The organism is Dyella sp. A6 (assembly GCF_036320485.1).
In the GTDB taxonomy this organism is placed as follows: domain Bacteria; phylum Pseudomonadota; class Gammaproteobacteria; order Xanthomonadales; family Rhodanobacteraceae; genus Rhodanobacter_A; species Rhodanobacter_A aluminiiresistens.
In genome coordinates, this window is record NZ_CP132911.1 from 2,460,676 (window position 1) to 2,517,412 (window position 56,737).

55 protein-coding genes (2 of these 55 running past the window's edge) are annotated in these 56,737 nt (G+C 67.2%); 33 read left to right on the plus strand and 22 right to left on the minus strand.

Going from position 1 to position 56,737, the window contains the following annotated elements; translation table 11 throughout:
- The 13 genes from RA164_RS10975 to RA164_RS11035 all read left to right on the plus strand — a co-directional run.
- Positions 1 to 628 carry the 3' portion of a lysophospholipid acyltransferase family protein gene (locus RA164_RS10975; protein ID WP_329740891.1) on the plus strand. The gene continues 164 nt to the left of window position 1, outside the view, so 628 of the gene's 792 nt are visible here — the last part of the coding sequence; its start codon lies off the left edge, out of view; the stop codon is at positions 626 to 628.
- 23 nt (positions 629 to 651) lie between these two features.
- On the plus strand, positions 652 to 912 hold the full coding sequence (locus tag RA164_RS10980; RefSeq protein ID WP_459553955.1) for a phosphopantetheine-binding protein: 261 nt from the start codon (positions 652 to 654) through the stop codon (positions 910 to 912).
- Complete coding sequence (locus tag RA164_RS10985) at positions 900 to 1,448, plus strand: COG4648 family protein (RefSeq protein ID WP_329740893.1); 549 nt, start codon at positions 900 to 902, stop codon at positions 1,446 to 1,448. The genes RA164_RS10980 and RA164_RS10985 overlap by 13 nt, the downstream gene beginning before the upstream one ends.
- Positions 1,445 to 1,801, plus strand: a complete 357-nt coding sequence (locus RA164_RS10990) for a 3-hydroxyacyl-ACP dehydratase FabZ family protein (RefSeq protein WP_329740894.1) — start codon at positions 1,445 to 1,447, stop codon at positions 1,799 to 1,801. The genes RA164_RS10985 and RA164_RS10990 overlap by 4 nt, the downstream gene beginning before the upstream one ends.
- Positions 1,798 to 2,784, plus strand: a complete 987-nt coding sequence (locus RA164_RS10995) for an LpxL/LpxP family acyltransferase (RefSeq protein ID WP_329740895.1) — start codon at positions 1,798 to 1,800, stop codon at positions 2,782 to 2,784. The genes RA164_RS10990 and RA164_RS10995 overlap by 4 nt, the downstream gene beginning before the upstream one ends.
- Positions 2,756 to 3,205: an acyl-CoA thioesterase gene (locus RA164_RS11000; protein ID WP_412731103.1), complete on the plus strand. Its 450-nt coding sequence runs from the start codon at positions 2,756 to 2,758 to the stop codon at positions 3,203 to 3,205. Before RA164_RS10995 ends, RA164_RS11000 begins: the two co-directional genes overlap by 29 nt.
- A gap of 32 nt (positions 3,206 to 3,237) precedes the next feature.
- Positions 3,238 to 3,972: a class I SAM-dependent methyltransferase gene (locus tag RA164_RS11005; RefSeq protein ID WP_329740897.1), complete on the plus strand. Its 735-nt coding sequence runs from the start codon at positions 3,238 to 3,240 to the stop codon at positions 3,970 to 3,972.
- Positions 3,969 to 5,162, plus strand: a complete 1,194-nt coding sequence (locus tag RA164_RS11010; protein WP_329740898.1) for a beta-ketoacyl-ACP synthase — start codon at positions 3,969 to 3,971, stop codon at positions 5,160 to 5,162. Before RA164_RS11005 ends, RA164_RS11010 begins: the two co-directional genes overlap by 4 nt.
- Positions 5,159 to 5,632: a hotdog family protein gene (locus RA164_RS11015; RefSeq protein ID WP_329740899.1), complete on the plus strand. Its 474-nt coding sequence runs from the start codon at positions 5,159 to 5,161 to the stop codon at positions 5,630 to 5,632. Before RA164_RS11010 ends, RA164_RS11015 begins: the two co-directional genes overlap by 4 nt.
- Entirely contained in the window at positions 5,625 to 6,353 is a 729-nt protein-coding gene (fabG, locus tag RA164_RS11020; RefSeq protein WP_329740900.1) for a 3-oxoacyl-ACP reductase FabG, read from the plus strand. Before RA164_RS11015 ends, fabG begins: the two co-directional genes overlap by 8 nt.
- Before the next feature lie 32 nt (positions 6,354 to 6,385).
- Positions 6,386 to 6,829 carry an excinuclease gene (locus tag RA164_RS11025; RefSeq protein WP_329740901.1) on the plus strand — a complete coding sequence of 148 codons (444 nt, stop codon included), beginning with the start codon at positions 6,386 to 6,388 and terminating at the stop codon, positions 6,827 to 6,829.
- An 82-nt stretch (positions 6,830 to 6,911) separates the two neighbouring features.
- The gene (yccS, locus tag RA164_RS11030) at positions 6,912 to 9,077 is read left to right on the plus strand and encodes a YccS family putative transporter (RefSeq protein WP_329740902.1); all 2,166 of its coding nucleotides are present in this window, start codon (positions 6,912 to 6,914) and stop codon (positions 9,075 to 9,077) included.
- A gap of 85 nt (positions 9,078 to 9,162) precedes the next feature.
- The gene (locus tag RA164_RS11035; protein ID WP_329740903.1) at positions 9,163 to 10,320 is read left to right on the plus strand and encodes an isovaleryl-CoA dehydrogenase; all 1,158 of its coding nucleotides are present in this window, start codon (positions 9,163 to 9,165) and stop codon (positions 10,318 to 10,320) included.
- Positions 10,321 to 10,371: 51 nt separating this feature from the next.
- On the opposite strand, the gene RA164_RS11040 is transcribed toward RA164_RS11035, so the two are convergent.
- On the minus strand, positions 10,372 to 13,209 hold the full coding sequence (locus RA164_RS11040; protein ID WP_329740904.1) for an autotransporter domain-containing protein: 2,838 nt from the start codon (positions 13,207 to 13,209) through the stop codon (positions 10,372 to 10,374).
- Between the two features lie 234 nt (positions 13,210 to 13,443).
- Here RA164_RS11040 and RA164_RS11045 point away from each other — a divergent pair, with 234 nt between their 5' ends.
- From RA164_RS11045 to RA164_RS11065, 5 genes are all read left to right on the plus strand, one after another.
- Complete coding sequence (locus tag RA164_RS11045; protein ID WP_329740905.1) at positions 13,444 to 14,628, plus strand: thiolase family protein; 1,185 nt, start codon at positions 13,444 to 13,446, stop codon at positions 14,626 to 14,628.
- Positions 14,629 to 14,804: 176 nt separating this feature from the next.
- Complete coding sequence (locus RA164_RS11050) at positions 14,805 to 15,158, plus strand: hypothetical protein (protein WP_329740906.1); 354 nt, start codon at positions 14,805 to 14,807, stop codon at positions 15,156 to 15,158.
- Positions 15,159 to 15,384: 226 nt separating this feature from the next.
- Positions 15,385 to 16,992 (plus strand): carboxyl transferase domain-containing protein, encoded by a 1,608-nt coding sequence (locus RA164_RS11055; RefSeq protein ID WP_329740907.1) that lies wholly within the window; start codon positions 15,385 to 15,387, stop codon positions 16,990 to 16,992.
- Positions 16,993 to 17,034: 42 nt separating this feature from the next.
- Entirely contained in the window at positions 17,035 to 18,726 is a 1,692-nt protein-coding gene (locus RA164_RS11060) for a molecular chaperone HscC (protein ID WP_329740908.1), read from the plus strand.
- Complete coding sequence (locus RA164_RS11065; RefSeq protein ID WP_329740909.1) at positions 18,726 to 20,210, plus strand: J domain-containing protein; 1,485 nt, start codon at positions 18,726 to 18,728, stop codon at positions 20,208 to 20,210. The genes RA164_RS11060 and RA164_RS11065 overlap by 1 nt, the downstream gene beginning before the upstream one ends.
- 39 nt (positions 20,211 to 20,249) lie before the next feature.
- Here RA164_RS11065 and RA164_RS11070 read toward each other — a convergent pair whose 3' ends face one another.
- The 3 genes from RA164_RS11070 to RA164_RS11080 are packed head-to-tail and all read right to left on the minus strand — an operon-like array spanning position 20,250 to position 22,641.
- Positions 20,250 to 20,564 (minus strand): DUF6587 family protein, encoded by a 315-nt coding sequence (locus RA164_RS11070; protein ID WP_329740910.1) that lies wholly within the window; start codon positions 20,562 to 20,564, stop codon positions 20,250 to 20,252.
- Positions 20,561 to 22,399: a ferrous iron transporter B gene (gene feoB, locus RA164_RS11075; protein WP_329740911.1), complete on the minus strand. Its 1,839-nt coding sequence runs from the start codon at positions 22,397 to 22,399 to the stop codon at positions 20,561 to 20,563. Before feoB ends, RA164_RS11070 begins: the two co-directional genes overlap by 4 nt.
- Positions 22,396 to 22,641, minus strand: coding sequence for a FeoA family protein (locus tag RA164_RS11080; protein ID WP_329743533.1), 246 nt, complete (start codon positions 22,639 to 22,641; stop codon positions 22,396 to 22,398). Before RA164_RS11080 ends, feoB begins: the two co-directional genes overlap by 4 nt.
- 121 nt (positions 22,642 to 22,762) lie before the next feature.
- On the opposite strand from RA164_RS11080, the gene RA164_RS11085 reads away from it, so the two are divergent.
- From RA164_RS11085 to kynU, 12 genes are all read left to right on the plus strand, one after another.
- Positions 22,763 to 23,551: an enoyl-CoA hydratase-related protein gene (locus tag RA164_RS11085; protein ID WP_329740912.1), complete on the plus strand. Its 789-nt coding sequence runs from the start codon at positions 22,763 to 22,765 to the stop codon at positions 23,549 to 23,551.
- 98 nt (positions 23,552 to 23,649) lie between these two features.
- Entirely contained in the window at positions 23,650 to 25,638 is a 1,989-nt protein-coding gene (locus tag RA164_RS11090; protein WP_329740913.1) for an acetyl/propionyl/methylcrotonyl-CoA carboxylase subunit alpha, read from the plus strand.
- 38 nt (positions 25,639 to 25,676) lie between these two features.
- A complete protein-coding gene (locus RA164_RS11095) occupies positions 25,677 to 26,576 on the plus strand; it encodes a hydroxymethylglutaryl-CoA lyase (RefSeq protein WP_329740914.1) in 900 nt (299 codons plus the stop codon).
- Positions 26,577 to 26,646: 70 nt separating this feature from the next.
- Positions 26,647 to 27,135: a GNAT family N-acetyltransferase gene (locus tag RA164_RS11100; RefSeq protein WP_329740915.1), complete on the plus strand. Its 489-nt coding sequence runs from the start codon at positions 26,647 to 26,649 to the stop codon at positions 27,133 to 27,135.
- 13 nt (positions 27,136 to 27,148) lie between these two features.
- Positions 27,149 to 27,733, plus strand: coding sequence for a GNAT family N-acetyltransferase (locus RA164_RS11105; RefSeq protein ID WP_329740916.1), 585 nt, complete (start codon positions 27,149 to 27,151; stop codon positions 27,731 to 27,733).
- 123 nt (positions 27,734 to 27,856) lie between these two features.
- Positions 27,857 to 28,624, plus strand: coding sequence for an SDR family oxidoreductase (locus tag RA164_RS11110; RefSeq protein ID WP_329740917.1), 768 nt, complete (start codon positions 27,857 to 27,859; stop codon positions 28,622 to 28,624).
- 112 nt (positions 28,625 to 28,736) lie between these two features.
- On the plus strand, positions 28,737 to 29,300 hold the full coding sequence (gene efpL, locus RA164_RS11115; RefSeq protein ID WP_329740918.1) for an elongation factor P-like protein EfpL: 564 nt from the start codon (positions 28,737 to 28,739) through the stop codon (positions 29,298 to 29,300).
- Positions 29,301 to 29,531: 231 nt separating this feature from the next.
- Positions 29,532 to 30,743: an NAD-dependent epimerase/dehydratase family protein gene (locus tag RA164_RS11120; protein ID WP_329740919.1), complete on the plus strand. Its 1,212-nt coding sequence runs from the start codon at positions 29,532 to 29,534 to the stop codon at positions 30,741 to 30,743.
- Positions 30,744 to 30,819: 76 nt separating this feature from the next.
- A complete protein-coding gene (locus RA164_RS11125) occupies positions 30,820 to 32,886 on the plus strand; it encodes an FUSC family protein (protein WP_329740920.1) in 2,067 nt (688 codons plus the stop codon).
- Between the two features lie 67 nt (positions 32,887 to 32,953).
- Positions 32,954 to 33,988 carry an amidohydrolase family protein gene (locus RA164_RS11130; protein ID WP_329740921.1) on the plus strand — a complete coding sequence of 345 codons (1,035 nt, stop codon included), beginning with the start codon at positions 32,954 to 32,956 and terminating at the stop codon, positions 33,986 to 33,988.
- Positions 33,985 to 34,518 carry a hypothetical protein gene (locus RA164_RS11135; protein WP_329740922.1) on the plus strand — a complete coding sequence of 178 codons (534 nt, stop codon included), beginning with the start codon at positions 33,985 to 33,987 and terminating at the stop codon, positions 34,516 to 34,518. The genes RA164_RS11130 and RA164_RS11135 overlap by 4 nt, the downstream gene beginning before the upstream one ends.
- 89 nt (positions 34,519 to 34,607) lie before the next feature.
- Positions 34,608 to 35,894, plus strand: coding sequence for a kynureninase (kynU, locus tag RA164_RS11140; protein ID WP_329740923.1), 1,287 nt, complete (start codon positions 34,608 to 34,610; stop codon positions 35,892 to 35,894).
- Positions 35,895 to 35,939: 45 nt separating this feature from the next.
- On the opposite strand, the gene RA164_RS11145 is transcribed toward kynU, so the two are convergent.
- The 15 genes from RA164_RS11145 to RA164_RS11215 all read right to left on the minus strand — a co-directional run bounded on the left by RA164_RS11145 (position 35,940) and on the right by RA164_RS11215 (position 51,019).
- A complete protein-coding gene (locus RA164_RS11145) occupies positions 35,940 to 37,844 on the minus strand; it encodes a M61 family metallopeptidase (protein WP_329740924.1) in 1,905 nt (634 codons plus the stop codon).
- Positions 37,845 to 37,966: 122 nt separating this feature from the next.
- Entirely contained in the window at positions 37,967 to 39,232 is a 1,266-nt protein-coding gene (locus tag RA164_RS11150; RefSeq protein WP_329740925.1) for a glutamate-5-semialdehyde dehydrogenase, read from the minus strand.
- Positions 39,229 to 40,404, minus strand: coding sequence for a glutamate 5-kinase (gene proB, locus RA164_RS11155; protein WP_329740926.1), 1,176 nt, complete (start codon positions 40,402 to 40,404; stop codon positions 39,229 to 39,231). The genes RA164_RS11150 and proB overlap by 4 nt, the downstream gene beginning before the upstream one ends.
- Positions 40,401 to 40,760, minus strand: a complete 360-nt coding sequence (locus RA164_RS11160) for a cupin domain-containing protein (RefSeq protein WP_329740927.1) — start codon at positions 40,758 to 40,760, stop codon at positions 40,401 to 40,403. Before RA164_RS11160 ends, proB begins: the two co-directional genes overlap by 4 nt.
- 12 nt (positions 40,761 to 40,772) lie before the next feature.
- Positions 40,773 to 42,068, minus strand: a complete 1,296-nt coding sequence (argH, locus tag RA164_RS11165; protein ID WP_329740928.1) for an argininosuccinate lyase — start codon at positions 42,066 to 42,068, stop codon at positions 40,773 to 40,775.
- A 124-nt stretch (positions 42,069 to 42,192) separates the two neighbouring features.
- Positions 42,193 to 43,146, minus strand: coding sequence for an N-acetyl-gamma-glutamyl-phosphate reductase (gene argC / locus RA164_RS11170; protein WP_329740929.1), 954 nt, complete (start codon positions 43,144 to 43,146; stop codon positions 42,193 to 42,195).
- The gene (locus RA164_RS11175) at positions 43,143 to 43,745 is read right to left on the minus strand and encodes a GNAT family N-acetyltransferase (RefSeq protein WP_329740930.1); all 603 of its coding nucleotides are present in this window, start codon (positions 43,743 to 43,745) and stop codon (positions 43,143 to 43,145) included. The genes argC and RA164_RS11175 overlap by 4 nt, the downstream gene beginning before the upstream one ends.
- A 3-nt stretch (positions 43,746 to 43,748) precedes the next feature.
- Complete coding sequence (locus RA164_RS11180) at positions 43,749 to 45,098, minus strand: acetylglutamate kinase (protein WP_412731022.1); 1,350 nt, start codon at positions 45,096 to 45,098, stop codon at positions 43,749 to 43,751.
- Entirely contained in the window at positions 45,055 to 46,155 is a 1,101-nt protein-coding gene (locus RA164_RS11185; RefSeq protein WP_329740932.1) for an acetylornithine deacetylase, read from the minus strand. Before RA164_RS11185 ends, RA164_RS11180 begins: the two co-directional genes overlap by 44 nt.
- Positions 46,152 to 46,598: a GNAT family N-acetyltransferase gene (locus RA164_RS11190; RefSeq protein ID WP_329740933.1), complete on the minus strand. Its 447-nt coding sequence runs from the start codon at positions 46,596 to 46,598 to the stop codon at positions 46,152 to 46,154. The genes RA164_RS11185 and RA164_RS11190 overlap by 4 nt, the downstream gene beginning before the upstream one ends.
- 153 nt (positions 46,599 to 46,751) lie before the next feature.
- On the minus strand, positions 46,752 to 47,945 hold the full coding sequence (locus tag RA164_RS11195) for an argininosuccinate synthase (protein WP_329740934.1): 1,194 nt from the start codon (positions 47,943 to 47,945) through the stop codon (positions 46,752 to 46,754).
- A gap of 31 nt (positions 47,946 to 47,976) precedes the next feature.
- Positions 47,977 to 48,450 carry an OsmC family protein gene (locus RA164_RS11200; protein ID WP_329740935.1) on the minus strand — a complete coding sequence of 158 codons (474 nt, stop codon included), beginning with the start codon at positions 48,448 to 48,450 and terminating at the stop codon, positions 47,977 to 47,979.
- Complete coding sequence (locus RA164_RS11205; RefSeq protein WP_329740936.1) at positions 48,447 to 49,070, minus strand: FMN-binding negative transcriptional regulator; 624 nt, start codon at positions 49,068 to 49,070, stop codon at positions 48,447 to 48,449. The genes RA164_RS11200 and RA164_RS11205 overlap by 4 nt, the downstream gene beginning before the upstream one ends.
- 10 nt (positions 49,071 to 49,080) lie before the next feature.
- Positions 49,081 to 50,088: an N-acetylornithine carbamoyltransferase gene (locus RA164_RS11210; protein ID WP_329740937.1), complete on the minus strand. Its 1,008-nt coding sequence runs from the start codon at positions 50,086 to 50,088 to the stop codon at positions 49,081 to 49,083.
- A 397-nt stretch (positions 50,089 to 50,485) separates the two neighbouring features.
- The gene (locus RA164_RS11215; protein ID WP_329740938.1) at positions 50,486 to 51,019 is read right to left on the minus strand and encodes a glycine zipper 2TM domain-containing protein; all 534 of its coding nucleotides are present in this window, start codon (positions 51,017 to 51,019) and stop codon (positions 50,486 to 50,488) included.
- A gap of 170 nt (positions 51,020 to 51,189) precedes the next feature.
- Here RA164_RS11215 and cysS point away from each other — a divergent pair, with 170 nt between their 5' ends.
- A complete protein-coding gene (gene cysS / locus RA164_RS11220) occupies positions 51,190 to 52,584 on the plus strand; it encodes a cysteine--tRNA ligase (protein ID WP_329740939.1) in 1,395 nt (464 codons plus the stop codon).
- A gap of 61 nt (positions 52,585 to 52,645) precedes the next feature.
- Complete coding sequence (locus tag RA164_RS11225) at positions 52,646 to 53,077, plus strand: SufE family protein (RefSeq protein ID WP_329740940.1); 432 nt, start codon at positions 52,646 to 52,648, stop codon at positions 53,075 to 53,077.
- A gap of 155 nt (positions 53,078 to 53,232) precedes the next feature.
- On the opposite strand, the gene dksA is transcribed toward RA164_RS11225, so the two are convergent.
- Positions 53,233 to 54,336 carry an RNA polymerase-binding protein DksA gene (dksA, locus tag RA164_RS11230; protein ID WP_412731104.1) on the minus strand — a complete coding sequence of 368 codons (1,104 nt, stop codon included), beginning with the start codon at positions 54,334 to 54,336 and terminating at the stop codon, positions 53,233 to 53,235.
- A gap of 124 nt (positions 54,337 to 54,460) precedes the next feature.
- Between dksA and yidD the strand changes: the two genes are divergently transcribed.
- Complete coding sequence (gene yidD / locus RA164_RS11235; RefSeq protein ID WP_412731023.1) at positions 54,461 to 54,781, plus strand: membrane protein insertion efficiency factor YidD; 321 nt, start codon at positions 54,461 to 54,463, stop codon at positions 54,779 to 54,781.
- Between the two features lie 55 nt (positions 54,782 to 54,836).
- Here yidD and folE2 read toward each other — a convergent pair whose 3' ends face one another.
- Complete coding sequence (folE2, locus tag RA164_RS11240) at positions 54,837 to 55,784, minus strand: GTP cyclohydrolase FolE2 (protein WP_329740942.1); 948 nt, start codon at positions 55,782 to 55,784, stop codon at positions 54,837 to 54,839.
- A 105-nt stretch (positions 55,785 to 55,889) separates the two neighbouring features.
- On the minus strand, positions 55,890 to 56,737 hold the 3' portion of the coding sequence (locus tag RA164_RS11245; protein WP_329740943.1) for a squalene/phytoene synthase family protein. 7 nt of this gene lie beyond the right edge of the window; only the last 848 of its 855 coding nucleotides appear in the window; the start codon falls outside the window, past its right edge — the gene reads right to left on this strand; it ends in the stop codon at positions 55,890 to 55,892.

The window sequence follows — 56,737 nt, forward strand, 5'->3', positions numbered from 1 at the left end:
CCGTCGCGCGCGTGCCGCGATCAGCCGCGCATTCCGCCTGCACGTGTGGTTCATGCAGCGCAGTCGCGTGCTGGATTTCCGCATCGAGGGCGCCGAGCGGCTGGGCCGCCCCGGCCAGATGATCGTGGCCAACCACCCGTCACTGATCGACGTGGTGTGCCTGATCGGCCAGGTCCCCGACGCCAACTGCGTGGTGAAGGCCGGCCTGTTCGGCAATCCCTGCACGCGCGGACCGGTGCATGCGGCGCAATACATCAGCAACGACGGCAGCATGAACATGCTCGAAGACGCTACCGGGGTGCTGCGCGAAGGCCAGTGCCTGGTGGTGTTTCCCGAAGGCACGCGCACGCAGCCCGGACAGGCACCGGTGTTCCATCGCGGCGCGGCCGCCATCGCCCTGCGCGGCGCCCGTACGATCACCCCGGTATTTATCACCGTCGAACCGACCACGCTGACCAAGGCCGAGCCCTGGTACCGCATACCCGCACGCCGCGTGCAGGTATGCCTGCGCGTGGGCCAGGATATCGATCCCGCCACCTTCACAGCCGACGCGCCGCTGCCGATCGCCTCGCGCCGGCTCAACGACCATCTGCACCATCTATTTCTCAGGGAGCTCGCCGCCTCGTGAATGCCGTCAACGACCACGCCGCGCTGGAACAGGACATCGCCCGGCTCATCATCGACACGCTGAATCTGGAAGACCTGCAGCCTGCCGACATCTCGCCCGACCAGCCGCTGTTCGGCGATGGACTGGGGCTGGACTCGGTGGACGCGCTGGAACTGGCGCTGGCCCTGCAGAAGCAGTACGGCATCCGTGTCGAGTCCGACGCGAAGCATGCACGCGAGCACTTCGCCACCGTCGCCAACCTCGCCCGCTACGTCGCCAGCCAGCGGCCCCCATGCGCCGACTGACTTCCATCCTGCTGCCGCTGATCGGCGTGCTGTATCCGTTCGTCGTCTACTTCGGCATGGAGAAGGTGGCGCCGCCGGTGTTCGCGCTGGTGCTGGGTGCGATCTGGCTGATCCGCGCGCCGGCCCTGCTGCGTGAACCGGGCGGACGCTGGATGGTGGCGGTGGCGCTGACCTACTGCGTGCTGCTGGCGGTCACCGGGGAAGCGCGGCTGCTGCGCTGGTACCCGACCCTGATCAGCGTGTTCCTGCTGGCCACCTTCGGCCTCAGCCTGGTCTACGGCCCGCCCATCGTCGAACGCATCGCGCGCATGCGCGAGCCCGAACTGCCGCCGGAAGCGGTGCCGTACACGCGCAAGGTCACCCAGGTCTGGGTCGGCTTCTTCGTGTTCAACGGCCTGGTCTCGGCCGCGCTCACGCTGTGGGCGCCGCTGACCTGGTGGACGCTCTACAACGGCCTGCTCGCCTATTTCATCATGGGCGTGCTGTTCGTCGGCGAGTGGCTGCTGCGCCAGCGCATGCGGAAGCGCTTTGCATGAACCCACCGCGCGAGGCCGAGCTGCTCGACGACCGCCAGGACGCCGGCGTGCACACGCTGCGCCTGCGCATCCCGCCGACGTTGGCCCACTTCGATGGCCACTTTCCGCAGGCGCCGGTGCTGCCCGGCGTGCTGCAGGTGCAGTGGGCACTGGCGCTGGCCGCGCCGCGCTTCGGCATCGCGTCCCGCTGTCGCGCGATGGAGGCGCTGAAGTTCCAGCGCCTGATCCGCCCCGGCGAGGTGGTGGAACTGGAACTGCGCATGGATCCCGCACGCGGCAAGCTGCATTTCGTCTACCGCGTCGACGGCACCCATTGTTCGTCGGGCCGCCTGCTGGTGGAGTCCACAGAGTGAACGCCACGCGCATGCAGGAACCGCACTGGGCCGCGCAGAAGGAGCGCGGCAGCTTCGCGCTGATGCGGCTGACCGCCTTCGCCATACGCTGCTTCGGCCGACGCCCGCTGACCCCGGTGCTGTACCTGATCGTGCTGTACTTCTTCGTGTTCGGGCGCCGCGCGCGGCGTCACGTCCGGCAATACCAGACCTATCTGGCCGAGTGGAGCGGACGCCCCGAACTGCGCCCCACCACCCGGCGCGTGTTCGGCCAGTTCATGGCCTTCGCCGACAGCCTGCTCGACCGCCTCGACGTGTGGCGCGGCAAGCTGGGCATCGCCCAGGTGCAGCTGCACGACCCGGGCGACGTGCGCGGCAAGCTCCGTCAGAGCCTGCACGGCGGGCGCGGGCAGATCCTGGTCTGCACCCACCTGGGCAACCTGGACGTGTGCCGTGCGCTGGCCGAGATGGAGGAACAGGTGCCGCTGAACGTGCTGGTGCATACCCGCCACGTGGCCCATTTCAACCAGCTGCAGAGCGAGGCCGGCGACCGCCAGCTGCGGCTGCTGCAGGTCAGCGAGATGGATGCGGCGCTGATGCTGGACCTGTCGCAACGGCTGGATCGTGGCGAATGGCTGGCGATCGCCGGCGACCGCGTGCCGCTGAACGATGGCCGCCGTGTCACGGTGGATTTCCTGGGCCATCGCGCCGCGTTCCCGCAGGGACCGTGGCTGATGGCAGGCCTGCTGCGTTGCCCGGTGAACCTGATGTGCTGCCTGAAGATCGGCGGCCGCTACCAGATCCGGCTCGAACCGTTCCTGGACTCGGCCGACTGGATACGCGGCCAGCGCGAACAGACCATTGCCGGATGGGCGCAACGCTACGCCGAGCGTCTTGCCCGACTGTGCCTGCTGGCACCGCAGCAGTGGTTCAATTTCTATGCCTACTGGCAACCCGACGGGGAGGATCATGCGGATGCGAACCCGCGGCGTGCTGCACGTTGACAGCGAAATCGTGGTGCCGTTCTACGACGTCGATTCGATGGACGTGGTGTGGCACGGGCACTACGTGAAATACCTGGAAGTGGCGCGCTGCGCGCTGCTCGACCACATCGGCCACAACTACACGCAGATGAAGGCCGAGGGCTACATGTGGCCGGTGATCGACGCGCAGCTGCGCTACGTGCGCCCCGCCCGCTTCGGCCAGCGCCTGCGCGTGCGTGCCGAACTGGTGGAATGGCAGAACCGGCTGAAACTGCACTACCTGATCAGCGACGCCGCCAGCGGCGAGCGCATGACCCGGGCCAGCACCGTACAGGTCGCCGTGCGGCTCGCCGACGGCGACATGCAGTTGGTCTCGCCCCCCGGCTTCGTCGAGGCGGTGGAGCGCTGCATGGCCGGTGTCATTTCCGGCGATCATTCGTGATCGTGACGATCAAAACGTTTGATACGACATCCATGACCTACGCCAGCGCCACCTATGTCGAAGAAACCCGCATCGGTTTCCGTTTCCTTGCCACGCACACCTGGCAGCACCATGTGCTGCGCGTGGCGATCAACGACCTGCGGCGCCTGCCCGGCGAAGCACTGCCGCAGGGCGGCACCCTGCTGGATGCCGGCTGCGGCCAGGGCAAGTCGTTCCGGCTACTGCGCGAGGCATTCGCGCCTGCGCAACTGATCGGCCTGGACGCCGATCCGCACAGCCTGGCGTGCGCCCGGGCGGAGGCGCAACGCGAAGGTATCGACGTACGGCTGATCGCCGCCGACTGCGCGCGGATCGACCTGCCCGATGCCAGCGTCGACGTGCTGTTCTGCCACCAGACCTTCCACCACCTGGTCGAACAGGAAAAGGCGCTGGCCGAATTCTGGCGTGTGCTGAAGCCGGGCGGCTGGCTGCTGTTCGCCGAGTCCACCCGGGCCTACATCGATACCTGGGTGATCCGCTGGTTCTTCCGTCACCCGATGCATGTGCAGAAGAGTGCCGACGAATACCTGGCCATGGTGCGCGCGCAGGGCTTCGTCTTCGACGACGCGAACGTCTCGCTGCCCTACCTGTGGTGGAGCCGCGCCCGCGATTTCGGCCTGCTCGAACGGCTGGGCCTGCGTGCGCCGCCACCGCCGGGCCAGCGCGAGGAAACCCTGGTCAACGTGGCCGCACGCAAACCGCTGCCCGAGCCGGAGTGCGCCACGTGAGCAGCGCGTATCTCAACGCTCTTGGCGTGACCTGCACGCTGGGCAGCGGCAAGGCTGCGGTGGCCGCGGCACTGTTCGCCGGCGACACCGGCAACCTGCGCGCCGAAGCGGGCTGGATTCCCGGCCATGCGCCGCCGATGGGTGCGGTGCGCACGTCACTGCCGGCCATCCACGCGCCGTGGTCGGACCACCGCGACAACCGCTGCAACCGGCTGGCCCTGGCTGCGGCGCAGGAGCTCGAGGCGGATATCCGCGCGGCGATCGCACGCTTCGGCAGCGACCGCGTCGGCGTGGTGATCGGCACCAGCACCGGCGGCATCGAGGAAGCCACCACCGGCGTGGCCGCGTGGCGTGAGCACGGCCGCTGGCCCGACGACTACCGCTATGCCCACCAGGAACTGGCCGGCCCAGCCGAGTTCCTGGCCGAATGGCTCGACCTGGCCGGCCCCTGCCATGTTATTTCCACCGCGTGCACCGCCGGTGCACGCGCCTTGCTGAGTGCGCGACGGATGCTGGATGCCGGTCTCTGCGACGCTGTGCTGTGCGGTGGGGTGGACACGCTGGCCCGGCTGCCGCTGAACGGCTTCCACGCACTGGAGGCGATGGACCACGAACGTTGCAAGCCGTTTGCGCGTGAACGCCGCGGCATCAACATCGGCGAGGCGGCGGCGCTGTTCCTGATGACCCGCGAGCAGGGCCCGGTGCAACTGCTGGGCGGTGGCGCCAGTTCGGATGCCTACCACATGTCCGCGCCCGACCCGGACGGAAACGGTGCCGTCGCGGCAATGCGTGCGGCCCTGCAGGACGCGCAGCTGGCGCCGGAACAGATCGACTACCTGAACCTGCACGGCACCGCCACCGAGCACAACGACCGCATGGAAAGCCGCGCAGTGGCCGAGGTGTTTCCGCACGGCGTGCCCTGCGCTTCCACCAAGGCGCTGACCGGCCACACGCTGGCGGCGGCCGGCGCGCTGGAAGCCGCGTTCTGCTGGCTCAGCCTCACCGACGAATCCGCTGCGCGCCGCCTGCCGCCGCAGGTCGCCGACGGCGAAACCGACCCGCAGCTGCCGGCGCTGCATTTCGTGCGCGTGGGTGACCGTCTCGCCGCGGGCCGTCCATGCCGGCTGATGAGCAATTCGTTCGCCTTCGGCGGCAACAATGCCAGCCTGATCCTGGGAGACGCCGCATGAGCGCGCCCGCCTATCCGCCGCTCGACACGTTGGTGCCGCATGCCGGCAACATGGTCTTGCTCGACGCGGTGATCGAAGGCGACGACGAACATATCGTGTGCCGCCGCACGGTTCGCGCAGACGGCCTGTTCGAGGACGCGGAAGGGCTGCCGGCCTGGGCCGGCGTGGAACTGATGGCGCAGGCCGTGGCCGCCTGGGCCGGTCTGCAGGCGCAGCGCGAAGGCCAGCCCGTGCGGCTGGGCTTCCTGCTCGGCACCCGGCAGTACCATTGCGACGTGGACGGCTTCGCACCCGGTACCGAACTGCGCGTGGAAGCAGTTCGCAGTTTCCACGACGCCAACGGCATGGGTGTGTTCGCCTGCCGCATCGATGCACCCGGCGGCCATGCCGAAGCGCGCCTCAATGTCTTCAGTCCGCCCGATCCGGACGCTTTCTTCGCCGCCATCGCGGGAGGTCCCCCACATGACTGACACCATCCTGGTCACCGGTTCCAGCCGCGGGATCGGCCGTGCCATCGCGCTGCGCCTGGCCCGTGCCGGCTACGACCTGATCCTGCACTGCCGCTCACGCCGCGACGAAGTGGAAGCGGTCGCCGACCAGATCTGCCTGATGGGCCGCGATGCGCGCATCCTGCAGTTCGACATTGCCGAACGCGAAACCTGCCGTGCCGTGCTGGAAGCCGACATGGAAACCTATGGCGCGCCCTATGGCGTGGTGTGCAACGCGGGACTGACCCGCGACGCCGCCTTTCCCGCGCTCAGCGACGAAGACTGGGACCGCGTGCTGCGCACCAATCTCGACGGTTTCTACAACGTGCTGCACCCGCTGGTGATGCCGATGATCCGCCGCCGTGCGCCGGGACGCATTGTCTGCATCGCCTCGGTCTCCGGGCTGATTGGCAATCGTGGCCAGGTCAACTACAGCGCGTCCAAGGCGGGTGTGATCGGTGCCGCCAAGGCACTGGCGGTGGAACTGGCCAAGCGCCAGATCACCGTGAACTGCGTGGCGCCGGGGCTGATCGACACCGACATGCTGGACGATGACGTGCCGGTCAGCGAGATCCTCAAGGCCATACCCGCGCAGCGCATGGGCACCGCCGAGGAAGTCGCCGCCGCCGTGCAGTTTCTGATGAGCCAGGACGCAAGTTACGTGACCCGCCAGGTCCTGGCCGTGAATGGCGGGCTGTGCTGAACCGTTTGACCCAACCCAAGGAGAACCATCGCATGAATGCAAAGACCCTCGGCCTCGCCGCCCTGCTGATCGCCACCCTGCCCACCGCCGTGTTGGCCAAGGACAAGACGGTCCACCTCGCGTTCGAACATGCCGTCCAGGCCGGCATGCAGAGCGGCAAGCTGGACGGCAGCGTGACGTTCTACCTTGCCGGCAACACACCGCATGGACGGGTCAGCGTGGTCAACGACAACATCACCACGCACAAGAAGACCAACGCCTTCGGCAAGTCCGACCAGACCAGCTGCGACTGGGCCATGCAGTCGGCGCTGATCAGCCTGCAGGCGGCGGCCAAGGCAGCCGGTGCCAATGCGGTGACCGACATCGTCAGCGTACAGAACGGCCAGACCTACAGCGACCCGAAGAACTACGAATGCCGCGTGGGCTTCCTGATGTCCGACGTGGACCTGAAGGCCAAGCTGGCCAAGGTGCACTGAGCCCCCGGCCGGCGCGGGCAATCGCTCGCGCCGGCCGCACGATGCGACGCTCGCGGCCCCGCCCTTGGCGTATCCTCGCAGCGTGAGCATCCCTTCCCTTTTCGTCTCCCGCTGGCGCCGCATGCTCGGCTCCGACCGCTTCGCCGAATGTCTGCGCGTGCTGCTGTCGCTGGGCGGCATCGTGGCCTACAGCCTCGCGTCCGGGCACATCACCCAGTCGGTGCCGCTGATGCTGGGCGCGATCGCCTGCGCGCTGGCCGAAACCGAGGATCACTGGCGCAACCGGCTCGGCACACTGCTGCTGACCCTGGCCTGTTTCGCGCTGGCCGCGCTGGCCGTGGAATGGCTGCTGCCGTTCCCCTGGGCGTTCGCCCCGGCGCTGGCGCTGATCACCTTCCTGCTGGTGATGCTGGGTGCGGCCAGCAGCCGCTACAACACCATCGCCGGCGCCACACTGATCCTGGTCGTCTACGCGATGATCGCCAGCGACGCGGTCGGCAGCCGCAGCGGCTTCCTGCGCATGCCGCTGGAACTGCTCGCTGGTGCCGCCTGGTACGGCGTGCTGTCGCTGGTGTGGAGCGCCCTGCTGCCGCAGCAGGCGGTGCGCCATGCGCTGGCCCGGTTGTTCGAGGCGCTGGCGGATTATCTGGATGCCAAGGCGGCGCTGTTCGCACCGGTGCGCGGAGTGGATCGCGGGGCACTGGCACTGGCGGCGGCACGGCGCAACGAGAGTGTGGTGCAGGCACTCGACGACATGCGCATCCTGCTGATCGACCGGATCGGCAACCGCCGTCCACGCGGTGCCACGGCACAGCGGCTGGCGCTGTATTTCATGGCCCAGGACATCCACGAGCGCGCCCATTCGGCCGTGCATCCCTACGACGAACTGGCGCACTCGCTGTTCCACAGCGACGTGCTGTTCCGCTGCGAATACCTGCTGCGCCGGCAGGCCGGCCAGTGCCGCCAGCATGCCGACCACCTGCGGCTGCGCGGCCCGTTGCCGCAGGACGATCGCGCGCACGAGGCACTGGACGACGTACGCAGCGCGATCGCCGAACTCGGCCGCCAGCCGGTACCGCCGACGCCCGCCATCCGCCAGGCGCTGGATGCGCTGTATCGCAACCTGGGCGCGATCCAGCGGCTGCTCGACCACGAAGCCGCAGCGAGTGTGCCCGAGCAGCACAGCCGCCACCCGCTGCAGGACCCCGCCCCCCAATCGCTGGCCGAGGGCTGGGCGCGCATCCGCCTGCAGCTGACGCCGCAGTCGTTCCGCTTCCGTCATGCGGTGCGTCTGGCGCTGGCCTTGCTGGCCGGCTATCTGGTGCTGCTTGCACTGCATCCGCGCAATGGCTACTGGATCATCCTGACCACCGTGTTCGTGTGCCAGCCCAGCTATGCCGCCACCTACCGGCGGCTGTCCGAACGTGTCGCCGGCACCGTGGCCGGCCTGGTGCTCGGCTGGGCCGCGCTGCGGCTGATGCCGCCCGGCCCCTGGCAGTGGCCACTGGTGGCGATCACCGGGATGGGCTTCTTCGCGTTCCGCCTGCGCCGATATGCCGCAGCCACCGCTATGATCACCGTATTCGTGGTGCTGTGCTTCAACCAGCTCGGCTACGGCGAGACCGTGATGTGGCCGCGACTGCTGGACACGGTCGCCGGCGCGCTGATCGCCGCGCTGGCGATCCGCTTCGTAATGCCCGACTGGCACGGGCGGCGGCTGCGCCTGGTGCTGGCCGACGCGATCCGCAGCGACGCGGACTACCTGGCACAGATCCTGGCGCAGTACGCCCACGGCCGGCACGATGACCTGGCCTACCGCATCGCCCGGCGCGATGCGCACAACGCCGACGCCAACCTCAGCGGGGTCGCCTTCGCCGTGCTGCGCGAGCCAGGACAACAGCGCGATGGCGACCTGCTGCTGCGCTTCCTGGCCGCCACCCACGCCCTGCTCGGCCACCTGTCGGCGCTGGGCGCGCACCGGCAGATCATCATCGCGTCCGGCGACGACACGCAGGTCGGCAGCGCCGGCGCGCAGGTCGTCGAGGCCCTGCGACAGCTGGCCCGACACCTGCAGACCGCTGAACCGACACGCTGGGCGGACATGCTTGCCGCACCTGGCGGGGAGCTGGCCGAACCGTCATCGTCGACCGGCGAGACCGCCCGGCTGGTGCTCGGACAACTGACCCTGATCGCCGGGCAGTGCCGCCGCGTGGCGCAGCTGGCGACCGAAATCGGCGACCGGCGCTGACGATGCCCATGCTGCGACGCATGACATTGCGTCGCGGCTGCCCGGCTATCATTACGGGCTGACCCGCCACCCCACGGAATTTCGCATGCGCCCGTTCCCGCTCGGAGAAGACCTCGACCTGCTGCGCGACAGCGTGCACGCCTTTGCGGAAAAGGAGATTGCTCCCCGCGCCACGCAGATCGACCACGACAACCTGTTTCCCGCCGACCTGTGGCGCAAGTTCGGCGAGATGGGTCTGCTCGGCATCACCATCCCGGCCGAGTACGGCGGCAGCGGCATGGGCTTTCTGGCGCACATGGTGGCGATGGAGGAAATCTCGCGCGCGTCCGGCTCGGTCGGCCTGTCCTACGGCGCGCACTCCAACCTCTGTCTCAACAACATCTTCCACAACGGCAATGAGGCGCAGCGGCAGAAATACGTGCCCAAGCTGAGCTCGGGCGAGTACGTGGGCGCACTGGCGATGAGCGAACCGGGCGCAGGCTCCGACGTGGTCGGCTCGATGAGCTGCAAGGCCGAGCTGAAGGGCGACGTGTGGGTGGCCAACGGCTCCAAGATGTGGATCACCAACGGTCCCGACGCCGACGTGCTGCTGGTCTATATGCGCACCGCGCCGCGCGCGGCCGGCAGCCGCTGCATGACCGCCTTCATCGTCGAAAAGGGCATGAAGGGCTTCAGTACCGCGCAGAAGCTGGACAAGCTGGGCATGCGCGGCTCGAACACCTGCGAGCTGGTGTTCGACAACTGCGAGATTCCGGCGGAGAACATCGTCGGCGAGGTGAACGAAGGCGTCCGCGTGCTGATGAGCGGCCTGGACACCGAGCGGCTGGTGCTCTCGGGCGGCCCGATCGGCCTGATGCAGGCGGCGCTGGACCTGACCCTGCCCTACGTGCGCGAGCGCAAGCAGTTCAACGCGCCGATCGGCACCTTCGAGATCATGCAGGCCAAGGTGGCCGACATGTATACCGCGCTGCAGTCCTCGCGCGGCTTCGCCTACATGGTGGCACAGCAGTTCGACGCCGGCACCAAGTCGCGCGTGGACCCCGCCGCCTGCCTGCTCAACGCCTCCACCAATGCGGTGAAGGTGGCGCTGGAAGCGATCCAGTCACTGGGCGGCAACGGCTACATCAACGAGTTCCCTGCCGGCCGCCTGCTGCGCGACGCCAAGCTGTACGAGATCGGCGCCGGCACCAACGAGATCCGCCGCATGCTGATCGGACGCGAGCTGTTCCACGGCAAGGCGTAAGCAGGCGGGCGCCCTGCCCGCAACGGGACAGGATGCCGACTGCCGACGGCCTCAGAACCGCCAGCGGTAGCTCAGCGCGACCTGCCTGGCATGCAGGTGCTGGTCCACCTGCTGCCGGTAGTCCAGCGCAAGGTCGGCACGCGGGGTGGCCTGCCAGTCCAGCCCGAGGCCGGCTGCACCGCCGTAGCGTGACAGGCCGATACCGTCGACCGGTGCCCACTGCTGCAGCCCGGTGAAGCTGGCGTCCAGCACGTCGCCCTGAACCGCGAAAGCCCTTTGCCACAGCAGGCTGCCATGCAGGCTCAGGCGGCTGCCGTCGGGCAACATCCACTGGTGCGTGGCGCGCAGGCCCGCCCCGGCCTGCCAGCGTTGCACGCGCTGGGTGCCTGCCATCAGGCCGAAGCCATAGCCGCCGCCTTCGGTGAAGCCGTCGAGACGCAACCGCGCATACTGCAGGTCGAGGTAAGGCGTCAGGCGCATGCCTCCCAGTTCCAGGCGATAGCCACTCTCGCCGTAGGCCACCTGGTACTGGCCGTGGCTGTAGCTGGCCACCCCGGTCGACGCGCCGCCAAGGGTCAGCCGCCGCTGCATGTCTTCACGGTAACTGCCCATGCCGACACGCCCCATGGCGTACCACGAGCCCTGCAGCATGCCGCCGTAGAACATGCCTTCCAGCGCCCGGCTGCTGCCCTGGTTGGCACTTGCGGCGAGCCGGCCCAGCCCATGGCTCTGGCCGATGGCATAGCCGATCACGCCCCGACTGCCGATGCGGCTGTCGCTGCCGACCAGGTTCCCGCCCAGGTCGAAACCGACATCGCCGTAGCCGCTGCGCGAAAGGGTGCCGTGGTCGCCGAAACTCTGCGTCCAGCCGCCGACATGGCCGGCCAGTTCCGGCGCATCGAGCAGTTGATCGAAACGCTGCGACAACGCGCGGGTATCGGCATCGATCGCTTCGAACGCCATCGTGGCGCTGGCCGCGTGCAGCTGGCCGGAAAGGCTTTCCAGCGACTGCTGCATTACCGCCGTGGACACCGCATGCTGCAGGCTCGCCGCGCCGGCGATGAAGGCGCTGCTCGCCGCCGGCGTGCCGCTGGCCGAGCCCAGCAACTGGCTGTTGATCTGGGTGAACGCATTCTGCGTGCGCTGGGCGGCGCTGAAGCTGGCGGCGGTGTAGGTCAGCCCCTGGATCGCGCTCAGGTTCACCTGCTGCACGTCGAGCCAGGCGTCGTTCGCGTCGTAGTTGATGGTGGCGGTCAAGGCCACGCTGGTCGAGGTATCCAGGGCGCTGAAAGTCCCCGTGAGTCCGCCTTTCGCGGTCAGCACGTCGGTATGCGAATTCACGGTGTAACCGGCGTCGGCGCCATAGACATACAGGTCACCGCCGGAAAGCGTGGCGTTACCGTTCACCTCCAGCGCCGAACCCAGCGAGACAGCCAGCCGGCCGGTAGCACCCTGCTGCACGTAGTTGCCGTTGATGGTGACATTGCCGCCACCGACCACCAGCGCGCCGCTGTTGTTCACGTTGCCGCCGATGTTGTGGGTATCGCCAAGCGTGCCCTGGGCGGCGATGTCGACGCTGCCGGCCAGCGACACCGCGGTAAGCGTGCCCCCCTGCACCTGGGTCAGGCCGGTATAGCTGGAAGGTTGGGTGAGATTGAGCGTGCCGGTGCCCTGCTTGATCAGCCCGCCACTACCGGAAATCGGGTTGTTCCAGCTCGATACGCCGCTGAAGTTGACGGTGACATCGCCCCAGTTGAACTGCTCGGGTCCGTTCACCGCCTTGCCCACGTCCAGCTCGCCGTAGCCGAAGGTGGGGTTGGGTTGCGAGCCGCCCAGCGGGTCGGCGGTGCCGAGCAGGGTCTGCCGTACCAGGTCGTTGCTGAAGTACGGGTAGGCCTGCCAGACCAGCGCGGCGGCGCCGGACACCTGCGGCGCCGCGAACGAGGTGCCTTCGACGATGTAGTAGCTCGGGTTGGTGGTGGTGCTGGTGGTGTTCTTGTCCAACACGATGACGTCGCCCGGTGCGGCCAGGCAGTAGTCCATCGCGATGCCGCACTTGTTGGAGTACCCGTCGAGCTGGGTGGGGTCGTTGCTGTTCACTGCCACCGCCACCAGCCAGCCCTGCTCCAGGTCCGCCGCCTGGCTGAGACTGGGCAGGGCCGCGATGGTGCTCGGGTTGGCCTGTGAGTCGTTGCCGGCAGCGAACACCACCAGCCCGTTGTGGTTGAGCACGAAGTCGGCGTAGGCGTCGTGGAAGGCCTGGGTCACTGTGGTGTCGGTGCTGGACCAGGTGATGCCGCCCCAGGAATTGTTCATCACGTTCACGCCGGCACTGATCAGGTCTTGGTTGACCTGTGCGAAGAACTGCGCGTCGGTGGTGCTGACCTGCGAGGGAGGCGTCGAACCGTTGTCGCTGGGTGCGTTGTCGCTGATGATGCGCGCGGACACCAGGTTCGCGCTGGGCGCGATGCCGCCCGGGAAACTCGCCCAGGCCGCACCCGCGGCGATCTCCGATACCCAGGTACCGTGACCGACCACGTCGTCGATCGTGGTGTTGTTCTGGGTCGAGTCGACGTAGATCAGCTCCTGCGAGACCCGTCCGGCCACCGTGGGGTTGCTGCGCATGATGCCGCTGTCCACCACGCCGATGGTGACACCGGCGCCGGTGTAGCCCTGGTCATGGGCGGCATAGGTATCGGTGAGCGCAAGCTGGGCATCGACTGGCGGCTGCGTGACGCTGCTCGACGAAGAAGGGTTCGAGCCGGTGGAGCTGCTGGAACCCGACTTGACCCCGCCGCTCCCGCCCCCACCGCAGGCGCTCAAGGCCAGCGAAATCGCCACGGCCAGCCATGCCTTCTGGCCGCCGACACCATGCATCAGCTTCTTCATATGCCGATCCCCTCACCCATCCATCCCTAGTCGCGGTCGGTCGACGAGACAGCCCATGTCGCCGGCTCCTTGCACCAGTCTGGCATAACCGCAGCCCGCCGGCGTAATCGAAAAATAGGGCAATTCGTACCCGATGAACGGCCTGATGCCGTTTGCCCGGTCCCGGTGCGGGCTGCGATAATCCAAGAGTTTCACGGGCGCAGCCCGTCCCTCACGTTCATGCGGAGATCCCCCATGTCGGACGTCAATGTTGTCATCGCCGGTGCCAAGCGCACCGCCATCGGTTCCTTTCTCGGCCAGTTCACCGGTGTCCCCACGCCGAAGCTGGGCGCCACCGCCATCCAGGCCGCGCTGGAGCAGTCCGGCATCGCCGCGGGCGAGGTCAGTGAAGTCATCATGGGCTGCGTGCTGCCCGCCAACCTGGGCCAGGCCCCGGCGCGTCAAGCCTCGCTGGAGGCCGGCCTGCCGGTCGGCACCGGCTGCACCACCATCAACAAGGTGTGCGGCTCGGGCATGAAGGCGGTGATGCTTGGCCACGACCTGATCAAGGGCGGCTCGGCGGCAGTGGTGGTCGCCGGCGGCATGGAGTCGATGACCAACGCGCCGCACATGGTGCAGGCCCGTACCGGTATCCGTTACGGCAACGGCGAACTGGTCGACCACATGGCGTGGGACGGCCTCACCAACCCCTACGACGGCAAGGCCATGGGCGTGTTCGGCGAGCTGTGCGCCGACAAGTTCCACTTCACCCGCGAGGACCAGGATGCCTTCGCGATCGAATCGGTGAACCGCGCCAAGGCCGCCCAGCAGTCGGGCGCCTTCGCCGGCGAGATCGTGCCGTTCACCGTGAAGGGCCGCAAGGGCGACGTGGTGGTGGATACCGACGAACAGCCGGGCCGCTCCGACGTCAGCAAGATCCCCACGCTCAGGCCGGCCTTCCGCAAGGAAAACGGCACCATCACCGCGGCCAGCTCGTCCAGCATTTCCGATGGCGCCGCCGCGATGGTGCTGCTCTCGGCCGACGACGCCAAGGCACGCGGCGTGACCCCGCTGGCCCGCATCGTGGCCCACGCCACCCATTCGCAGGAACCGGAGTGGTTCACCACCGCACCGGTTGAAGCCATTCAGAAAGTTCTGAAAAAGGCTGGCTGGACGGTCGACGAAGTGGACCTGTTCGAGATCAACGAGGCGTTCGCCGTGGTGGCAATGGCGCCGATCAAGGCACTGGGCATTCCGCACGCCAAGGTCAACGTCAACGGCGGCGCCTGCGCGCTGGGTCACCCGATCGGCGCCAGCGGCGCGCGGCTGATCGTCACCCTGCTCAATGCCCTGAAGACACGCGGCCTGAAGCGCGGTGTAGCTTCGCTGTGCATCGGCGGCGGCGAAGCCACCGCCATCGCGGTCGAATGCCTGGATTGATGACCGGCGCTCAGCCGTCTGGATTACCCGTCTGGCAGTTTGTTTGCCATTCGTGAAAGCCGGATAACCGCCTTGTTGATTTCCCCCGGAACAGGCCGCGAAACCTGTGGCGTGTTACGGGGGAAAGCGCTTTAATGATCGGGCCATTCGGCATTCCACGGCTAAGGAGATCCACCATGAAGTTGACGCGTACCCTTCTCGCCTCTGCGTTCGTTGCGCTGCTGGCGGCTTGCAGCAACGGCGCGCAGAATTCTGCGCAGGAAGCCCAGAAGTCGGCTGACCAGGCGCAGCAGGCTGCCGACCAGGCACAGAAGGCTGCTGCCGCTGCACCGACCACCGCTTCCACTGCCGCCGCTCCGGCTGCTGCCCCGGCCTCGACCGCCCCGGCTCCCGCCTCCACGGCTCCGTCCGCTGCCGACGCCATGAAGTCCGCTGCCACCAGTGCCGCCAGCGCTGCGAAGGACGCCGCCGGCGCCGCCAAGGACGCTGCTGCCAAGGCCAAGGATGCGATGAAGAGCTCGGGCAAGTAATCGACCCGGCATCCCACGCACACGAATCGGCCACCTCCGGGTGGCCGATTTTTTTATGCGTGTCTGCCAGAGCGGAACAGGCCTGCGACATGAGACATGTGCCAGCCCGGAAGCCTGTCGCCAGACGACGTGCAGTCGTCACGCCCCCCTTCTTTGCGGCGGTGCGTTTTGGCCCGCCCGTAGCCACCGGTATCATCGCAGTTTTATTTTGCACGGCAGACTGTCCATGAGCGTGATCGCCTCGCAGATCGATCCCCGTTCGCCCGAGTTCCAGACCAACCAGGCGCAGTTGCGCGTTCTGGCCGACGACCTGCGCGACGAGATGGCGCGCACGGCGGAAGGCGGTGGCGCCAGGGCACGTGACAAGCACGTGGCGCGCGGCAAGCTGCTGCCGCGCGAACGCATCCGGGCACTGCTCGACCCCGGCTCGCCGTTCCTGGAGCTCTCGCCGCTCGCCGCGCATGGCATGTACGAGGGCGCCGCCCCTGCCGCCGGCATCATCACCGGCATCGGTCGCGTCAACGGCATCGAAGTAGTGGTGGTGGCCAACGATGCCACTGTGAAGGGCGGCACCTATTTCCCGATGACGGTGAAAAAGCATCTGCGCGCGCAGGAAGTGGCGCTGGAGAACCGCCTGCCCTGCATCTACCTGGTCGACTCCGGCGGCGCCTTCCTGCCGCTGCAGGACGAGGTGTTTCCGGACAAGGAACACTTCGGCCGCATCTTCTACAACCAGGCGCGCATGTCCGGCCTGGGCATTCCGCAAATCGCGGTGGTGATGGGCTCATGCACGGCCGGCGGCGCCTACGTGCCGGCGATGTGCGACGAAACGGTGATCGTGCGCGAGCAGGGCACCATCTTCCTCGGCGGCCCGCCGCTGGTGAAGGCTGCCACCGGCGAGGTGGTCGATGCCGAGACACTGGGTGGTGCGGACGTCCATACGTCCATTTCCGGAGTAGCCGACCACTTCGCCGAGAACGATGCCCACGCGCTGGTCATCGCGCGCGACATCGTCGCCAGCCTCAACCGCAGCAAGTCCATGTCGCTGGCGCTGCGCGAGCCCGCCGAACCGAAGTACCCCGTCGAAGAGCTATACGGCGTGATCCCGCAGGACACGCGCCGGCCGTTCGATATCCGCGAGGTGATCGCGCGCATCGTCGACAGCTCGGAGTTCCACGAGTTCAAAGCGCGCTACGGCAAGACCCTGGTCTGCGGTTTCGCGCACATCCACGGCTACCCGGTGGGCATCGTCGCCAACAACGGCATCCTGTTCGCCGAGAGCGCGCTCAAGGGCGCGCACTTCATCGAGCTGTGCAACCAGCGCAACGTGCCGCTGGTGTTCCTGCAGAACATCACCGGCTTCATGGTCGGCAAGAAATACGAGCAGGCCGGCATCGCCAAGGACGGTGCCAAGATGGTGACTGCGGTGGCCTGCTCGCACGTGCCCAAGTTCACCGTGGTGATCGGCGGCAGCTTCGGCGCGGGCAACTACGCCATGTGCGGCCGCGCCTACGGCGCGCGCTTCCTGTGGATGTGGCCGAACGCGCGGATCAGTGTGATGGGCGGCGAACAGGCCGCCAGCGTGCTGGCCACGGTCAAGCGCGACGGCATCGAAGCGGCCGGCAAGCAGTGGAGCGCCGACGAGGAGGACGCCTTCAAGGCACCGATCCGCGAACAGTACGAACGCCAGGGGCATCCGTATTACGCCAGCGCGCGACTGTGGGACGATGGCATCATCGACCCAACCGATACCCGCCGCGTGCTGGGGCTGGCGATCTCCGCGTCGATGAACGCGCCGATCGAGCCGCAGCGCTACGGCGTGTTCCGCATGTAAGCAACGAAAGACTTCGGCACCGCCACAGGAACTACCCAACGGATGATCGTCGGCATCGATCTTGGCACCACCCACTCGCTCATCGGCTGTTACGACGAAGGCGGCCCGCGCCTGTTCGCCAACCCGCTGGGCAGCCTACTCACCCCCTCGGTGGTGGCCATGGACGACGATGGCCATGTGCTGGTCGGCCAGGCCGCGCGCGACCGTCTGGTCAGCCATCCCGGCCAGGCCGTCGCCAACTTCAAGCGCTGGATGGGCAGCGCCCGCGAAACCCGCCTGGGCGATCGGCTGTTCCGCCCCGAAGAGCTTTCGGCACTGGTACTGCGCGCGCTGCTGGACGACGCGCAGAATGCCCTTGGCGAACCCGTGCGCGAAGCGGTGATCAGCGTGCCGGCGTATTTCTCCGACGCGCAGCGCAAGGCCACCCGCACCGCCGGCGAACTGGCCGGCATCCGCGTCGAACGGCTGATCAACGAACCGACCGCCGCCGCGCTGGCCTACGGCCTGCAGGAGCGCCCGGACGGGTCCCGTTTCGTGGTGTTCGACCTCGGTGGCGGCACCTTCGACGTGTCGGTGCTGGAAATGTTCGAGGGCGTGGTCGAGGTGCATGCCAGCGCCGGCGACAACTTCCTCGGCGGCGAGGATTTCCTGGACGTGCTGGAAACCGCCTGCCTCGGCGACCTCGGCCTCGGCGCCGACACGTTGTCCGCTGCACAGCGCGGGCAACTGCGCCGTTGGCTGGAAACCGCCAAGCGCGAGCTGAGCCAGCGCACCGAGGTCCAGGTCGGCGGCCAGCTGGGCGAGCGTACGGTCGAATGGCGCATCGACCAGGACCGTTTCGCCCGGCTCGCCGAGCCGTTGCTGCAACGCATGCGCACCCCGCTGGAACGCGCGATGCGCGATGCCCGCCTGCAGCCCGAGCAGATCGACGAGATCGTGCTGGTCGGCGGCGCCAGCCGCATGCCGATGATCGCCCGCATGGTCTCGCGCATGTTCGGCCGCCTGCCGCTGCGCCACCTGCATCCGGACGAGGCGGTCGGGCTGGGCGCCTGCGTCGCCGCGGGCATGAAGGCGCGCGACCAGCATCTGGACGAAGTGATCCTGACCGATGTCTGCCCGTACACCCTGGGCACCGAAGTCGCGCGCCGCGATGGCGAGGGACAGCTGCAGTCGGGCTTCTTCCACCCGATCATCCATCGCAACAGCGTCGTACCGACCAGCCGCGAAGAAGCGTTCTGGCCCACCCACCCGCAACAGAAGACGCTGCGCCTGAACGTCTACCAGGGCGAAAACCCGATGGTGACGAACAACATCAAGCTCGGCGAACTGCAGGTGGACATCGACCCGAGCCTGCCCTCGGACCAGAACGCGGTGAACCTGCGTTTCACCTATGACGTGAATGGCGTACTGCAGGTCGAGGCCACGGTCCAGGCCACCGGCAAACACTACGAGCTGCTGCTGGAACGCAACCCCGGCCAGCTGCTCGACCCGGAACAGGTCCGTCAGCGGCTGGCCGCGCTGGCCGAACTGAAGGTGCACCCGCGCGACAAGCAGGAAAACATCGCCCTGCTCGCCCGCGCCGAGCGCCTGTACGAGGAACACCTGCAGGCACGCGAGCAGTTGCAGGGCTGGATCGCCCGCTTCCGCGCCGTCATCGAGACCCAGGACGACATGCTGATACGCGAACACCGGCGCGAGTTCGGACACGCCCTGGACGCGCTGGAACAGGCCTGATGTCAACAGGCCTGATGTCGCCCTTCGAGCAACTCGGGCTGCCGTCGGACGCCGACGAGCGCATGGTCAAGCGCGCCTACGCGCAACGCCTGCGCCACACCCGGCCCGACAGCGACCCGGAAGGCTTCCAGCGCCTGCATGCGATCTACCAGGCCGCACTGGCCGTATGTCGCGAGCGGCCACCACAACCAACCCCGGCACGCGCCATCGAACCCGTGACCGAGCCGGCAAGCATCCTCCAGGCAACGGCCGCACCCGCGACGCCGCCGACACCGCCGCTGATGCCGAGCCCCGCTCCCCTGCGCGCCGAACCGGCCCGGCCTGCCGTGCCGACGCCATTTCCCTTCGAACGCTTCTGCAACGAGCTGCTGACCATGGCCGATGCCGGCGATGCACCGCAGCTGCGCGCCTGGCTGGACGAACAACCGGCACTGTGGTCGCTGCGACTGAAGGCGCAGGTCGGCCACGAACTGTTCGCCCGGCTCTACCGCGACGCGCCGCCGATGCCGGCAGCATGCCTGGACACGCTGCTGGCGTTCTTCGACATGAACCACGCGCGCTCCGGCCACGACCCGCTGGCGCTGCAACGCCTGCAGCGCCGCATGCAGCTGGCCTGGGAACTGCAGCCGGCCCATCGCGACGCCCTGGCCACCCGGCTGGGCATACGTGGATGGAATACCCGCGGACGGGAGCGGCGGCGGCTGGATCGCCAGCTGCAGCAACTGGAACGCCCCTTCCATTGGACCGGCGCGATTCCCACCGCGCTGTGGCCGAATGCCGCCAGCCGGCTGGCGCGGCTCATCCTGCAATTGAGCCTGCAGCACCCGCGGGACCTGCCGTCCGTGTGCGACAGCAAGCAGGTACGGTTCTGGCTGGAGGCCGCGGATCGTCGCCAGGTAAGCAAGCCGCGGCTGATCCTGGGCGGCATCCGCTGCATCGCGACCCTGCTGGGTAGCCTGCTGCTTGGTCTTTTGCTCGGCGTGCTGACCCGTCTTCCACCCGAACGCTTCGCCTTCGGCGCCCTGGAATTCACCGTCGGCGCGGCCTTCGTACTGTGCCTGATCTGGGCCGCATGGATGGCCCTGCTGCCGCTCGACGACTGGCATGCGATGCCGGAGCACCAGCCGGCCCGCTGGCCGTGGCTCAACCTGTTGCTGGTACCCGCGCTGTGCGGCGTCGGGTTGGCCGTATGGATACCGGCCGGGCACAACCCGCTGGCCATGATCCCACTGGTCGCCGCCGTCTGGCTGGCACTGCGGCGACTGGCCCGAAGAAACATCACCAGGCCCGGCTTCAGCCCGCGCCTGATCTGGGTCGCGCTCTACCTTGGCGCCGCGGTGCTGAGCAGCCTCTCCGGCAACCACGGCCAGGACAACGAATTCGCCAGCTACACCTACCTGCTCGCCGTGGCCGCGACGATTATGTGGTGCATCGACCTGTGGCGGCATCGCCACGTGCTGCGCATCCGCCGACGCGCCGCCTGAGCAGCGGCTGCGGCCGGCACGACTTCGGCGAACCGGACGTCAGCGACCGTGCTGCTTCGGGCGCGGCGAAAACTGTAGCGGATAGACGGCATCGCGCACCGCCGTCGGTGGCTTCGGCCCGCAGGCACCACAGGTGGAACAGCCATCGGCACAGCTGCCGGTGGCCTGTTTCGGCTGCAGCCGTCGTGCCAGCGCGTGGGCCAGGCGCGAACGTCCCGGCCGTCCCAGGCGGATCGACGCCGCCGCCAGCCAGCGGCTGGTGACTTGCGGCGCCAGCTTGCGCAGCGCGACCAGCACGGCCGCCACCACGATCAGGCCGACCACTACATACTGGATCAGCAGGCCGGTACTCATGTCAGCGCACTCGCGATCTGGAAGGTGAGGAACGAGGCCGCGTAGGCCATCGCGAACATGTAGCCGAAGGAGATCGCCACATTGCGCCACGAGGCGGTCTCGCGGCGGATGATCGCCAGCGTCGACATGCATTGCGGCGCATAGGCGAACCACACCAGCATCGACAGCGCACTGGCCAGCGGAATGTGCGCGGTCAGTGCCGGCCCCAGGCCCGCGGCGGTTTCACCGCCCACGGCATACACCGTGGCCAGTGCCGCCACCGCGGTCTCGCGCGCGGCGAAGGCCGGGATCAGCGCCAGGCTCATCTGCCAGTTGAAGCCGATCGGCGTGAAGATGTGCGCGAAGGCGTGCCCGAGATAGCCGGCGAAGCTGTAGTCGATCGCCGGGCCGGTGGCACCGGCCGGCGGCGCGGGGAAGGTCGACAACGCCCACATGATCACGGTCAGCGCCAAGATCACGCCGGTCAGCCGCTTCAGGAACACCATGCTGCGTTCGTACAGGCCGATCGACACGTCGCGCACCTTGGGCAGACGGTAAGAAGGCAGTTCCATCAGCAGCGCATGCTCGCTCTTGTCGCGGCGGATGCGCTTCATCACCCAGCCCACCAGCATGGCGCCGAGGATGCCCGCCGCATACAACGCGAACAGCACCAGCCCCTGCAGGTTGAACACGTCGAACACCCGGCGCGAGGGAATGAACGCGCCGATCAGCAGGGCATACACCGGCAGGCGCGCCGAGCAGGTCATCAGCGGCGCCACCAGGATGGTGGCCAGGCGGTCGCGCGGGTCGGTGATGCTGCGCGTGCCCATGATGCCGGGAATCGCGCAGGCGAAACTGGACAGCAGCGGGATGAACGAGCGCCCGGTCAGCCCCACCGAGACCATCACCCGGTCGAGCAGGAAGGCCGCACGCGGCAGGTAGCCCGATTCCTCCAGCGTGAGGATGAAGAAGAACAGCACCAGGATCTCGGGCAGGAAGCCGATCACCGTACCCAGGCCGCCGCACAGGCCCTCGGTCACCAGTCCACGCACCGGGCCGGCCGGCAGCCACACCGCCAGATGTCCGCCCAGCCAGCCGAAGCCCTCGCCGATCAGGTCGCTCATCGGCTTGCCGGCGGCGTACACCGCCTGGAACACCAGGAACATCACCACCGCGAGGATCGCCAGGCCAAACACCGGGTGCAGTGCCCAGCGATCCAGCGCATCGTCCAGCCGGTCGGTGGCACGCGGCATGCTGACGGTGGCCGCCAGCAGCTCGCGCACCTGCGCATGCAGGTCGGCACGACTGGCTGCGTCGTCCGGTTCGGCCGGGGCCGCCACCGGCACGTCGCCGTCCACCCGTTCGACCAGCACCTGCGCGCCACCGCGCTTCACTGCAATCGTCTCCACCACCGGCACGCCCAGCCGCCGCTGCAGCTCGGGCACGTCGATCACGATGCCGCGCCGCCGCGCCGTGTCCATCATGTTCAGCGCCAGCACCACCGGCCGCCCCAGCCGCCGCACCTCCAGCAGGAAGCGCAGGTGCAGGCGCAGGTTGGTGGCATCCGCCACGCACACGATCAGGTCGGGCGCCGTTTCGCCGGGATAGTTGCCCTCGAGCACGTCGCGGGTGATCTGCTCGTCCGGACTCACCGCATCGAAGCTGTAGGCGCCGGGCAGGTCGAGGATATGTAGCACGCGACCGGATGGCGCCACGAAGCGGCCTTCCTTGCGTTCGATGGTGACGCCGGCGTAGTTCGCCACCTTCTGGCGGCCACCGGTGAGCTGGTTGAACAGCGCGGTCTTGCCGCAATTCGGGTTGCCGACCAGGGCGATGCGCAGGGTTCCGGCGCTCATGCTGCCTCTCCCGCCGTCACTTCCACGCGCGCCGCCTCGTTGCGACGCAAGGCGAATCGCGTCGAGCCGATCTGGATCAACAACGGGTCACCGCCCATCGGGCCGCGCGCCACGACACGAACCGGCTCGCCCGGGACGAATCCCAGGTCACGCAGGCGCTGCGCGATCACATCGGCAGCATGTGCATCATCAACGCGTTCAACCACGGCAGGCGCACCTTTCTGCAAGTCGGTCAGGCGCACAGGCACCACACACTTAAATACGAATGGTTCGCATTGTAATCCTTTCTTCGCGACGCTGCAGCCATGGGGCAACCCGGCCCAAGCCTTTAAGATGGGCGCCAGCCCTCCGCGGAACCCAAGCATGACTGCCATACGCATCACCGACCGCGCCGGCGTGCGCGAACTGGCGCTAGATCGCCCCGACGTGCACAACGCCTTCGATGACGGCCTGATCGCCGAACTTACCCACGCATTGGAATCCGCAAGCGATGATCCGGCGGTGCACGCCATTGTCCTCACCGGTACCGGCGCCAGCTTCTCGGCCGGTGCCGACTTGAACTGGATGCGCGGCATGGCCAAGGCCAGCGAGCAGGAGAACCGCGACGATTCGTCGCGCCTGGCCGCGCTGATGCGCAGCCTGCAGTTCTGCCCCAAACCCACGGTCGCCCGTGTCAATGGCGCAGCCTACGGTGGCGGCGTGGGGCTGGTCGCCTGCTGCGATATCGCCATCGGTGTCGACACTGCAAAGTTCGGCCTGACCGAGGTGAAACTCGGCCTGGTGCCAGCCGTGATCTCGCCCTACGTGATCGCCGCCATCGGCCTGCGTCAGGCACGTCGACTGTTCCTGACCGGCGAGATCTTCGATGCCGCCGAGGCGCAGCGGATCGGCCTGCTGCACCAGGCGGTACCCGCCGAGGCGCTGGACGAGACCGTTGCCTTCGTCCTGAAACTGCTGGCCAAGGCCGGACCCGGGGCCCAGCGCGAAGCCAAGCAGCTGGCTTTCCGCATGGGCGGTGTCGACGCCGCCGCCGCCGCACGCATCGACCAGGAGAACGCCGCACTGATCGCCCGCCTGCGCGTCTCTGAGGAAGGCCAGGAGGGGCTTACCGCCTTCCTCGACAAGCGCGCAGCGGGCTGGATGGCACGCTGACCGACGGCGCGGCCATGCTGCGCCGCGCCTCAGTTTGCAGGACGTGATCTGTTATTTTCGCTGGCTGGGCAACCCACGCACGTCCGCAAGGAATCCGCATGTTCGAACGCGTACTGATCGCCAACCGCGGCGAGATCGCCTGTCGCGTGATCCGCACCTGCCGGCGTCTCGGCATCCATACCATCGCGGTGTACTCGGAAGCGGACAAGGACGCCCAGCACGTGCGCCAGGCCGACGAGGCGTGGCCGATCGGCGGCCCGCGGCCGGCCGACTCCTACCTGCGCGGCGACGCCATTCTGGACGTGGCCAGGAAGAGCGACGCACAGGCGATCCATCCCGGTTACGGTTTTCTGTCCGAGAACACCGCTTTCGCCCGAGCCTGCACCGAGGCCGGCATCGTGTTCATCGGGCCGAAGCCGGAGAGCATCGAGGCGATGGGTTCCAAGGCCGAGGCCAAGGCGCTGATGGCGAAGCACGGCGTGCCGCTGGTGCCCGGCTACCATGGCGAGAACCAGCAACCGGAAGTACTCGCCGAAGAAGCCCGCGCCACCGGTTTCCCGCTGATGATCAAGGCCGCGTCCGGCGGCGGCGGCAAGGGCATGCGCATCGTGCGCGAGGAAAAAGACTTCGCCGATGCGCTGGCGTCGGCGCAGCGCGAGGCACAGTCCTCGTTCGGCGACGCGCGGGTGATCGTGGAGCGCTACGTCGACCATCCGCGTCACATCGAATTCCAGGTGTTCGGCGACAGCCACGGCCATGTCATCCACCTCAACGAGCGCGAATGCTCGGCCCAGCGCCGTTACCAGAAAGTGCTGGAAGAGACCCCCTCGCCCTTCCTCACGCCCGAACGCCGCCAGGCGATGGGCGAAGCCGCGGTCGCCGCAGCCAGGGCGGTCGACTATGTCGGCGCCGGCACGGTGGAATTCATCGTCGGCAAGGACGGCACGTTCTTCTTCATGGAGATGAACACGCGCCTGCAGGTGGAACATCCGGTCACCGAGATGACGCTGGGCCTGGACCTGGTCGAATGGCAGCTGCGTGTGGCCGACGGCGAGTCGCTGCCGCTGGCGCAACCGGACATCCGCGCGCACGGCCATGCGATCGAGGTGCGCCTGTACGCGGAAGACCCGGAACAGAACTTCCTGCCCGGCTCGGGCCGGCTGGCCACGCTGCGCCTGCCCGCGACGTCCGCCCATGTGCGCCTCGACGGCGGTGTGGTGGAAGGCGACACCGTCACGATTTTCTACGACCCGATGATCGCCAAGCTGATCGTCTGGGACGAGGACCGTCCGCGCGCGCTGCAGCGCATGCGCGAAGCCCTGGCCGGTTGCGAGATCGCCGGACCGAAATCCAACATCGCCTTCCTCGAGCGGCTGGTACGCCATCCGGTAATAGTCGAGGGTCGCATCGACACCGGCTACCTCGACCGTCACCTCGACCAGTTCGTGACCGGCCACAGCACGCCCCCGTGCCGGACCGTGTTCGCCGCGACCGTCGCCGCGCTGCTGCACGACGAAGCGGCTGCGCGCGCCAACCCGGTCGACCCGCACTCGCCCTGGGCCAGCGCGGACGCCTGGCGCATCGGCCATGCGGGCAAACGGCTGGAAGCGTTCGCGATCGGCGAGGAACGCTATGAAGTGACCGCCCACGGTCATGCCGGCAGCTACCGCCTGCGCCTCAGCGAGGTCGACTGCGTGGTGGACGGCGCGCACTACGACGGCGCGGTATTGAACGCTCGCTTCGACGGCGAATCGCTGCGCCTGCCCCTGAGCGCCGACCACCGGCGGGTGCTGCTGCACGATGCCGCCGGCCGCCGCTGGCATCTGGAGCGCAGTCCCGCTTTCGCCTGGGAAACCAAGGATGCCGCCGGCGGCAACCAGATCGTCGCGCCCATGCCGGGCCGCATCGTGCTGGTGAAGGCCAGTGCCGGCGACCAGGTCGAGGAAGGCCAGGAACTGCTGGTGATGGAGGCAATGAAGATGGAACTGGCCTTGAAGGCACCGCGCGCCGGCACCATCGAAAGCGTGAGCGCCAGCCAGGGCGAATTCGTCGAAGCCGACGCCGTGCTGGTGCGCTTCGGCGACTGAGCTTCCATCCGCCGCCGCGCCACCACCGGAGAACCACGATGTCCTCGTCCAACCATGTCCGCATCGTCGAAGTCGGCGCCCGCGACGGCCTGCAGAACGAGAAGACCCTGCTACCGGCCGAAGTGAAGATCGCGCTGATCGACCGGCTCTCGTCCACCGGCCTGAAGACCATCGAGGCGACCAGCTTCGTCAGCCCGAAATGGGTGCCGCAGCTGGCCGACGCGGCTGAGGTGTTCGCCGGCATCCGCAAGGTGCCGGGCGTGGACTACCCGGTGCTGGTGCCCAACCTGCAGGGCTACGAGCGTGCCCGTGCGGCCGGCGCCGGTGCGATCGCGGTATTCACCGCCGCCAGCGAAGCGTTCAACCGCAAGAACATCAATGCCTCGATCGACGAATCGATCGAGCGCTTCGTGCCGGTCATTGAGCACGCCAGGGCCGATGGCGTGAGCGTGCGCGGCTACGTGTCCACCGTGCTCGGCTGCCCCTACCAGGGCGACGTGCCGGTAGCCGACGTGGTCCGCGTGGCGCAACGGCTGCACGCGGCCGGCTGCTATGAAATCTCGCTGGGCGACACCATCGGCGTGGGCACGCCGGCGAAGGCCCGTGCGATGCTGCACGCGGTGGCGCAGGAAGTCCCGATGGACGCGCTGGCCGTGCATTTCCACGACACCTACGGCCAGGCACTGGCGAACATCCTGGCTTGCCTGGAAGAAGGTGTGCGGGTGGTCGACAGCGCGGTCTCCGGCACCGGCGGCTGCCCCTACGCGAAGGGCGCCACCGGCAACGTGGCCAGCGAGGACGTGGTCTACATGCTGCACGGCATGGGCATGGACACCGGGGTCGACCTCGACCTGCTGGTGGCCACCGGCGCCTGGCTGGCCGCGCAGCTGCACAAGGACACCGCCAGCCGCGTCACGCGGGCACGTACGGCCAGCTGAGGCGCTACCGGCCAGTGGCATCCGGCGCGGGGCGTGGAATAATCGGCCGTCCCGCCTGCTGGAACCGCGCATGTCCCCTCCTTTCCTGATCCGACCGATCACGCCGCGCGACGATGCCGCGGTGGCCGCGATCATCCGCGCCGTGATGCCCGAATTCGGTGCCGACGGTCCCGGCTTCGCCATCCACGACACCGAAGTGGACAGCATGCATGCCGCCTACGCCCAGCCGCACAGCGCCTACTTCGTGGTGGAGCTGGACGGTCACGTGGTCGGCGGCGGTGGCATCGCAGCGCTGGTGGGCGGCGAGCCCGGCGTGTGCGAGCTGCGCAAGATGTATTTCCTGCCCGAAGCGCGTGGCATCGGCGCCGGGCGCGCCATGATGGAGCGCTGCCTGGATGCGGCACGCGATGCCGGCTTCGCACGTTGCTACATCGAAACCCTGACCGGCATGGACGCGGCGCAGGCGCTTTACCGGCGCCATGGCTTCGTCGCGTTGTGCGCCCCCATGGGCGGCACCGGACACCATGGCTGTGACCGCTACTACATCCGCGATCTCTGACCGAGCCGAACCCATGCCCGTCGCCATCCGTATCGCACGCGAAGAAGACGCCAGCGCCATCCACGCGATCTACACCCCGCACGTCAACCAAGGCGTCGCCACCTTCGAGACCACGCCACCCGGCGACGAGGCCATGCGCGGACGCATCCGAGCGCGCCTGCCGCAGTATCCGTGGCTGGTCTGGGAAGAGCATGGCGAGGTGCTGGCCTACGCCTATGCCGGCCGCTTCCGCGAACGTGCCGCCTACGACTGGATCGCCGAAACCTCGATCTATGTGCACAGCGACGCACAGCGCCGTGGCATCGCGCGCCGGCTCTACAGCGCCCTGCTGGACCTGATGTGCCGGCAGGGCATGAACCAGGCCGTGGGGGTCATCACGGTACCTAACCCGGTCAGCGTCGGCTTCCACGAATCGCTGGGATTCGAACCGGCCGGCATCTGGAAGCAGTGCGGCTACAAGCTCGGCCGCTGGTGGGATGTCGGCGTGTGGCAGAAAGAGCTGCAGCGAGCGGCCAACCCGCCGCCGGCGGTGACGCCGTTCGCCACGCTGACCGCAGCCGAGGTCGCGGTCGTGATCGAACGCCACCAGCCCGGCTGAGCCGTCGCCCCATGCCGGCAGGCCACCGCCGCCGGCAACGCACGGGGACAACCCTTCCTGCGGGGCGCGCCGGCCGGCCGCTGAGCTACTATTGCCGTTTTGGATTCAGTGGAGCTCAGTCCCATGCAACTCGATCAGGTCAAGGCGATCATCACCGGCGGTGCCTCCGGTCTCGGCTACGCCGTGGCACAGCACCTCGTCGCCCACGGCGCCCATGTGGCCCTGTTCGACGTGAACGAGGAAAAAGGCCAGGCTGCCGCCAAGGCGCTGGGCCAGGCCGCGCGTTTCTACCGCACCGACGTCACCAGTGAGGAAGGCGTTGCCGCCAACGTGGCATCCGCCCGAGACGCGATGGACGGCCTCAACATGGTGATGAACTGCGCCGGCATCCTTGGCGCTGGGCGTGTGCTGGGCAAGGAAGGCCCGATGGCGCTGAACAACTTCGCCACGACCGTGATGGTGAACCTGGTCGGCAGCTTCAACGTGGCCAAAGCCGCTGCGGCACTGATGCAGCACAACGAGGCGGGCGAGGACGGCGAGCGCGGGGTGATCATCAATACCGCCAGCGTCGCCGCCTACGAGGGCCAGATCGGCCAGGCCGCCTACTCGGCGTCCAAGGGTGGCGTGGTCGGCATGACCCTGCCGATGGCACGCGAACTGGCCCGCTTCGGCATCCGCGTGGCGACCATCGCACCCGGCATCTTCTGGACCCCGATGGTCGACGGCATGCCGCCGCAGGTGCAGGAGTCGCTGTCGGCCTCGATCCCGTTCCCGTCGCGCCTGGGCAAGCCGGAAGAGTTCGCCCAGACCGTGGCCTTCATCCTCGGCAACCGCTACATCAACGGCGAGACCATCCGCCTGGACGGCGCGGTACGGTTGCAGCCGAAATAAGCGGGGAATGAGTTGAGAGGGGTGAGGAACCAGAGAAAACCCACCTCACCACCCTCATCGCACGCCTTTGCTCTTCCCTCACTTCTCACTTCTATTGACTCACTCCTGACCTATGAAAGCTTCCGACGTCAAGAAAGGCAACGTGGTCGAACACGAAGGCACCGTGTACCAGGTGCGCGACATCGAACGCAGCTCGCCCACCGCGCGTGGCGGCAATGTCACTTTCCGCTTCACCCTGTATTCGATTCCCGGCGGTCGCAAGTTCGACCTGAGCCTGCGTGCCGACGACGACCTGAAGGAGATGGAGCTGGTGCGCCGGGCCGCCAACTTCTCCTACATGGACGGCGACGCGTTCGTGTTCATGGACGCCGAGGACTACACCCAGTACATGCTGCCGCCGGAACTGGTGGGCGACAACGCGGGTTATATCGTCGAGGACCTCGAAGGCTATTACGTGCAGTTGATCGACGATGCACCGGTCGGCCTGCAGGTGCCCACCAGCGTGATGCTGACCGTGGTCGATACCGCACCGGAGCTGAAGGGCGCCAGCGCCACCAAGCGCACCAAGCCGGCCAAGCTCAATACCGGCGTGGAGATCCAGGTGCCGGAATACATCACCAATGACGAAAAGGTGTGGGTGAACACCACCACCGGCGAGTTCGGCGGCCGCGCCTGAACCCGCCCGCCCATTCCGCACCGCGACAGCGGTCGGAATGGGCTCACCCTGCACGTAACCGCACCACCCGCGTCGGCGTTGCCGAAGTGAAACATTGCGCAGGGATACTGGTTGCCGGAACCGGGAGTCGATCCGTGTCACCGCCCGCCCCGGGCAGTGGCCGACAGCGCAACCGCCCGTGCCGGCATCGGGCTTCCGGACAGTCAATGGCGATGACGTTCGGGGATCGCGATGAAAATTCTGGTGCTTGGTGGTGACGGATTCTGCGGCTGGCCGACGGCGCTGCATCTGTCGGACCATGGTCACGACGTGGCGATCGTCGACAACCTGTCCCGCCGCAAGATCGATATCGAACTGGAGTGCGACTCGCTCACGCCGATCCGGCCGATGAACGAGCGGCTTCGCGCATGGAAGGACATCTCCGGCCGCGACATCGCCTTCCACAACATCGACGTGGCGGTGAACTACCAGCGCCTGCTCGACCTGCTGCGCGAATGGAAACCCCACGCCATCGTGCACTTCGCCGAACAGCGCGCCGCGCCATATTCCATGAAGAGCAGCGTGCACAAGCGCTACACAGTGAGCAACAACCTCAACGCCACCCACAACGTGCTGGCCGCGGTGGTGGAGAGCGGGCTCGACATCCACGTCGCTCACCTGGGCACCATGGGCGTGTACGGCTACGGCACCGCCGGCATGAAGATCCCCGAGGGCTACCTGAAGGTGAAGGTCGAGATCGAGGGCGGCGAGCTGGTGGAGAACGAGATTCTCTACCCGGCCAACCCCGGCAGCATCTACCACATGACCAAGACCCAGGATCAGCTGCTGTTCCACTTCTACAACAAGAACGACAAGGTACGTATCACCGACCTGCACCAGGGCATCGTCTGGGGCACGCAGACCGAACAGACCCGCAAGGACGAACGCCTGATCAACCGCTTCGACTACGACGGCGACTACGGCACCGTGCTGAACCGCTTCCTGATGCAGGCGGCGGTGGATTACCCGCTGAGCGTGCATGGCACCGGCGGACAAACCCGTGCCTTCATCCACATCCAGGACACGGTCAAGTGCATCCAGCTGGCGCTGGAGAACCCGCCGAAGAAGGGCGACCGCGTGCACATCTTCAACCAGATGACCGAGACGCATCGCGTGCGCGACCTGGCTGCGATGATCGCCGAGCGCACGGGCGCGAAGATCGAGAACGTGCCCAACCCGCGCAACGAGGCGGACGAGAACGAACTGCATGTGGCCAACGACCACTTCCTGCATCTGGGTCTGGCGCCGATCACGCTCAACCAGGGCCTGATGGAAGAAGTCACGCAGATCGCCCGGAAATACGCAGAGCGCTGCAACCGCGGCAAGATTCCCTGCGTCTCGCTGTGGAACCGCCGCGCGGTCGCAGCCATCCAGCCGGTTGCGGCAAACGCGGCATCGTACTGACCGGCAGCCGCACCAACCGGCGGCGACGCATGCGCCGGACATGATGCAGAATGGCGGGGAAAGGACTTCCCTCGCCATGGCATCCAGCACCTATTCGTTCCGCGACCAGATCGTCGGCAGTCTGCTCCGCACCAAGCGACCGGACGTGCCGCTGGGCGTGGCGATCCGCAATACCGCCGCGGTTGTGCTGCCGCTGGGGATCGGCATGGCCAGCGGGCACACGGCGATCGGTCTGGGCATCGGTGCCGGCGCGCTGGACACCATGTTTTCCGACCAGCCCGGCCCGTACCGGCAACGCATCTCGCGCCTGCTGCTGGCCTCGCTGGCCGCGTGCCTCGCTTCGCTGTGCGGCTTCCAGCTCGGCACCGACCTGCTGCCGATGCTGGCGGCCACGCTGGCCTGCGGCTTCTTCGGCGGCCTGCTGGTGGTGTTTGGCACCGACATCGCGCGGGTCGGCATGACCAGCATGATCCTGCTGGTGATCACCGCCGCCGAACCGATTCCGCGACTGGCCGACGCACTGGGTGCCTCGCTGCTGATTTTCGCCGGCGGCCTGTTGCTGGCGCTGTTCTCGGTGGCGGCATGGCCGCTGCAGCGCTACGGCCCGGAACGCATGGCGCTGGGCGGGGTCTATCGCGGGCTGGCAGCGCTGGCGCGACAGACCGCACACGATCACGACGACGCTCCCGCGCTCACCGATGCGATGACCGGCCTGCAGCAGACCCTGCTCGGCCGGCACCGTGCACATGGCCGCGCGATGGAGGCCTTCGGCGTGCTGCTGGAACTGGCCGAGCGGATCCGCCTGGAACTGGTGGCCATCGTCGAGACGCATGCCGAGCCGTCCATGCATGCCACGCTGCGCGAGGACACCGCGCAGGTGCTCGAGGACATTGCCGCCGCGCTCGACGCCGGCGAGAGCCCCGCCCGCGCCGACCTGGCGCTGCAGCAGCTGCGTGCGCATCAAGACACCCAGGACAGCGGCGTCATGACCATCCATGCCCACGCGCTTTCCGGTCAGCTGGCCGCGGCCATCCGCAATGCCGACTGGGCCGGCAGCCGCGGCGAGGTGCGCGCTGCCCATGCGGAGCTGCGCCTGCCCCGCGCCCTGCGCGGCAGCGCCGCCCTGGCCACCCTGCGCGCCAACCTGAGCATGCGCTCGGTGGCTTTCCGCCACGCCCTGCGCTGCGCGGTGTGCCTCAGCACGGCCCTGCTGATCTCGCGGCTATGGCAGCTGCCGCACGGATACTGGCTGCCGATGACCGTCGCCATCGTGCTACGCCCGGACTTCGCCGCCACGTTCAACTTCGGCCTGTTGCGGGTGGTCGGTACCGTGCTTGGTCTGGTCCTGACCACCACCCTGCTGTTCATCACGCCCGACCAGCCGTGGGCACACCTGGCCCTGATGGCACTGCTGTGCATGGCGTTCCGTTACCTGGCAACGGCCCATTACGGCATCGCGGTGGCGACCCTGACGGGTACGGTGGTGATCCTGCTGTCGTTCGAAGGCGTGGCGTCGGGTACCGCCGTCGTCGACCGCGCGATCAACACCGCGCTTGGCTCGGGCATGGCCTTGCTGGCCTACGTGGTGTGGCCGACCTGGGAGCGCTCGCGTGCACGCAGTACGCTGGCAAACATGCTGGATGCCTACGCGAACTATCTGACCGCCCTGGCATCGCCGACACATCGCGATGCCCATCGCGAAGCACGCACCGCCGCCCGCACGGCGCGCACCAACGCGCAGGCATCGCTGGACCGGATGCGTGCCGAACCGGCCACGCCCGCATCCCTGCTGGAACTGGCAAGTGCGCTGTTCGCCAACGGCAACCGGCTGGCACGCACCGCGATGACGCTGGAGGCATTTGTCGACGAACGCGGGCAAGGCCAGAATTCGTCCGAAATCGCAGCCTTCGTCATGCATGCGGCAACGGCACTGCACGAGATCGCCGGCGCGCTGCGCGACACCCGCCGCCCCGGCGCTCTGCCTGACCTGCGTACCGAGCAGCGCTCGCTTTGCAGCCAGCTCGACACCTTGAACGACCCTGCCGCCGCCGCGCAACTGGAACGGATCAGCGACCGCCTGACCGACAACGTGAACACGCTGGCCTACGTGGTCGGACGCCAGCCGAGCGTACCGGCCGGCTGACCGCAGACGTGGCCGATTGCTGCGACCGCGGCACCACGCCCCAGTCGCGACGGTCTACACTCCGGGCATGCTCAAGATCGATACGCATGCGCACATCCTGCCGCGCGACTGGCCCAACCTCGCCGCCAAATACGGTGAAGCACGCTTTCCCGTGATGACCCACAGCGACGGCCGCTACCGCATCTACAAGGGCGGCAAGTTTTTCCGCGAAGTCTGGGATTCGGCCTTCGACGCGCAGAAACGCATCGACGACTACGCCCGCTTCGGCGTGGATGTGCAGGTGATCTCCACCGTACCGGTGCTGTTCTCCTACTGGGCGCCCGGCCACCAGGCACTGGAGCTGCACCGGCATCTGAACGACCACATGGCCGGCATGTGCCGCGACCACCCGCGCCACTACGCCGGCATCGGCACGGTGCCGCTGCAGGCGCCGAACCTGGCCGTGCGCGAACTGGAGCGCTGCATCGACGAACTGGGTCTGGCCGGCGTGCAGGTCGGCTCGCACTGCAATGCCTGGAACCTGGATGCGCCGGAACTGTTCCCGTTCTTCGAGGCCGCCGCCGACCTCGGTGCGGCGGTGATGGTGCACCCGTGGGACATGATGGGCGCGGACAGCATGCCCAAGTACTGGATGCCCTGGCTGGTCGGCATGCCGGCAGAACAGGCGCGTGCGGCATGCTGCCTGGCTTTCGGCGGCGTGCTGGAACGCCTGCCGAAGCTGCGCGTGATGCTGGCCCATGGCGGTGGCAGCTTCCCTTACACCATCGGCCGCATCGAGCATGGCTTCCGCATGCGCCCCGACCTGGTCGCCACCGACAACCCGCGCAACCCCCGCGAATACCTCAAGCAGCTGTATTTCGACTCATGCGTGCACGACGATCGCGCACTGCGCTACCTGCTGGATGTGACCGGCGTCGAGCGCGTCATGCTCGGTACCGACTATCCTTTCCCGCTGGGGGAACAGCACCCCGGCAGCGGTATCGAGGCACTCGCGCCCGACGACGCCACCCGTGCCCGGCTGTTCCACGGTACCGCACTGGAATGGCTGGGACTGCCGATCCAGCGTTTCGTCCACGATGCACACCCACAGGAGCCGGCATGAGCTTTTTGCGCCACACCACCTGCCTGACCGCCGCCGTACTGCTCGCCGCGGCGACCGGCACCGCCAGCGCCGCCGACGTCCGCATGGCGGGCGGAAACGTCCACTTCACCACACCGTCCAACTGGGTCGACATCATGCAGACCCAGGGCGACCCCGAAGTCCATGTGTTCCAGGTGCCCGACCCGTCGCCCACCGGCGACAACAGTCTCGCCCGCGTCACCGTCACGGTGAAACAGTCGCCTGACCTGTTCACCTTCAATACCTACCGCAACGACGCCGACGCCAAGGCCAAGCAGCTCGCCGACTACCGCGCCGTCCCGCTGCCCGGCGACGACCCCAACGGCAACGCCTACACGGCGCGCGAGAACGGTACCCAGTTCGACTACACCGAGTACTACTGGTTCAAGGACGGCCACGCCATCCAGTTGCGCTGCGTACGTCCGGCCACCACCCAGGCCGGCGCGCGCTGGACCAGTGCCTTCGACAAGGGCTGCCACAGCCTTGCCGCCCAGCTGGGCCGGACCGGCTGATCCACGCCACCCGATCCACGCGCCAGCGTGCCGGCGGCGCCACTGATGTGGCTCTGCCGGTCATGTTCCGCACGACCCGAGACGTTCCCATGTTGCAAGCCTTCGAAGCCAACCTCGCCTGGGCGCAGGCCGCCGATGCCGCCGACCCGCTGCGCGGCTTCCGCGATGAGTTCCTGATCCCGCCACACGAGGGCCGCGACGGCCATTACTTCTGCGGCAATTCGCTCGGCCTGCAGCCGCGTGCGGTGCGCGCCGCGATCGATGCCGAACTGGATTACTGGGGCGAGCTCGGCGTGGAGGGCCACTTCAAGGGCCGCCTGCCGTGGATGGACTACCACGAGTTCGTGCGCGACCACCTGGCCGAGGTGGTCGGCGCGCGGCCATCCGAAGTGGTGGCCATGAACACGCTGGGCGTGAACCTGCACCTGATGATGGTGAGCTTCTACCGGCCGACCGCCGAGCGGCCGGCGATCCTGATCGAGTCCGGCGCGTTTCCCACCGACCGCTATGCGGTGGAATCGCAGATCCGCTTCCACGGCTTCGATCCGGCCGATGCATTGATCGAAGTGCAAGCCGACGAACCCAACGGCACCCTGTCGATGGCAGCGTTCGAGCGCGTGTTCGCCGAACACGGTTCGCGCATCGCACTGGCGATGCTGCCCGGCATCCAGTATCGAACGGGCCAGGCCTTCGACCTCGCGGCCATCACGCAGCTGGCACGCCGGCATGGCTGTGCGATGGGCTTCGACCTGGCCCATGCGGTGGGCAACCTGCCACTGGCGCTGCACGACAGCGGCGCCGACTTCGCCATCTGGTGCAGCTACAAGTACCTCAACAGCGGCCCCGGCGCGGTGGGCGGCGCGTTCGTGCACGAACGCCATGCACAGGCCGTGCTGCCGCGCTTCGCCGGCTGGTGGGGCCACGACAAGACCACCCGCTTCCAGATGGGACCGGAGTTCGTGCCGACCGCCGGCGCCGATGGCTGGCAGCTGTCCAACCCGCCGATTCTCGCGCTGGTGCCGTTGCGCGTGTCGCTGGAGATGTTCCATCGCGCCGGCATGTCACGGCTGCGCCAGAAGTCGCTGCAACTGACCGGTTACCTGGAGTGGCTGGTGAACACGCAGCTCAACGACACACTGGAGATCGTGACCCCGGCCGAACCGGCCCGCCGCGGTGCACAGCTCTCCATCCGCGTGCGCGCCGGCCGCGAACGCGGGCGCGCCCTGTTCGAGCAGCTGATGGCCCAGGGCATCATCGGCGACTGGCGCGAACCCGACGTGATCCGCATTTCGCCGGCGCCGCTGTACAACCGGTTCGCGGACTGCCTGGCGTTTGCCGAAGCGGTTCGCCGCTGGGCCGACGGCGCCGCGGGCTGACAAGCCGCGCGGCACCTTCCCGGCAGGAAATGCGGCCGCATCCCGTCAGTTCGTCGCATCCATGCGCCGGGGCGCCAGGATCGTCTTCAGCACGTCCGCTTGCCCGGCGATCCGCACCAAGTGGGGGTATTTCAGCCCGCCGGTGTAATGCACCGCATACGTCCGGGTGAGGCCGTCGCCTGCCGCACGAATGCGCAGCGGCTGCGCGTCGCGCTGCGCACGCACGATCGCCTGGCGCAGGAGCGCCGGTGTATAGGCACGACCATCGACCGCCACCAGCGTCATGCCCGGCGCCAGGCCGGCCTTGAATGCCGGGCCGTTCCACAGCACATCGCCGATGCTGCCGTCGGGGCGCACGAACAGGCCGACCGAGAACATCGCATTGGTGCCCATGGCGCTGAATTCGCCATTGCCCACGTGTTCGATCGCGTGCTGGTAACGCGACGGCTTGTCGGTATAGACCAGCTGCCAGCCACTGCCCTCCAGGCCTGACAGCAGGGGCACCTGGTTGCCCGTGCCGTCCAGCCAGCCGTGCAGGAAACCGGCCCAGTCATACGGCTGCACCGCATCGAGCGCGGCAATCACATCGTCGAAGGTATAGGTACGGGTGACGTCGCTGCCGTTGTCGATGCCGAAGAAGCGCCGGGCGAAATCATCCAGCGAGCGCCGGCCATGACTGAGCTGCCGGATCCTGGTATCCACCGCCAGCCACAGCAACTGCCCTTCGGGATAGAAGTCGGTACCGCGCCGCCAGTTGGACCATGCCATCGGCGCGCCGTACAGCAGCTGCGCCGCAGTCGCGGTATCCGTGAGCGGCCGCCAGTCACGCCCGGGGCGATGCATCAGCATGGCGGCGCGATACGCCACCGCATCACGCCAGTCCTGCGGCGCCCACAGCCCGCTGCGCACGGTCAGCATGTCGCCCAGGTACACCGTGAGCCCCTCGTACACCCACAGCATGCCGGTGTGTTCAGGCTGCTCGAAGTCGGGTTGCCACAACCTGGCCGGGCGCCTGAACTTGCCGTTCCAGGAATGGGTGTATTCGTGCGGCAGCAACGAGGCGTCGAGCATGAAATGCGCCGGATCGCCAAACATCCGGGTACCGCCGCGGGCACGGTCGTCGCTGGACTGGTGATGCTCCAGGCCACCGGTCGACGTGTGGTCGCTGAGCGTCAGCAGGAAGTGGTAGTCGCGGTAGTGATGCGCGTGGAACAACGCCTGCGCCTGGACGACCAGTTGCCGGTAGTCCTGGATCTGCGCCGGGGTGATCCGCAACGCCTGCGCATCGTCGGCCACCATGTCGAGGAAGCGGTGCACCGTCGAGCCCTTCGGGGTGAGATCGACCTGCCGGAAATAGCGGCCGGCGATCACCGGCGAATCGACCAGCGTATTGAACGGCACCGGCTTGAAACGGACCCGGCCACCGTCACGCCCGGCCGTTTCCAGTGCGGATGCATAGCTCCAGCCGGCGGGTATCACCATCGTGGGCAGGAACAGCTGCTGCCTGGTCGGCTCGCCACCGCGATACAAGGCAACATGTTCCCAGGTCAGGTCCATCAGGTTCGGCGTGATCCGATCCGTATCCGGAAACTGGAAGCGGATATCCAGGCAGTCGACACCGGCCGGCACCACCAGATGAAACGTGAACATGTCGACCGGGTCGCGCCTCCAGGCGATGCGCTGGCCGCCGGCGGTGATCTGCAAGCCCATCATCGTGCCGATCGGGCCATCCGGCGCGTGGTCGCCGGGAATGTACTTCGGGTAGTACAGCGTCAGCTTGCCGGGCGATACCGGCATCACCTCGTGCACGTACAGCAGCTTCTGCGCCGGATCGGGCAGGCGCACCGTCAGCGCGACCGGCTCTGGCGGCGTAGCTGCATGCACCAGGACCGCGCACGGCAGGCCGAGCACCAGGGCAAGCATGCCCGCAATCAATTGCCATCGTTTCATGCTTCCCCCACGTTGTCGGCTGATGCGGCGCCTGCGCCGGCGTCATCCGGCGCAGGTCGCCCTGCGTTGGCACTGAAGCGCCTGCGCGCGGAATTTTCAAGCGGCAGCGACAGCCAGGCTGCTCAGGGAGTGCGGCTTTCGGAATGCCGCACCTGCCCTTCGCCACGGACCACGAAACGCTCGACGGTCAGCGACTCGGCACCCATCGGCCCATAGGCATGCAGGCGCGTGGTCGAAATGCCGATCTCGGCGCCCAGGCCCAGTTCGCCGCCGTCGCTGAAGCGCGACGATGCGTTGACCATCACCACCGCCGAGCGGATCGAGTGCACGAAACGCCGCGCCGCGGCCTCGTCGCGAGTGGCGATCACCTCGGTGTGGTCGGAACCATAGCGGCGAATATGGTCGATGGCGTCGTCGAGGCTGTCGACCACGCGCACTGCCAGGATCAGATCGAGGAACTCGGCGGCGTAGTCGTCGTCGGTGACCGGCCTGGCGCCGGGCATCAGCTCGCATGCCCGCGCATCGCCACGCACTTCCACCCCACGCGCCGCCAGTGCCGCAGCCGCCCGTGGCAGGAAGTCGGCGGCGATGTCGACGTGCACCAGCAGGGTCTCCAGCGCATTGCACACGCCCGGCCGCGAGGTCTTGCCGTCGACCAGCAGGTCCAGCGCCAGCGCCGGATCGGCCGCACGGTCCACATAGAGATGACACACGCCCTTGTAGTGCTTGATCACCGGCACGCGCGCATGCTCGGCGACGAAACGGATCAGCCCCTCGCCACCACGCGGAATGGCGAGATCGACGATGTCGGCGAGCTGCAGCAGTTCGACCATGGTTTCGCGACGCAGGTCCTCGACCAGGGTCACCACCGCCTCCGGCAGACCGTGCGCGCGCAGGGCCTCGTGCAGCGCCGCCGCGATGGCGGTGTTGGAGTGGATCGCTTCCGAGCCACCGCGCAGGATCACCGCATTGCCGGCCTTCAGGCACAGCGCGGCAGCATCGGCGGTGACGTTGGGCCGTGCCTCGTAGATCATCGCCACCACACCCAGCGGAATACGCACGCGCTCCACCTGCAGACCGTTGGGGCGGGTTTCGCGGCGGGTCCTGACGCCGACAGGATCGGGTAGCTCCGCCACTTCCCGCAGGGCCTTCGCGATACCTGCGACGCGCGCCTGATCCAGGCGCAGGCGATCCAGCATCGCACCCTGCACGCCCTTGGCGGCAGCCTGTGCCATGTCCTTCGCATTCGCTGCGAGGATCGCATCGCAGTGCTTCTCCAACTGGACCGCCATGCCTTGCAACAGAAGGTGCTTGCTCACGCTGTCCAGCGCGGCCAGTAGTGGCGCCGCATCGCGGCAGGCCAACGCCAAGGAACGGATGTTGCTCATGCCTCAATGCCTCCTCGGTTCTCGGCGTCGACCCATGTCACCAGATCATCGCGGTGCACGACTTCGCTGCCGTAGGTGAAGCCAAGCACGGCTTCGATGTCCCTGCTGTGCTGGCCGGCAATACGGCGCACTTCGCCAGCGGCGTACTGGCTGAGACCACGCGCCACGACCTGGCCGCCGGCGTCGACGATATCCACGAGATCACCACGCAGGAACTCGCCCAGCGCATCGGTGATACCACCGGGCAGCAGCGATGCGTGGCCCGCGGCCAGGGCACGTGCCGCACCGGCATCCACGCGAATGCGCCCCGATGCTGCGGGTGCATGACGCAGCCAATACTTGCGTGCCTGCATGCGCGTGCCGGTGGCGGCGATCAGGGTGCCATGCAACCGGCCATGCTGCAGTGCCTGCACGGTCGCCTCATCGCGCCCGCTGAACAAGACAGTGGGAACGCCAGCCGCTGCCGCCTTGGTAGCCGCTTCTAGCTTGGTGCGCATACCGCCAGTACCGACCGCACTGCCACTGCCGCCCGCCATTGCCATCACCTGCGGGGTGAGTACCTCGACCCGAAGCATGGGCTCGGCCTGGGGCTCAATGCGGGGGTCGGCGCTGTACAGCGCATCGATGTCCGAAGCGATCAGCAACAGGTCTGCATCGACCAGCGCCGCGACGATCGCCGCCAGATTGTCGTTGTCGCCCAGCTTCAGCTCGTCCACCGCCACCGTGTCGTTCTCGTTGATCACCGGCAGCACATCCAGCATCAGCAGGCTGCGCAGCGTCGCCCGTGCGTTCAGGTAGCGACGGCGGTTGCGCAGGTCGTCATGGGTCAGCAGCACCTGCGCCACCGGCCGCCCGAGCAACGATTGCCACAACGCGATCATCGGCGCCTGGCCCAGCGCGGCAAGGGCCTGCCGCTCCACGATGTCGCCGCGCGCGGGCGCATGCTGGCGCAACAGGGCGCGACCGGCCGCCACCGCTCCGGATGACACCAGCACGACCTGCCGCCCAGACGCGAGGCTGGCGGACACGAATCCGGCCAGGGCTTCGGCATAGCGAGTGGTCAGTCCGCCGCCGTCCGCCGCAAGCAGGTTGCTGCCGACCTTCAGCACCGCCCGGCGCCACGCAGGCAGCGGTTGTGCCGGCAGGCTTTCGCCATGCGACACCGCACTCATGTGGAAGCATCCCTTGGCGCGGCGACCCGGTCGCCATGGCTTTTCGGTGACGAAACCACCAGAAAGCGCACGTCGGCACGGCTTTCGTTACGCATCTGGTGGGCGGCCCCGGGCGGCACGTGCAGCCCCTGCCCCGGGCCAAGCCGGTAGAGCGCCTCATCCATTTCAAGCACGGCCTCGCCAACCAACACGTAGAAAAACTGTCGCGCGCGGACGTGGCGATGGCGCTGTTCCATCGCACCGGCCGGCATCTGCTCCTCGATCACACTGAGATCCTCGCCGGCCAACAGGTGCCAGCCATCGCAACTCCGCCCCCAGCGATAGTGCTCGACATTGCCCGCATCGACCACCGACATGATGTTCTCCGTTTAGACGTCCAGACGTCCAAGTCTAGCGCGCAAATCGTCCAGACGCAGGCTCTCACCCGAACCCGGCGACACGCGCTGGGTCAGGCTCTGCTCGGGCGTGCGCCCCGCACCTGCCGAAGCCGCCGCCTCGGCGGCGGCGCGGTACGCATCGCGGAACGGGACACCGGCCGCGGCCTGCTCGATCGCCACGTCGGTGGCATACATCGCGGGCTCGATCGCCTGGCGCATCGCCGCCTCATTCCAATCCAGCCGGGCCAGCAGGTCCGGCACCAGTTCCAGCGCCATCAGGCCATGCCGTACGCCGTGGAAGATCGAACCCTTGGAGAACTGCAGATCGCGCTGGTAGCCGGTCGGCAGCGACAGCAGCTGCTCGATCTCGGTACGCGCCGCCGCCACGCTGGCATAGCTGGCACGCAGCAGTTCCACCACGTCGGGGTTGCGCTTGTTGGGCATGATCGAGCTGCCAGTGGTGTATTCCGGCGGCAGCGAGACGAAGCCGAATTCGGCGGTGGTGAACAGCGACAGGTCCCAGGCCAGCCGACGCAGGTCGAGCATGGCAGCACCGATAGCCTCCAGCACGGCGATCTCGTACTTGCCGCGCGACAACTGGGCGTAGATCGGACTGACCTGCATGCGCGCGAAGCCGAGCGCCGTCGTGGTATGCGCGCGGTCCAGCGGCAGGTTCACGCCGTAGCCGGCAGCAGTGCCCAGCGGATTCGCGTCGATCAGCTCGCGCGTGCCGCGTGCGCGATAGGCATTGTCGATGAAGCCCTCGGCGAAACCGGCGAACCACATCCCGGTGGACGACACCACCGCACGCTGCAGATGGGTGTAGCCCGGCAGCGGAATCGCCGGCTGCGCGGCACGGTCGAGGCAGACCTGCGCGATGGCGCGGCAATGCGTCTCCAGCGCTTCGAGCTTTTCCTTCAGCCACAGCCGCGTGGCAACCAGCACCTGATCGTTGCGGCTGCGCCCGGTGTGCACGCGACGGCCGGCATCGCCTAGGCGCTCGGTGAGCCGCGCCTCGATGGCAGAATGGCCGTCCTCGTAGCGCTCGTCCAGCACGAAGGTTCCCGCACTGAAATCCTCGGCCAGCGCGTCAAGCTCGCGCTTCAGCGCCACCGCCTCGTCGGCACTTACCACGCCGATGTGCGCCAACCCTTCCACGTGCGCCTTGCTGGCGGCGATATCGTGCAGGAAAAACTCGCGGTCCAGCACCACGTCGTCACCGGCGAGGAAACGCATGATGCGCTGGTCGATCTGGATACCTGATTTCTGCCAGAGAGGTTGTGTCATGGGAGCTAGGAGTCAGTGAAGAGATGTGAGAAGTGAGGAGTGAGAGTTGAGCAAAGAGCTTGTGGCGGAGAGGGTGAGGCATGCGAGGTGAGCTGTGTCTCTCTCACTTCTCACGCCACTCCACTCACTCCTGCCTTATCCCGGTGAGCTCGTCCACGCCGATGGCCCGGTTGATGTTCTGCATCGCCTGGGTGGCCGCGCCCTTCAACAGATTGTCGAGGGTGGCAACGACCACCACGCGCTTGCGGTCGGCCGACATCACGAAGCCGCCGACTTCGGCGTGATGGCGACCGGCGATGCGGCTCACCCAGGGCGCGTCGTCCAGCACATCCACCAGCGGTTCCGCATCGTAGGCCTGACGGAAGCGCGCCAGCACGTCCTCGCGCTGCGTCTGCCGTGCGAGGTACAGGTTGGTGGTGACAGTGAGCCCGCGAAAATGCGGCGCCACATGCGGCATGAACTCCACCGGAAGGCCGAGCTGGAATGACACTTCCTTCTCGTGCGTGTGGCCCGTCAGTGCATACGGCATCAGGTTGTCGCGCAGCTTTTCCGGGTCGTTCTTGTCCGACGGCGTGGTGCCCGCGCCGGAATAGCCGGAAACGCCGAAACATACCGGCGGCGCGGCCAGCAGGTCCTTCAGCGGCGCGATGGACAGCTGCATGGCGGTGGCGTAGCAGCCGGGGTTGCTGATGCGTCGCTCGCCGCGCCAGTGCCCGCGGGTGAGTTCGGGCAGGCCGTAGTACCAGTGCTTGTCGAAGCGGTAGTCGGCGGAGAGGTCGACGATCAACGTGTCCGGCGCAGCCGCATCGAGCGCCGCCACGTACGGCGCGGCCTTGCCATTGGGCAACGCCAGCACCACCACGTCGGCACACTTGGCTGCCACCGCGTCAGGATCGAGGCTTTCGTAACGCAGCTCGCCTGCATAGGCATCGTTGTGTTCGCTGACACGCTGGCCGTCCAGCTCGCGCGAAGAGACGAATGCCAGCTCCAGCGCAGGGTGCCCCGCGATCAGCCGGATCAGTTCCATGCCCGTATGGCCACGTGCGCCGACGATGCCGATGGTTTTCTTGTCGCTCATGCCTTGTTGCCCTGCTCCAGCCTGAAGGCCAGGTGTCGTTTCACGGCTGGCCATTCCGATTCGATGATGGAAAACACTACGGTGTCGCGGTAGCTGCCGTCGGGCAGCAGCCGGTGATTGCGCAGCACGCCGTCCTGCTTCGCGCCCAGCCGCTCGATCGCCGCACGACTGCGATGATTGAGCCAGTGGGTGCGCAGCTCCACCGCGATGCACCGCAACGACTCGAACGCATGCCGCAGCAGCAGTGACTTGCTTTCGGTATTCACCCCCGTGCGCTGTACACCGGCGGCATACCAGGTATAGCCGATCTCCACCCGGCGGTCCGCCGCAGCCACGTTGCAGAAACGGGTACTGCCGACGATCTCGCCGGAGGCAAGCGAGCGCACCGCGAACGGCAGCGCCATGTCCTGCGCCTGCATTGCCAGGGCTGAATCCACGTAAGCCTCGGCGTCGTCGGGTGCCGGCACGCCGGTGAACCACAGGTTCCACAGCGCACCATCGGCGGCGGCGTGCTGCAGCGCGGGCACGTGTTCACGTGTCAGCGGCTCCAGCCGCACGTGTCGGCCTTCAAGCGTCACGGGAGCAAGAAACATGGCCATGGCTCAGCCCACCAGGGTCGGCTGACGCTGCGCGCAATGCGCCACGCAGCGTGCGATGGTGTCAAAGCTGCCGTCCAGGCCATACCAGAATACCTTCCACTTCTCCTGCTTGAAGCAGCCATCCGACTCGGCGTAATAGAAGATGTTGATCTGGTTGTTGTGGCGCGAACGCCAGAACATCTGCGGATTTTCCTCGCGCATCACCTGCCACACTGCACGCCCCAGGCCCTCGCCCTGTGCATCGTCGAGCACGGCGAACTTGTCCAGGTAAGGCAGACCACCCTCCAGGGTGAGGATCATCGCAGTACGGTAGTTCTCGCTGACGTAGATGCGGTACGGCGTGGTCCGCTCGAAGTAGTCCGGCACCAGGGTGCGGCCGAAGCTGGACTCGATCAGCTCGCGCATGCGCGCGCGGTCGATGCCGTCCCAGCCATCGAAGCGCAACACCTTCTCGCCCCGCCGCACCAGCGTGCCCGAACCCTTGTGGGTGAACAGCTCCTTGGCCAGCTCGGAAGGCCGGGTAATCGATACCGACGAGGTCAGTGGCAGCTTGTCCAGCAGGTCGGCGATCTGCTCGATCTTCACCCGCATGCCGCCATTGATCCACGGCTGCGCCATCAGCTGGTCGTACTCGGTGCTGAGGTTGATCGAGTCGATGATCCGCCCCTGGTCGTCGAGCAGGCCACCGGTGCCGGTGAGGAACACGATCTTGTACGGCTGCAGCACGCGCACCAGTTCGTTGGCGGCGAAGTCGGCGTTGATGTTGAGCAGCTGACCTTCGTCGGTCTCGCCGATGCTGGCGATCACCGGAATCGAGTTCGCGTGCAGGCTGGCCTCGATCGGCGCGAGATTGATGCTTTCCACCTTGCCGACCATTCCCAGCGTGTCGCGATCGAGATAGCTGGCACGGAACACGCCAGAAGCCACCGAGGTGGCGCGGGTATCCATCGACTGCAGCGCCTCGACCAGCTTCAGGTTCTGCTGCTGGAACACCCTACGCACGATGCCCAGCGCCTTCGGCGAGGTCACGCGCAGACCGTTCACCGTCTGCTTCTCGATGCCGGCCGCGGCCAGCTCTTCGTCCAGCTGCGGACCGGCACCATGCAGCACGATGGGCGTCAACCCCACCTGCTGCAGGAAGGTCAGCGACGAGGCCAGGTCCTGCAGCTCGTCGCGCAGCACCGCACCGCCCACCTTGACCACGGCGAAGCGTTTGGCGTCCACCTCGGAGAAGCGCTTGAGGTACTGCTGGATTTCCTTGGCACTGCCCATCGCCGAGAGCAGGCGCACGATGGTCTTGCGGGTGTGCTTATGCGTTTCCACTGTTGACGATCCGATAGATGATGTTTGCATAGTGTTCGAGCTGATCCAGCGCCACCCACTCGTCGGCGGTATGCGCCTGGGCGATGTCGCCCGGTCCATAGACGAAGGCGATGTAACCGGCGGCGGAAAACAGCGCCGCCTCGGTCCAGAAGTCCACGGCATTGCCGACCGGAATCTCCAGTTCGTCGGCAAGATCACGCGCGGCCAGCCGGCGGGCCTCGGCCGTGGCGGTATCGCCCGCCGGCAGCGAGGGCCCGCGGAAGGTTTCAGCGAACTCGGCCGGCGCCGGCTCGACCAGCGTGCGGAATCGCTCCAGCAGACCGTCCGGATGCATCGTCGGCAGCGGCCGGAAGCCGAAGCGCACCTCCGCCGTGGGCGCGATCATGTTGGCCTTGATGCCACCCTCGACGCGGCCGATGTTGAAGCGCAGGCCGGTCAGTCCGCCGAAGCGTTCGTGTGCCTGCGCGTCCACGAAATCCAGCGCCGCGTTGCCCCAGCGCACCGCCTGATGCAACGCGCTGTCGCTGGGCGTCTGCTCGCCCGAGGCGTGGCCGGCATGGCCGGCGAAGTGCATCAGCACCGACTGGATGCCCCGGTGCGCCAGCACCGCCTCGCCCTTGGTGGGTTCGGCCACGATCACCGCGTCGTAGGCCGGCCGGTCCTTGAGGAAGCCGGCGATGCAGCGCGGGTCGTTGGCCTCCTCGTCGGTGGAGAACAACAGCGCCAGCGGGCCGTCCGTGATCTTGGCCACGGCCAGCAAGGCAGCCGCGGCACCCTTGATGTCGCAGGCACCCAGACCGATGGCGCGATCGGACGTCACCCGCAATGTGTGCGGAGCGGCACTCCAGTGCGGCGAGTCGGGCACCGTGTCCAGATGCACATTGAACAGCCGCTTCGGCTCGCCGCGCACCGCGTGCAGGGTGACCGCACCGGCACCGTAGTCGGTGACCATCACGTCGAAGTCCGGCAACTGCGCGCGGATGTAGTCGAAGATGCCGCCGGTACCGATCTCGCGTGGCGGGTTGCGCGTGTCGAAACCGACCAGCGCCTCGAGATGTTCCAGGGTGGATTGCAATAACGGATTCATGGCCTGCCTGGCGTTCGTGTGTAAACGTCCGGATCGAGTCTTTCCATCATGTTCTGCGGTCGTGCGGGAGCCGTGAAACCGAAGCGCGCGTACAGCCCATGCGCATCGCTGGTAGCCAGATTGAACCGGCGCAACCCCTGCAGCTGCTGGTGTGCCATTACCGCCGCGACCAGCGTCTTGGCATGACCGTGTCCGCGGTGCTCCGGCAGCACGAACACATCCGCCAGATAGCCGAACGTGGCACCGTCGGTGACCACCCGCGCGAACGCCACCTGAGCCCCGTCGAGGTAGCCACCGAAGCACAGCGACCCGGCGATGGCCTGCTCCACCGTCGTGCGCGGAATGCCTCGACACCAGTAGGCCTCGGTGGCAAGGAAGCGATGGATCTGCTCCACGTCCAGCGCGTCCTTGTCGGTGCTTACATGCAGGGCTGCGTCGCTCATGACGACCACATGCAGGCGTCGACGGGCACAGACCAGCTTTGGCTGTTGTACGCCTCGAACTGCCTGTTCACGGGAGCGATGATGTCGGACATGCGCGGTCTCGTTTCCTGTGCGTGCAAGGGCGGTGGGTCTCAGCCCGACCGCCCCGGCAACTCAGCGGTTGACCTCGGCCCACAGCGTGCTGCTCATGCCGAACAGCTTGATGAAGCCCTCGGCCTCCTCCACGCCCCAGTCGGCCGACTGCGCGTAGGTAGCGCCCTTGGCGTTGAGAATATGCGGCGAGCGGATCTCCACCGCAGTGACCTGGGCACCCGAAGTCTCCAGCACCACTTCGCCGTTGACCTGCGCCTGGCTGGAGGCGAGGAAGGCTTCCAGGTCGGTCTTCACCGGATCGTGGAAGAAGCCTTCGTAGACCACCTCGACCCACTTGCGCGCCACATCCGGCTTGAAGCGGTTCTGCTGCTTGGTCAGCACCGCCTCTTCCAGCGCACGGTGCGCGGCCAGCAGCGAGACCAGGCCAGGCGCTTCATACACGATGCGGCCCTTGAGGCCGATGGTGGTGTCGCCGGTGTACATGCCGCGACCCACGCCGTACGGTGCGAACAACGCATTGAGTTTGGCCAGGATCGCCGCGCCCGGCAGCGTCTCGCCGTTGAGCGACACCGCCTCGCCCTTCTCGAAGCCCAGCGTGACCTGCAGCTTTTCGGACGGCCATTCGGCGCGCGGCTTGCACCAGCCACGGGCACCCTCGCCCGGCGCCTTCCAGTGGTCGATCTCGCCACCGGACAGGGTCACGCCCAGCAGGTTCTCGTTGATGGTGTAGCTCTTCTGCTTGGCGCGCACCTCGAAGCCACGCTCTTCCAGGTAAGCCTGTTCGTAGGCGCGGGTCTGGGTGTGTTCCTTCTGGATCTCGCGGATCGGCGCCACGATCAGGTAGTCGCCCAGCGCCTTCACCGCCAGGTCAAAGCGCACCTGGTCGTTGCCCATGCCGGTGCAGCCGTGGGCGATCGCCCTGGTGCCCAGTTCGTTGGCGCGTGCAATGGCGGCGTCGACGATCAGGTAACGGTCCGAGACCAGCAGCGGATACTGTCCCTGGTAGCCCTCGCCTGCCCACACGAAAGGCTTCACGAAGCCATTCCAGATGGCCGGACCGCCGTCCACCGTCCGGTGGCTGGCCACACCCAGCTCGGCCGCGCGTGCCTCGATGTAGGCGCGCTCGTCGGCATCCACGCCGCCGGTGTCGGCAAACACGGTGTGCACGGCCCAGCCGCGTTCTTTCAGGTACGGAATGCAGAAGCTGGTGTCGAGGCCACCGGAGAAGGCGAGAACGATGTCTTTCTGGCTCATGATGAAAAGATCCTGGGGCGAAGGTGGACGGTCAATCGGAAGCAACGACGGTGCGCGGCTCGCAGCGCACCGGGAAATTCACGGAATTGGCGATGAAACAGGCCTGGTGTGCCGCCTCGTGGGCGGCCTCGGCTTTGGCCGGATCGCTGGCCGCGGCGATGGTGACGACGGGACGCAGCACCACTTCGGTGAAGTGACCGCCATCGCCTTCGGTCAGCATCGTGCCTTCGGCGTTGTCGCGATAATCGATGACCACCACGCCGGCCACCGTCGCCATGTGCAGGTAGGCCAGCATGTGGCAGCTGGACAGCGCAGCCACCAGCATGTCCTCGGGGTTGTGACGGGTAGCGTCGCCGCGGAAGGTGGGGTCGGACGAAGCAGCCAGCTCGGGCTTGCCGGGCACCCGGATCACGTGATTGCGGCTGTAGCTGCGGTAACCGTCGGTGCCGGTGCCGCGGTTGCCGGTCCAGACCACGTCGACGAGATAGCGATGCGGACGATTCATGTGCGCGAGGCCTCCTGGGCCTGCATCAGCGCAGCCAGCGTCAGGTCGCCACCCTGCGCGCGGCGGTGCAGGCCGGCAATCACACCGGCACGATTGGCCGCCGGGTGGTTCTGACTGAGCTTGAACTTGCCTTCGACACGCTCGATGCCGATCTCGATGCCGGCGATGGCCCCGAGCATCTTGCGCACATGATCGGCCGGTGCATCGGCCACCTGCCAGGGCGACGGTTCGGTGGCCTCGAAACGATCGGTCAGCCGATCGAGCAACCGGCGCAGCCATGCCGCATCGTGAACCACACGCATGCGGCCATAGACGTGCACCACAGCGTAATTCCAGGTCGGCACCTCGCGCCCGGTTTCCTGCTTGCTGGGGTACCAGTTCGGGCTGACGTAAGCCTGCGGGCCATGGAACAGCGCCACCACCTCGGCGCCATCCATCGCGGCCAGTTCGTTGCCGCGCGCCACGTGGCCGTGCAGCAGCCCGTCCTGCCGCAGCATGGGCATGTGGTTCACCACGACGCCGGCCGCGGCCGGCACCAGCAGCGTGGCGAACGGGTGTGCATCGATCAGCCCCAGCAAGGCGTCATCGCGTTGCTCGACAAAGTGCCCGGGAAGGTACATGGCTGCGTGCTCAGCCCTGCCCGATCAGCGAGGCCATCACCGCCTTCTGCACGTGCAGGCGGTTTTCCGCTTCGTCGATGGCGATGCATGCGGGTGAATCCATCACCGCGTCGGTGGCCTTGATGTTCCGGCGCAGCGGCAGGCAATGACTGAACAAGCCGTTGTCGGTCAGCGCCATCTTCGCCTCGTCGACGATGAAATGCTTGTTGGCCTCGCGGATCGGCTTTTCCTTCTCCCACTGGCCGAAGTACGGCAGCGCGCCCCAGCTCTTGGCATAGACCACGTGGGCCCCGGAATAGGCCTCCTCGATATCGTGGCTGACCTTGAGCGAGCCGCCGTTGGCCTGAGCGTTCTCGTAGCCGGCCTGCATGTAGCGCTCGTCCAGCACGTAGTCGGGCGTGGGGCACAGCAGGGTCACGTCCATGCCCATCTTGGTCGCGATCAGCAGCGCCGAGTTGGCCACGGCGGTGTTGAGCGGCTTGGGGTGATAGGTCCAGGTCAGCACGTACTTCCTGTTCTGCAGGCTGCCCAGGTGCTCCTTCAGCGCCAGCGCGTGAGCCAGTTCCTGGCAGGGATGGGTGATCGTCTCCATGTTGATCACCGGCACGGTGGCATGCCGGGCAAAGGCCTTGATCACCTTGTCCTCGCGATCCACCGACCAGTCCTGGAACTTGGGAAACGCGCGCACCGCGATCAGGTCCACATAGCGGCTCAGCACCCGGGCCACTTCGGCGATGTGCTCTTCGGCCTCGCCATCCATCACCACGCCTGGCTCGAACTCGATCGGCCACGCGTCCTTGCCCGGCGACAACACGATGGCATGACCACCCAGGTGGAACGCGCCCAACTCGAAACTGGTGCGGGTACGCATCGACGGATTGAAGAACAGCAGCGCGATCGACTTGCCGCCCAGTTGCTGGCCGCGCGGCGAACGCTTGAAGGCGGCAGCCTGTTCCAGCAGCGCATCGATCTCGGCACGGCTGTAGTCCTGGGTGGTGAGGAAATGGCGGATGGTCATGGGTCGAATCGCCTTCAGTGAAATCGCTGCTGGTGAGTGGTCCGGTCATGCCTGGCCGGCGTGCGGTTCTAGGATGAAGCTGGATGAAACGGATTCCGGAAACAAAAAAACCCGGCATGCCTGCCGGGTTTTTCGTCGATACATGTGAAATGCGTGCGACAGCCTACCCGGCCGGATGTTCATCCAGCGGTCGGCGCGCACGCGACGTCATGCCAGCGGCCATGCGGGCGCTGGTGAGCACGGTAGCGGTATAGACGGCTGAAGACATGGTCGTTCCGGGTGGCAGAACCTGCATCATGACGTGAAATACGCTGCCTTGCAACATGCCAGCGGGGCGAGGCGTGCATGGTTCGGTCCGCGCATGCGGAAGCGCCGCCCGGAGGCGGCGCTTGGCAGTTCAGTCGGCGGGGGTCACGCTGACCCGTACACGCAGGCGGTCGCCCGGGTCGTAGCTCAGGCGCGACATGTATACGTCGCCCCGGTAGCGGTATTCCACGTCGTAACCGACGATCTGGCGCTGCTCGCTGACCGTGTTGACCTGCTGGCACTCGGTCTGGGTGCTCTCGTAGCTGCCGCCATGGTCGGACACATGGTTGCCCACGGCACCACCGGCTACCGCGCCCGCCACTGTCGCGGCAACGCGACCGTCGCCCCTGCCGATGGTGTGACCAAGCACGCCGCCGACCACCGCACCCAGCAGGGTACTGGCGGTGCTGTTGCCGGGATCCTGGCGGACCACCGGCTGCTGGTAGCACTGCTGGCTCGGCATGTTGGTGCGGGTGACTGCGTAGACCGGGTCGACCCGCAATACGTTGGCCCAACCGTAGTGGGCATTGTCTCCGGCATCCTGGTTCGCATAGCGCGCATCCTGCGCCGACGCTGTCGTGGCAACGAGTGCCAGCACCAGCGCCGATAGCCAAATTTTGCTCATTGCAAACTCCAATCGGGGATATTGGGAACGCTTTTGCGCGCTTCTGTCCGAATTGCAGCAAACCCACGCTGAATCGAGGCTTAGAAATGCCGTCCGCCCGCAGTAACGCGGCAGCTTGTTAAGATGCTGGACCGCTTTCCGCGCCCCCGCCCTCCTTTCGACGCACGCCGATGCCCATTTCGCTCTACAACAGCCTGACCCGCCGCACCGAACCATTCGCACCGCTCGACCCGAGCCGGGTGACCATGTACGTCTGCGGCCCCACGGTCTACAACTTCGTGCATATCGGCAATGCGCGCGGGCCGGTGGTGTTCGACGTGCTGGCGCGCCTGCTGCGGCGGCATTACCCGAACGTGGTCTATGCGCGGAACATCACCGACGTGGACGACAAGATCAACGCCGCGGCACAGGAACAGGGTGTGGGCATCGACGCGATCACCGGCAGATTCACCCAGGCCTACCGCCAGGACATGGCCGACCTGGGCATCCAGCCACCCGATGTGGAACCCCGCGCCACCGCACACATCGACCCGATCATTGCGATGATCGAACAGCTGATCGTCGCCGGCCACGCCTACGCGGCCGAAGGCCACGTCCTGTTCGACGTGGCGAGCTACGCCGAATACGGCCGGCTGTCCGGCCGCGACACCGACGAACTGATCGCCGGCGCCCGCATCGAAGTGGCCCCGTACAAGCGGAATCCGGCCGACTTCGTGCTGTGGAAGCCATCCACTCCCGAACTGCCTGGCTGGGACAGTCCCTGGAGCCGCGGCCGCCCCGGCTGGCACATCGAGTGCTCGGCCATGTGCGCCAGCCATCTGGGCGAGACCATCGACATCCATGCCGGCGGCGTCGACCTGCTGTTCCCGCATCACGAGAACGAGATCGCGCAGTCGACCTGCGCGCACGGCGGCAAGACTTTCGCGCGCTGGTGGCTGCACAACGGCATGCTCACTTTCGGCGGCGCCAAGATGAGCAAGTCGCTGGGCAACATCGAAAAGGTTCATGACCTGCTGCAGCAGCACCCGGCCGAAGCGCTGCGCTACGCCCTGCTCAGCGCCCACTACCGCCAGCCGCTCGACTGGTCGGGCGAGCTGGTCGAACAATCCAACCGCACGCTGGATCGCCTCTACGGCACACTGCGCGATCTGGCCGATGTCCCCGCCGAACCGGCCCTGCCGGCTGACGTGGCGCAGGCGCTGGAAGACGATCTCAACACACCGGCCGCGCTGGCTGCGATCAATGGCCATGCCCGGCAGGCGCGCCTGCAGCTTGCCGCCAGCGGCGAGGCGTCCAGAGACGCGCTGGTCGCGGCGAAATCGGCACTGCTGGGAGCAGGCGCAGCGCTGGGCCTGCTGCAGCAGAGCCCCGAAGTCTGGTTCAAGCAGGCCGGAGGCGATGGGGTCGACCCGGCCCGCGTCGAGGCGCTGCTGGAACAACGCCGCGAGGCCCGCGCAGCCAGGGACTTCGCCAGGGCCGATGCCATCCGCGACGAGCTGTCGTCCATGGGCGTGGTCATCGAGGACGGCGCCCAGGGCACCCGCTGGAGCGTGGCCAAGGGTTGATCCTTCCAACTGGTCGGCGAAGGTGCTCGGCGCCCCGGGCCAGCTGCGCGATAATGGTGGCATGAACGATACACACGCCAACAGCGCCGCGCAGGCGCAACAGGACATCGCCGACGAATTCGCCTTCTTCGGCGACTGGAGCGAGCGCTACCAGTACCTGATCGACCTCGGCAAGAAACTGCCCCCCTTCCCGGAAGCCTCGAAGATCGATGAATACCGCGTCCATGGCTGCCAGTCCATGGTCTGGCTGGTACCCAGTGGCAATGCAACGAAAATGCACTTCGAAGCCGCCAGCGACTCGGCCATCGTCTCGGGCCTGATCGCGCTCGTGCTGCGCGTCTATTCGGATCGCCCGGCCGCCGAGATCGTGGCCACGGAGCCGTCCTTCGTCCAGGCCATCGGCCTGGCCAAGCACCTCTCGCCGACCCGCTCGAACGGCCTGGCCGCAATGCTGGCCAAGCTGAAAGCCTACGCGACGGCGGCGCAGAACTAGGGGTGAGAAGTGAGGAGCGAGGGGTGAGAGAGAGCTGGGGCCAGGCTTCGTATCTTTCACAACTGCCTCCGCCCAACGCCTCCCTTCATTCCGGTCACACAGCAAAAAGCCCCGCTTGAAGCGGGGCTTTTTGCTGAAGCGCGGAAGACGGAAACTCAGTCGCCCATCTGCTTCTGCAGGTGTTCGCGACGCTCCTGGGCATCCAGCGACAAGGTCGCGATCGGGCGAGCCTCAAGCCGCTCGACGCCGATTTCCTCGTCGGTTTCCTCGCAGTAACCATAGCGGCCTTCCTCGATCCGGCGCAGGGCCTTGTCGATCTTGGAGATCAGCTTGCGGTAACGGTCGCGGGTGCGCAGCTCCAGCGAGTTCTCGGTCTCGCGGGTGGCGCGCTCGGCTTCGTCGCCAACGTCACGCACCTCGTCGCGCAGGTTTTCCATCGTCTGGCGCGACTCTTCCACCAACTGGTCGCGCCAGTCGCGCAGCTTGTTGCGGAAGTAGGCCAGGTGCCGGGGATTCATGTACTCCTCGTCGGACGAGGGGCGATATCCCTTGGGCAGGTCGATGGTGAGTGTCGAAGGCAGGGCATAACGCCCGTCTTCCTTGGTGATGCCATTGTCGAGGAGAGTTGCGGTGCTATTCATCGAGGACTGCGCGGATTTCTTGGTCGGTTGAGAGGCATGACGTGCGGTGGCCGATGCCACACGCGGAGACGCCACGGCGTGCCCCGACGCCGCCCCAGGATGGGACACGGCGGCGGTCTTCTTCGGCTCTACCGGTTTAGCGGCCGCCGCGGCAGCGGCTTTACTGGCCGGTGCCGCCTTGACTGCCGGCTTTGCCGGCCGGCTGATTGTCTTGGCGGCAGGTTTCACCGGTTTTGCCGCCGGCTTTCGAACCGGCGCGGCCGCCTTCTTGGCGACCTTGGTGGTGGCCGACTTGGCCACCGGAGCTTTCTTGGACGTCGCCGTCTTCGGCACCGCCTTCTTTACTGCCGGCTTTTTCGCAGCTGCCGTCGGCTTGACCGGCTTCTGCGTCTTGCCACGTACCGGCGCAGCCACTTTCTTCGCCACGGGCTTCTTGGCAACGACTTTCTTGGCAGCCACCTTCTTCGGCGCGACCTTGCTGCTGGCCGCTTTCGCTTTGGATGCAGTCGCCGACTTCGTCAGGGCCTTCGCCTTGCTGGCCTTGGTTTCTTTAGCCTTGCCCGCTGTCTTTCCCTTCTGCGGCTTGGCGGCGGTCGAACTGCGTGTCGTTTTCGCCATATCCCTCACCCGTTTTTGCCGTGGCGGCCGGGTGTTATAGCCCATGTAACTCCCCCGCGGCAACCACGCTTCTGGAATACTGGTCACTCTACATGCCAATGGTGCTGCTGGCAGCGTGAATGCCGTGACCCGTTTGATACTGCTACTGCTTGCGCTATACAAGCGCTGGTTGAGTCCACTGCTGGGACAGCGCTGTCGTTTTTATCCCAGTTGCTCCGATTATGCACGGATTGCGGTCACCCGCTTCGGTCCATGGCGCGGCGGCCTGCTGGCCGGCTGGCGCCTGCTGCGCTGCCAACCACTGTGCAGCGGCGGCCCCGACCCGGTTCCCGAACACTTCCACTTTGTCGGCTGCAGGCACCCGCAGGCCGAGGAACACACCGACCAGACGACGCCGACGGAAGCGCGGGAACCGCCTGCCGAGGCACACGATACGCCTCCCTGACGCCGCACAACGCGGCAAGGCATCCCAGCCGCAGTCACACTGGAGCGCTGCGACCTCAGGGCGACCCGAAGCCGCCCGGCACACCCTTGCTGGCATAGGCCACGGCGTCGTGCGGATGCAGGCTTTCCTGGTGCTCGACGCGCACGTGGAAGTCGGCCAGCCGGTCGTCGGCGTCGAGCGCACGCTGGATGCGACGCGCCGCGTCCTCGCAGAACATCAGGTTGCCGCCATTGGCCAGCGCGAAGGCCTGTTCGTCCTCGCGCTTCACCGCGGTCTGCACCGGCGTACCGAGTGCCTGCTCGACCCGGTCAAGGGTGGCGAGCAGGTCGAACGGCACGCCATCCTTCAGGCGTACCAGCAGGCGCGCGACGCTGCGCTGGGCGTGCGGCGTGGCGACGATGCCCTGTTCGCTTCCCAGCCATTGCAGCACCGTGGCGTGATCCAGCGGACGGTCGGCGGCGAAATCCTGGGCAAAACGCTCCTGGATCAACTGCCTGGACAAGGCTGCGGACGCGGGGCACGTCGACGAATAGACCACTTCGGTACCCAGCTCCAGCCGGAAACCGTCTGGTCCGAGGCTGGCTTCGACCGAAACCGGATAGCTGCGCCAGCCGCTGTTGGCGCTGCGCAGGGCCGCACGACGCACCAGCGTGTCGAAACGGATGCTGAGGCGGGCACGGTCGGACAGATCCTTGTGCGACTCCAGGAATGAGCGCAGCAGGCTCTCCAGCAGGCTGGCGCTCAACGGCTCGCTGCCGCCGAGCTGATGATCGACCAGCAGGTACAGCCGCGACATGTGGATGCCGCGCTTGTCGGGCCGCACCAGGTTGACGAAGGCGCCGACCTGGGCGCTGGCGCGCTGCACCTCGCCATCACCGGCGTCGAAGCGCACCGGCACCTCGATGCCATCCATGCCCACCCAGTCCAGCGCACCGCTAAGATGCGGCTGCGCCTGGCCGGCAACATCGGGCATCAAGCGGGTCGTGTTTTCGTGCGTATGCATGGACATTCCTGTTGTTCGGTACTCGGCGTCGCAAGACCTGTCATTTTGGGGCAGATCGCCAGCGCTCAATAGAAGCGCCGGGGAAACGCTGCGTTGCCGCGCCGCTCAGCCCACCAGGCGGCGCCATTGACGCGCCTGTCGCCAGGCCGTCATGGCCAGACCGAAGCCCGTGGCAGGTGCTCCCTGCTGCAAGCGTGCAAGCGGGTCGTCGGCGCGGGCAGCACGTCGGGCCAGCCGGCCGGCAACGGATGCCTCCAGCCCGCGGAAGACACTGAGCGGCCCCGGCTGCCGTTCCGCTTCGCGCCACGCATCGCAGAGGTCGGCAAGCTGGGCCTGGATGGCCTGGTCGCGCGCCTCGCCAGACTGTGCCAGCTGGCCGCGACTCAGCCCATAGCGGGCCAACCTCGCCATCGGCAACGGCAGCCGGTCGCGCGAGGCATCGTCCTGCAGCCGGCGCAGGGCATGCAGCAGATGGGTCAGGGTGGCAAGCCGGGCGGCGCGCTCGGTAGCAGCCCCTGTACCGAACCACCACGCCGTTTCCAGCGCAGCCAGGCCGCCGTGCAGGGGCTCGGCGGCCGCGATCTGGGCGGCGAAATCCGCAGCCGTACCCTGTTCCAGCTGTTCCATCGCAGCAAGTACCGGCGCCAGCCAGCGCTCGCTCGGAATCGCCTGCGCGCGCTCGTCCGCGAACAGCGCCTGGGTCAGCGGATGACGACCACCGCTGGCGGCCGCGCCGGAGAGTTCTTCGGCCCACCAGTTGAGCTTGCCGATGGCCACCTGCGGCTCGCGGATGCCGTAGGCGGCGGCCAGCAGTTCCTGCTCGAACGCGGCCAGCGCCACGTGCCCGGGATACTTTGCCGGATCGACGAAGGCCAGTGCCACGCGCTGCTGCGGCTGCACCGCAAGCCACTTGTCGACGTAACTCTGCAGCGCGCCCTGCGATGTCGGCACGC

Coding starts and splice junctions, on each gene's coding strand:
- RA164_RS10985 (WP_329740893.1), top strand. CDS start 900: ATGCGCCGACTGACTTCCATCCTGCTGCCGCTGATCGGCGTGCTGTAT.
- RA164_RS10990 (WP_329740894.1), top strand. CDS start 1,445: ATGAACCCACCGCGCGAGGCCGAGCTGCTCGACGACCGCCAGGACGCC.
- RA164_RS11000 (WP_412731103.1), top strand. CDS start 2,756: ATGCGAACCCGCGGCGTGCTGCACGTTGACAGCGAAATCGTGGTGCCG.
- RA164_RS11005 (WP_329740897.1), top strand. CDS start 3,238: ATGACCTACGCCAGCGCCACCTATGTCGAAGAAACCCGCATCGGTTTC.
- RA164_RS11015 (WP_329740899.1), top strand. CDS start 5,159: ATGAGCGCGCCCGCCTATCCGCCGCTCGACACGTTGGTGCCGCATGCC.
- fabG (WP_329740900.1), top strand. CDS start 5,625: ATGACTGACACCATCCTGGTCACCGGTTCCAGCCGCGGGATCGGCCGT.
- RA164_RS11025 (WP_329740901.1), top strand. CDS start 6,386: ATGAATGCAAAGACCCTCGGCCTCGCCGCCCTGCTGATCGCCACCCTG.
- RA164_RS11035 (WP_329740903.1), top strand. CDS start 9,163: ATGCGCCCGTTCCCGCTCGGAGAAGACCTCGACCTGCTGCGCGACAGC.
- RA164_RS11040 (WP_329740904.1), bottom strand. CDS start 13,209: ATGAAGAAGCTGATGCATGGTGTCGGCGGCCAGAAGGCATGGCTGGCC.
- RA164_RS11045 (WP_329740905.1), top strand. CDS start 13,444: ATGTCGGACGTCAATGTTGTCATCGCCGGTGCCAAGCGCACCGCCATC.
- RA164_RS11050 (WP_329740906.1), top strand. CDS start 14,805: ATGAAGTTGACGCGTACCCTTCTCGCCTCTGCGTTCGTTGCGCTGCTG.
- RA164_RS11055 (WP_329740907.1), top strand. CDS start 15,385: ATGAGCGTGATCGCCTCGCAGATCGATCCCCGTTCGCCCGAGTTCCAG.
- RA164_RS11060 (WP_329740908.1), top strand. CDS start 17,035: ATGATCGTCGGCATCGATCTTGGCACCACCCACTCGCTCATCGGCTGT.
- RA164_RS11065 (WP_329740909.1), top strand. CDS start 18,726: ATGTCAACAGGCCTGATGTCGCCCTTCGAGCAACTCGGGCTGCCGTCG.
- RA164_RS11070 (WP_329740910.1), bottom strand. CDS start 20,564: ATGAGTACCGGCCTGCTGATCCAGTATGTAGTGGTCGGCCTGATCGTG.
- feoB (WP_329740911.1), bottom strand. CDS start 22,399: ATGAGCGCCGGAACCCTGCGCATCGCCCTGGTCGGCAACCCGAATTGC.
- RA164_RS11085 (WP_329740912.1), top strand. CDS start 22,763: ATGACTGCCATACGCATCACCGACCGCGCCGGCGTGCGCGAACTGGCG.
- RA164_RS11090 (WP_329740913.1), top strand. CDS start 23,650: ATGTTCGAACGCGTACTGATCGCCAACCGCGGCGAGATCGCCTGTCGC.
- RA164_RS11095 (WP_329740914.1), top strand. CDS start 25,677: ATGTCCTCGTCCAACCATGTCCGCATCGTCGAAGTCGGCGCCCGCGAC.
- RA164_RS11100 (WP_329740915.1), top strand. CDS start 26,647: ATGTCCCCTCCTTTCCTGATCCGACCGATCACGCCGCGCGACGATGCC.
- RA164_RS11105 (WP_329740916.1), top strand. CDS start 27,149: ATGCCCGTCGCCATCCGTATCGCACGCGAAGAAGACGCCAGCGCCATC.
- RA164_RS11110 (WP_329740917.1), top strand. CDS start 27,857: ATGCAACTCGATCAGGTCAAGGCGATCATCACCGGCGGTGCCTCCGGT.
- efpL (WP_329740918.1), top strand. CDS start 28,737: ATGAAAGCTTCCGACGTCAAGAAAGGCAACGTGGTCGAACACGAAGGC.
- RA164_RS11120 (WP_329740919.1), top strand. CDS start 29,532: ATGAAAATTCTGGTGCTTGGTGGTGACGGATTCTGCGGCTGGCCGACG.
- RA164_RS11125 (WP_329740920.1), top strand. CDS start 30,820: ATGGCATCCAGCACCTATTCGTTCCGCGACCAGATCGTCGGCAGTCTG.
- RA164_RS11130 (WP_329740921.1), top strand. CDS start 32,954: ATGCTCAAGATCGATACGCATGCGCACATCCTGCCGCGCGACTGGCCC.
- RA164_RS11135 (WP_329740922.1), top strand. CDS start 33,985: ATGAGCTTTTTGCGCCACACCACCTGCCTGACCGCCGCCGTACTGCTC.
- kynU (WP_329740923.1), top strand. CDS start 34,608: ATGTTGCAAGCCTTCGAAGCCAACCTCGCCTGGGCGCAGGCCGCCGAT.
- RA164_RS11145 (WP_329740924.1), bottom strand. CDS start 37,844: ATGAAACGATGGCAATTGATTGCGGGCATGCTTGCCCTGGTGCTCGGC.
- RA164_RS11150 (WP_329740925.1), bottom strand. CDS start 39,232: ATGAGCAACATCCGTTCCTTGGCGTTGGCCTGCCGCGATGCGGCGCCA.
- proB (WP_329740926.1), bottom strand. CDS start 40,404: ATGAGTGCGGTGTCGCATGGCGAAAGCCTGCCGGCACAACCGCTGCCT.
- RA164_RS11160 (WP_329740927.1), bottom strand. CDS start 40,760: ATGTCGGTGGTCGATGCGGGCAATGTCGAGCACTATCGCTGGGGGCGG.
- argH (WP_329740928.1), bottom strand. CDS start 42,068: ATGACACAACCTCTCTGGCAGAAATCAGGTATCCAGATCGACCAGCGC.
- argC (WP_329740929.1), bottom strand. CDS start 43,146: ATGAGCGACAAGAAAACCATCGGCATCGTCGGCGCACGTGGCCATACG.
- RA164_RS11175 (WP_329740930.1), bottom strand. CDS start 43,745: ATGGCCATGTTTCTTGCTCCCGTGACGCTTGAAGGCCGACACGTGCGG.
- RA164_RS11180 (WP_412731022.1), bottom strand. CDS start 45,098: ATGCAAACATCATCTATCGGATCGTCAACAGTGGAAACGCATAAGCAC.
- RA164_RS11185 (WP_329740932.1), bottom strand. CDS start 46,155: ATGAATCCGTTATTGCAATCCACCCTGGAACATCTCGAGGCGCTGGTC.
- RA164_RS11190 (WP_329740933.1), bottom strand. CDS start 46,598: ATGAGCGACGCAGCCCTGCATGTAAGCACCGACAAGGACGCGCTGGAC.
- RA164_RS11195 (WP_329740934.1), bottom strand. CDS start 47,945: ATGAGCCAGAAAGACATCGTTCTCGCCTTCTCCGGTGGCCTCGACACC.
- RA164_RS11200 (WP_329740935.1), bottom strand. CDS start 48,450: ATGAATCGTCCGCATCGCTATCTCGTCGACGTGGTCTGGACCGGCAAC.
- RA164_RS11205 (WP_329740936.1), bottom strand. CDS start 49,070: ATGTACCTTCCCGGGCACTTTGTCGAGCAACGCGATGACGCCTTGCTG.
- RA164_RS11210 (WP_329740937.1), bottom strand. CDS start 50,088: ATGACCATCCGCCATTTCCTCACCACCCAGGACTACAGCCGTGCCGAG.
- RA164_RS11215 (WP_329740938.1), bottom strand. CDS start 51,019: ATGAGCAAAATTTGGCTATCGGCGCTGGTGCTGGCACTCGTTGCCACG.
- cysS (WP_329740939.1), top strand. CDS start 51,190: ATGCCCATTTCGCTCTACAACAGCCTGACCCGCCGCACCGAACCATTC.
- RA164_RS11225 (WP_329740940.1), top strand. CDS start 52,646: ATGAACGATACACACGCCAACAGCGCCGCGCAGGCGCAACAGGACATC.
- dksA (WP_412731104.1), bottom strand. CDS start 54,336: ATGGCGAAAACGACACGCAGTTCGACCGCCGCCAAGCCGCAGAAGGGA.
- folE2 (WP_329740942.1), bottom strand. CDS start 55,784: ATGCATACGCACGAAAACACGACCCGCTTGATGCCCGATGTTGCCGGC.